The sequence below is a fragment of the Rhodoferax sp. ZS1R8 genome, assembly GCF_056521325.1.
The window spans coordinates 964123-1019461 of record NZ_JBWMBA010000002.1; the positions used below are offsets into that span (position 1 = coordinate 964123).

A 55339-nucleotide genomic window follows, 5' to 3' on the forward strand; every position below is an offset into this window, starting at 1 on the left:
GGGTGGTGCGCCCGGCCAAGTACCAGCGAACCGCCTGAGTAACAGCTGCGCGCTGCAAGCGCCTGCGGCAGCAGCGGACGTGGAGCCTTGTGTGGCCAGCATCTACCAGTTGGACAGCATTGTTCGGCGTGCGCCGTCCTTGCAGCTGACTGCGGACGGCCGCGCTGGCGCCAACCAGGCCGAAGCAGTCCAGGAGGTGTTGGCATGATCGACGCGCTCTACAACTTTGGCTTGGGACTCGTTGCCGGGCAGTGGTGGACGGATCTGGCGTGGCCCATCGTCTGGGCGTTGATCAAGATTCTTGCAATCGTGCTTCCGCTCATGGGCGTTATTGCCTACACGACGCTGTGGGAGCGCAAATTGCTGGGTTACATGCAAGTGCGCCATGGCCCCAATCGCGTAGGACCTTTTGGCTTGCTGCAGCCTATTGCTGACGCATTGAAGTTGTTGACCAAGGAAATCCTGGTTCCGACCGCCGCCAACAAGGGCCTGTACTTTTTGGGTCCTGTGATGACGATCACACCGGCTTTGGCTGCGTGGACTGTGATTCCGTTTGGCCCCGAAGTGGCCTTGTCGAATATCAATGCCGGGCTGCTGTTTTTGATGGCGATTGCAGGGATGGAAGTCTACGGGATCATTATTTCCGGTTGGGCTTCAAATTCCAAGTACGCTTTTCTGGGCGCGATGCGTGCTTCCGCGCAAATGGTCAGCTATGAGATCGCGATGGGCTTTTGCTTTGTGGTCGTCCTGATGGTGTCGTCCAGCATGAACATGACGGACATCGTGATGGGTCAAGGCCAGGGCCATTTCGCAAGCATGGGGTTGACCTTCCTGTCCTGGAATTGGTTGCCCTTGCTGCCAATCTTTGTCGTCTATGTGATATCGAGCATGGCCGAGACCAACCGCCACCCCTTTGACGTAGTCGAGGGTGAAGCGGAAATTGTTGCGGGCCACATGGTCGAGTATTCCGGCATGTCTTTCGCGATGTTCCAGTTGGCGGAATATGCCAATTTCTATCTGGTGTCGTTGCTGGGTACCCTGCTGTTCCTCGGTGGTTGGATGTCGCCCATTGACACCCCGCTGCTGAACTGGATTCCCGGCTGGATCTGGTTGGGTCTCAAGGCCTTCATGTTCATGTCGTTCTTCATCTGGGTGCGCGCAACGTTTCCGCGTTTTCGCTATGACCAGATCATGCGCTTAGGTTGGAAAGTGTTCATTCCAGTGACCTTGGTCTGGCTGCTCGTGATTGGCGCCTGGATGCAATTGCCCGCCCCCTACAACATCTGGAAATAACGGTCTCATCTATGTCTTCAAATACCGTTGCTCATAAGCCGTTGGCGTTTTCGCTAAAGGATTTTCTGTCCAGCTTTGTGATGTGGGAACTTCTGAAGGGCTTGGCCCTGACAGGCCGCTATGCTTTCCGTCGCAAGGTCACGCTCCAGTACCCAGAGGAGAAGACGCCACTGTCGCCACGTTTTCGTGGCCTACACGCGTTGCGCCGTTATGAAAACGGCGAAGAGCGTTGTATTGCCTGCAAACTTTGCGAAGCCGTGTGCCCAGCCATGGCCATCACCATCGAGTCGGAAATGCGTGACGACGGTTCGCGCCGGACGACCCGCTACGACATCGACCTGAACAAGTGCATCTACTGCGGCTTCTGCGAAGAGAGCTGCCCGGTGGACTCCATTGTGGAAACCCAAATTTTTGAGTACCACGGCGAGTCCCGCGCTGACCTGTACTTCACCAAGGACATGCTGCTGGCCGTAGGCGACCGTTATGAGACCCAGATCGCGGCCAATCGCCAGATCGACGCCAAGTACCGCTGACTCTCGCAAGAAAGAATTTGAATCATGAGTGTCACGACTGGTCTGTTTTATGCGTTTTCCGCGATCATGCTGTTTGCAGCATTTCGCGTGATCACGGCCCGCAATCCGATACATGCCGTTCTGTTTTTGGTGCTGACGTTCTTCCAGGCGTCGATGATCTGGATGCTGCTCAAGGCGGAGTTCCTGTCCATCACACTGGTGCTGGTCTATGTTGGTGCGGTGATGGTGTTGTTCCTGTTCGTGGTGATGATGATGGATGTCAACATCGAGAATTTGCGCCGCGGATTTTGGAAGCAGTTTCCGATGGCGGCTTTTATCGGCGTTGTCATTGCCTTGGAAATGTCCGCTGTGTTGATGGGTGGTTTTCCAAAAGTGGATGAGCCGGGTGCTGCAGTGCAGGCCGTTGTAGGCGCATCGAACACCAAAGAACTGGGCAAACTGCTGTACACGCAATACCTTTACCCGCTGGAAGTTGCAGCTGCCATTCTGTTGGTGGCCATGATTGCGGCGATTGCGCTGACGTTGCGCGCACGCAAGGACTCTAGATTCATCAGTGTGTCGGACCAGGTGCGCGTCAAAGCAAAGGATCGCCTCTCTGTGGTCAAGTACGCGGCGACCCAAGTGGCGCCTGTGACCCCCGCTGCTCCAGAGGAGAAAAAAGCATGATCCTGACACTTGGACACTTTCTGTCGCTGGGCGCCATCCTGTTTGCACTGTCTGTCGTGGGCATTTTCCTGAACCGTCGCAACCTCATCGTGCTGTTGATGGCAATTGAACTGATGCTCTTGGCGGTGAACACCAATTTCATCGCGTTCTCGCATTACTTGCACGATATGCATGGCCAGATCTTCGTATTCTTCATCTTGACAGTGGCGGCCGCCGAGTCCGCTATTGGCTTGGCGATTTTGGTGCTGCTGTTTCGCAACAAGTCCAGCATCAGCGTGGACGAACTCAATACGCTCAAGGGTTAGATCTACATGTACCCCCACGCTTCTCACTTCGTGTATTTGCTGCCCCCCGATGGGGCACATCCCGCCCTTGGGGCGGCCCTTCGGGCGGTCTAACATATGAGTCAAACCCTTTCTGCTTCTACCTTGCTGTGGGTGCCTCTGGCACCGCTCGTGGGCTCCATCCTGGCCGGCGTGCTGGGAACGCAGTTTGGTGGCAACGTGATCGGCCGCCGGGCCAGCCACTCCATCACCATTTTGGGCGTGTTGATCGCCTTCATTGTTTCGGCCATGACGCTGAAGTCGGTCGCCGTAGACGGCGCTCGCTTGAACGAAACCCTCTACACCTGGATGGTCGTCGGCGGCCTGAAGATGGAGATCGGCTTTCTGGTCGATGGCCTAACCGCCATGATGATGTGCGTAGTCACCTTTGTGTCGCTGATGGTCCACTTGTACACCATTGGCTACATGGAAGAAGACGAAGGCTACAACCGCTTCTTCTCCTACATCTCGCTGTTCACCTTTTCCATGTTGATGCTGGTCATGAGCAACAACATGCTCCAGTTGTTCTTTGGCTGGGAAGCCGTGGGCTTGGTGTCCTATCTGTTGATTGGTTTCTGGTTTAACAAGCCAACAGCCATCTTCGCCAACATGAAGGCGTTTCTGGTCAACCGCGTAGGCGACTTTGGTTTCATCCTCGGCATCGGGTTGATCGCGGCATACGCTGGCACGCTGAACTACACCGAAGCATTTGCGAAGTCTGCCGAGTTGGCTGCGCTGACCCTGCCTGGCACCGAGTGGATGCTGATCACCGTCATCTGCATCTGCCTGTTCATTGGCGCCATGGGCAAATCTGCGCAGTTCCCATTACACGTGTGGTTGCCTGATTCCATGGAAGGTCCCACACCGATCTCTGCGCTGATCCATGCGGCCACGATGGTGACCGCCGGTATCTTCATGGTGACGCGCATGTCGCCGTTGTTTGAGCTCAGCGACACTGCCCTGAGTTTCATCATGGTGATCGGTGCGATTACCGCTTTGTTCATGGGTTTCCTGGGCATCATCCAGAACGACATCAAACGCGTGGTTGCGTATTCCACGCTGTCGCAGTTGGGCTATATGACCGTGGCGCTGGGGGCATCAGCCTACTCCGTGGCAGTCTTCCATTTGATGACACACGCCTTCTTCAAGGCTTTGCTGTTCCTCGGTGCTGGCTCGGTGATCATGGGCTGCCACCACAACCAGGACATCCGCTGGATGGGTGGACTGCGCAAGTACATGCCCATTACTTGGATCACATCCTTGCTGGGTTCGCTCGCACTGATCGGTACGCCGCTGTTTTCTGGTTTTTATTCCAAAGACAGCATCATCGAAGCGGTGATGGAGAGCCATTTGCCCGGCGCCAGCTTTGCGAAGTTTGCTGTGTTGGCCGGTGTCTTTGTGACTGCGTTTTACTCCTTCCGTATGTACTTCCTGGTGTTCCATGGCAAAGAGCGTTTTGACCAGAATCCGGACGCGCACCATGATGATGCCCATGCTGAGCCGGATCCGCACCACCACCACGATGACCACCACGTGCCACACGAGTCTCCATGGGTTGTGACCGTGCCACTGGTGGTGTTGGCCATTCCATCGGTGTTTATCGGCTATCTGACGATCGACGCCATGCTGTACGGTGAGTTCTTCAAAGACTCCATCACCGTCAACACCGCGTTGCACCCGGCCATGAAAGAGTTGGAAGAGATGTTCCACGGCCCGTGGGCCATGGCCATCCATGCGTTGACCAGCTTGCCGCTGTTGCTGGCTGCTGCTGGCGTGGCGCTGTCGTACGTCTTTTACATGCTCAAGCCCGAGTGGCCTGCAGCTATCAAGAAGACGTTCATGCCAGTGTTCAACCTGCTCGAAAACAAGTACTACCTTGATTGGATCAACGAAAACATCCTCGCCCGCGGCGCACGCGCGCTGGGCACCGGTTTGTGGAAGGGTGGAGACCAGGCCATCATTGATGGCACGTTTGTGAATGGATCCTGGAAGTTAGTGGGCTGGATCTCCGGGGCAGTGCGCAAGCTGCAGACCGGCTTCCTGTACCACTACGCCCTGGTGATGATTTTGGGCATTTTTGTGCTCATGACGTACTTTGTTTGGCTCAAGTAGGAGAAGAAGAAAATGGGATTGTTGAGCCTGGCGATTTGGACGCCTATCGCGTTCGGTCTGGTCTTGCTGGCGCTGGGGCGTGATGAGCAGGCAGGTGCCGTGCGCTGGCTTGCCTTGGTTGGTGCGGTGGTCAGTTTCCTGGTTACATTGCCTCTGTACACCCACTTTGATACGTCGACAGCTGCAATGCAATTCGTCGAAAACGTCGCGTGGATCGACCGTTTCAATGTCAAGTACCACCTTGGAGTGGACGGTATCTCGCTGTGGTTTGTGCTGTTGACGGCCTTTATCAACGTGGTAGTCGTCATTGCTGGCTGGGAAGTCATCACGCGCCGCGTCAACCAGTACATGGCCGCGTTTTTGATTCTCAGCGGTCTGATGATTGGCGTGTTTTCCACGTTAGATGGCCTGTTGTTCTACGTGTTCTTCGAAGCCACGTTGATCCCGATGTACCTCATCATCGGCATCTGGGGTGGGCCGAACAAGATTTACGCTGCTTTCAAGTTCTTCCTGTATACGCTGCTGGGTTCGCTGCTGATGCTGTTGGCCCTGATCTTCCTGTACACCAAGTCCGGGGGCAGTTTTGATTTGGCGACCTGGCATGCCCTGCGCCTGGATAGCAGCAGCCAGACCCTATTGTTCTTTGCGTTCTTCGCGGCGTTTGCGGTCAAGGTGCCGATGTGGCCCGTCCACACCTGGTTGCCCGACGTGCACGTGGAAGCGCCGACGGGCGGTTCTGCCGTGCTGGCCGCCATCATGCTGAAGTTGGGCGCCTACGGTTTCCTGCGCTTCTCATTGCCCATCGCGCCAGATGCTGCGCACGAGTGGGCGTGGTTGATGATTGCACTGTCGCTGACCGCTGTTGTGTATGTGGGGCTGGTGGCCATGGTCCAGCAGGATATGAAGAAGCTGGTGGCCTATTCATCGGTCGCGCACATGGGTTTTGTGACACTTGGCTTCTTCATCTTTATTGACCTGGGCATGTCTGGTGGTCTGGTGCAAATGATTGCCCACGGCTTTGTGTCTGGCGCGATGTTCCTGTCTATCGGCGTGCTGTATGACCGTGTGCATTCGCGTGAAATTTCCAGCTACGGTGGCGTCGTCAATACCATGCCCAAGTTCGCAGCCTTTGCACTGTTCTTCTCCATGGCCAACTGCGGCCTGCCTGGCACTGCAGGCTTCGTCGGTGAATGGATGGTCATACTGGCGGCCGTCAAATTCAACTTCTGGATTGGCTTTGCCGCAGCCTCTGCACTGGTTTTTGGTGCGGCATATACGCTGTGGATGTTCAAGCGCGTCTACCTGGGGCCTGTGACCAATGACGACGTCAAGGGGTTGAAGGACATCAACGCACGCGAGTTCTTGACCATGGCCCTGCTGGCGGCCGCTGTGCTGTGGATGGGGGTCTATCCCAAGCCGTTTACCGATGTCATGGACCCCTCGGTCGCGCAACTGCTCAAGCATGTTGCGACTTCCAAGTTGTGAACTGATCAAACTGAATTGAGAGACGAAAGATGATTGACAAAATCAGTTGGATCGCGGTTTTGCCCGATTTGGTCTTGCTTACGATGGCTTGTGTCATCGCCTTGATGGACCTGGGCGTCAAGAGCGCCATGCGCGGAAAAACGTATGCCGTCACGCTGTTGACACTGGCGGTTGTAGCCTATCTGCAAGCCGATATTGCGCTCAGCGGTGAGACTCTGTATGGCTTTGGCAACATGGTCGTTAGTGATTCCATGGGTAACTGGCTCAAGGTTTTTGCGACCGTGTCTGTCATGGTGACGTTGGTCTATGCGCGTCCGTATTCTGCCCACCGCGGCATGCTGCGCGGCGGCGAGCTGTTTACGCTCAGTATGTTTGCGCTGCTGGGCATGTCGGTGATGATCTCCGGCAACAACTTGCTGGTGCTCTACATGGGCCTGGAGCTTTTGACGCTGTCAAGCTACGCACTGGTCGCCTTGCGCCGCGACAACGCAACTGCCACCGAAGCCGCGATGAAATACTTCGTGCTCGGCGCCATGGCGTCAGGCTTCCTGCTGTATGGCATGTCGATGCTGTACGGTGCGACAGGCTCGTTAGACATTACGGCCATCTTCAAGGCTATTGCGTCGAATCAAGTCCGCCACCAGGTTCTGGTGTTTGGTCTGGTCTTCATTGTTGCGGGTCTGGCTTTCAAATTGGGCGCTGTGCCATTCCACATGTGGATTCCCGACGTCTACCAGGGCGCTCCCACTGCCATCACACTGATGATTGGCGGTGCTCCCAAGCTGGCAGCGTTTGCAATGACGATGCGCCTGTTGGTCGAGGGCATGTTGCCACTGGCCCTGGATTGGCAGCAAATGCTGCTGATGCTCGCGGTAGGATCCTTGCTGATCGGCAACCTTGCCGCCATCGCGCAGACCAACGTGAAGCGCATGCTGGCGTTTTCCACGATTTCACAAATGGGCTTTGTGCTGTTGGGCGTCATGTCTGGCGTGGTCAGCGGCGATTCGCTGAGCTTCACCGCAAATGCGTACAGCTCTGCGATGTTCTATGTCATCGCCTACGTGCTGACCACGTTGGCCAGCTTCGGCATCCTGTTGCTGTTGTCGCAAGAAGGTTTTGAGACGGAAGAGATTGCAGACCTGGCAGGCCTGAACCAGCGTAGCCCTTTGTATGCTGGTGTCATGGCCATTTGCTTACTCTCGCTGATGGGTATTCCGCCACTGGTTGGCTTTTACGCCAAGCTGGCTGTATTGCAGGCGCTGGTGGCTTCGGGCCAGGCCTTCCACATGGGCATCGCAGTTTTTGCGGTCATCATGTCGTTGATCGGCGCCTTCTATTACTTGCGTGTCATCAAGGTCATGTATTTTGATGAACCTATCACGGCCAGTAGTGTCGTGGCCCCGCTGGATGTCCGTCTGGTGTTGTGCGTCAATGGCGCGTTGGTGCTGGTTCTTGGTATGTTTCCCGGTGGCTTACTGCTGCTGTGTGGCAACGCCATTCGCAAGATGCTGGGCACTTGACCAACCTGCTAGAGACCCGTAGCTCCAGCCAAGAGGTCTACCAAGGCCACTTCCTGCACGTCCTCAAAGATACGGTAACGCTGCCAGACGGTAGTAGCGCCGTGCGCGAATATGTCGTGCACCCCGGGGCGGTCATGGTCGTCCCGCTGTTGGCAGACGCTGACGGTGGTCTGCTGGTGGTGCTGGAGCGCCAGTTTCGCTACCCCATAGGGCAGGTCATGGTGGAGTTCCCGGCTGGTAAGCTGGACCCGGGCGAACCGTCGTTAGCCTGTGCGCAGCGCGAACTGCTGGAAGAGACCGGCTACTCCGCACGACAGTGGGCACGGGCAGGGCAGTTGCATCCGACGATCGCCTACTCCAACGAGCACATCGACATCTGGTTCGCCCGCGGCTTGAGCCTGGGCGAGCGCCGCCTCGATGTCGGTGAGTTCCTGGATGTGTTCACCGCTACACCTGGGGAGCTGCTGGGCTGGTGTGCAGATGGCACCGTCACCGACGCCAAAACCCTGACCGGCACCCTGTGGCTGCAAAACGTGCTGAGTGGCGCCTGGTCACTGGACTGGCAAACCGTTGCATGAAAGTGCTGGACCTGCAATGCGCGCTGGGCCACGTCTTCGAAGGTTGGTTTGCGTCGGAGGCCGATTTTGTGAGCCAAAAGGAGAGGTCGCTGGTGCAGTGTCCGGTGTGCGGGGATCCCTCCGTCGTCAAGAAGTTGAGCGCACCGCGGCTGTCACTGTCGAACCTGCGGGCAAACCCGTCCGAACGCGAGGGTAAATCGGTGGAAGCCCTGGCGCCTTCCGCGCAAGCAACGGTTGCGCCCGTGGACGCGTTGCTGGCCTTCGCGCACCGTGTGCTGGCCCAGACCACTGACGTGGGCAGCCAGTTTGCGGAAGAGGCACGCAAGATGCACTACGGCGAGACGCAAGCACAGAGTATTCGCGGCACCGCCACGGTGGAGGAAACCCACGCGCTGGTGGACGAAGGTATCGACGTGCTGGCTGTTCCGCTGCCCGCCTCGCTAAAGGGGCCGTTGCAATAGTGGTTGTGGCAGCAGCGTCAGCAGGCCCTAGGCCGAGATGTTGACAATACGCCCGGTGGTCTGACCCTGACTGTTGACCACGGGCGCTGCCTTGGCGACCGTTTTGAGCGGGTTACCACGTTGAGCCCGCTCCTCACCGCTCGCGTTGTATAGCTGCTCAATGAATTTTTGCACCTTCAGCGGTACTTCAGACGTGCTGTTGGCCCTGGGCGCGGAGTAGGTGGGCTCTTCTCGCTGGTTGCGGTCAGAAAGTTTGCGGACATTTTCCTGGCTTCTGCTGGCTTTGCGTTCTGCATCGTCCGCCTGCGCCCGTAAATCGCGTGCATTGGCTTCCGCCTGGTCGGCCTGGCGGCGTGCCTGCTCCAGTCGCGCCCGACCCTGCCTCGCCTGGATGGACGGCGTAGCGCTGTTGGTGGCGGTGATAGCAACCATGGCCAAGGCGGAAGAGGGGAATGCGGCCGTTAAGCCGTTACGTTCAGCATTCGCCCCGTCTGTTGGCCTTGCGCATTGATCACGGGCCTGGCCGGTGGTTGGGCCTCTTTGCGCGCCTCGGGCGTCTTGGGTTTGTTCTCGGGTTTGGGTTCGGGACGGGCTTCCGTGTTGCGCTTGGGAGCTGGTGCTGGTTGAACCGCTGGCTTGTTAACTACGTTGACATCCATGGTGAACTCCCGGGTGTGGATACGTTTATTTTACTGACGCACCACACCATTTACAAGCACCATGGGCGCCCCGGGCACCCGGTCAGGCATTGAACTGCAGCGCAGCCAAGCCTGCGTAGACACCGCCGTGTGTCACCAGTTCGGCGTGGGTCCCTTGCTCCACTAGGCGTCCGTGGTCCAGCACCACGATCCGGTCGGCCTTTTGCACGGTTGCCAGCCGGTGGGCCACCACCAGCGTGGTGCGGTCGCGCATCGCGGATTCCAGCGCCGCCTGCACCATGCGTTCGCTTTCGGCGTCCAGCGCACTGGTGGCCTCGTCCAGCAGCAGCAACGGCGGGTTCTTCAGCATGGCGCGTGCGATGGCGATGCGCTGGCGCTGCCCGCCCGACAGGCGTACGCCCCGTTCACCAAGAAAGGTGTCATATCCCTCGGGCAGGGCGGATATGAATTCGTGCGCAAACGCTGCGTGCGCAGCGGCCTTGACCTCGTTGTCCGAAGCCGAGGGCTTGCCATAGCGGATGTTCTCCATCGCACTGTTGGAAAAGATGACTGCATCTTGCGGCACGATGCCGATGCGATGTCGCAAGGACTCCAACGACATTTCCCGGGTGTTGACGCCGTCCAGCACGATGCGGCCGTGTGCCGGGTCGTAAAAGCGAAGCAACAACTGGAACACTGTGCTCTTGCCCGCCCCGCTCGGCCCGACGATGGCAACCGTTTGGCCCGGCTGGATGTCCAGCGAAAAGTCTGCAAGGGCTTGCTGCAGCGGTCGCGAAGGATAGTTGAATGTGATCGCTTCGAATTTGATAGCGCTACCGGTAACAGGCGCGGGGGCTAGAACCGGATTCGCAGGTGACACTATCGGCGATTGGGTGCCGAGCAGCTCCATCAGGCGCTCCGTCGCCCCAGCGGCGCGCAGCAGGTCGCCGTAAACCTCGCCCAAGATGGCAAAGGCACTTGCCAGAATAATGACGTAGACCACGGTTTGCCCCAGATGCCCGGCCGTGATGCGGCCGGCGACGACCGCCTGCGTGCCCTGGAATAGCCCCCACAGCAAGGCGGCAGAGGTTGCGATGATGATGAAAGCCACCAGCACCGACCGCGCCCGGGCGCGGCGAATGGCGGTATCAAAAGCGTCGTCGGTGGAGGTGGTGAAGCGCTGTGTCTCCCGCGCCTCGGCGGTGTAGCTCTGCACTACCGGGATGGCATTCAGAATCTCGGCGGCGATAGAACTGGAATCGGCAATCCGGTCCTGGCTGGCCCGCGAGAGCTTGCGCACCCGCCGGCCAAACCACACGCTGGGCAACACAACCAGCACCAGTACGCCCAGCACCTGGAACATCACATACGGATTGGTCCAGACCAGAATACCTAGCGCGCCAACACCCATGACTACATTGCGCAACCCCATGCTCAGCGACGAGCCGACCACGGTCTGAACCAGCGTGGTGTCGGCGCTCAGCCGCGACAGCACTTCGCCCGTTTGCGTGGTTTCAAAAAACTCGGGGCTTTGCTTCAGCACATGGCTGTAGACCGCATTGCGCAGGTCTGCGGTGACCCGTTCACCCAGCCAACTGACCATGTAAAAACGCGCCGCAGACGATAGCCCCAGCGCAACAGCCACCCCAAACAGCAACGCGAAGTGTTCGCGCATGGCCATGATCTGCTCGCCGCGATCGCCTTTGACCAGTCCGCCATCAATCAGGCTGCGCAGGGCCAGCGGGAACGCCAAGGTCGCTACGGCAGCCATCACCAGGAACACAAAGGCCAGGACGATCCGCCCGCGGTAGGGTCGCAAGAACGGAAGAAGGCCGGACAAAGACTTCGGATTTTGTGATTTGGCGCGTTCGGAGGTCATGAAAATGGTATCTGGGGTGAAAGGCGCAGGATGCAAGCAGCCCCTGATGATAGGCGGCTCGGCAGAGCTGCTGCACTGCCGGGCCAAAGGCGTACACCGGGGCAGGGGGGACGACTCTGCTATTCTTGCAGGAGTGGGAACGTCAACCGCAGATGCCTGAAGTCCGTTTAAGGGGAACAGCGTGCGCACGACGCCCCATCCAACCCACGAGGACTCCCACATGAAACGTATTTTTTTGGCTATCTTGACGGCAGTTGCCACTATTGCGGTGACCAGCCCGGCATTTGCGGATGAGGCGCTGGCGAAGTCCAAGAACTGCATGGCCTGCCACGCCATTGATAAGAAAGTTGTAGGCCCCGCTTACAAGGATGTGGCTAAAAAGTATGCGGGCGATGCCAAGGCCGTTGACATGCTGGCAACCAAGGTCATCAAGGGAGGCTCCGGTGTGTGGGGCCCTGTACCCATGCCTGCCAATGCGCAGGTCAACGACGCAGAAGCCAAGAAATTGGTGGCCTGGGTTCTGTCCCTCAAGTAAAAGCCGCCAACCGTATTAAAAAAGCCCGCTGCATGCGGGCTTTTTATGGGCGCATGGTTTGCCTGCAAGCCGTCAGATGCGCATAGCGGAGGCATAGCCAGTCATCTCCAGGTAGCCACGGCCCACAAGTTTCTGGTTGCTGTCCCAGACCTCGCACAGACCTTCCCAGTAGATAGCTCCAGTGGACATGCGGCTGTCCATTTCCTGGTTGTCCAATACAGCGCGCACGGTGTAAATGTCTGCCGGCGTGCGCACCATCCACTCCACCGGATAGTTGGCCTGACTCAGCGGGCTCTTCCACATCCGCAGCGGCTTGAACACCACCTCGCCGCGGTGGAAGCTGAACAACTTTTCTTTGGCGCGGAACGACCCGCCGTCCCACACCGCGTTGCTTTGCCGGTCGCGCAGGCGAAATGCGGTCAGCGCACTGCCGTCGAACAGGTTGATACCCATCCAGTCCCAGCCCACGGCCTGCGGCGGCATGATCTGCTGGCTCCACTCATGGTCCAGCCACGCCGTGCTGCCAACGCCTACCGTGTGGCGCTTTCCGCGCACACTCAGCTCGCCGGTGGTTTGAAGGTGAGGCAGGCTGTAGTAGTAGCTCGTCTGGTCAGGGGCCGGCCCTTTTTGGGACAGACCTTGCGCGCCCTGCAGCAACACCGGCTGCGTGGCTGCCAGCGTCAAGGCCAGAGAAAAGTCGGTGCCTTGGATGCGTGCCTGCAGATGCTCACCCACGCGAGCCAGCGACCAGTCTTGCAGCGCGATGGCTGTGTCCTGCGTACTAGTCGACGCGGTGTCCAACGTGTTGGGCCCAGGCTCCGCACCTGATCCGCGGGCGATGCGCTGGTCGTGCCACAGCTTTTTTCCCTGTATGTCGGTTACAGCCGCATGCGCAAAGATCAGTTGCCGGGCCGCCAGCCGCGACTGCATGTTTTGCGTCTTGGCAACACGGCTGCGAAAAAACGTCACTTGGAAACCAAAAACTGGCTCGCCCCGGTCGCCGTTGATATACCCGGTCACATACCACCATTCGGTTGCGTAGTCGGGGTGGGCGCCAGCGTCCCGTGGAAACACAATCCGCGCCGATGCGGCTGCCAGTGCGCCCGTCTGAAGTGCGATCCCCGCGCCCAGCGTTGCGCCGAGAAAGCGCCGCCGCGGCAGCGTAAGCATTGATGTGCAGGGGTGAGAAAACGGCATGCCGAACTTTACAAGATTCCACGGCTCACCACGCCCGTAGGGTGTGCACGCGACAAAGCCTACCAGTCTTCTTTAACCGCCAGCACCGCATCCCGCCCGGCCGCCGCCCGCCCAGCAAGCCAGGCCGTCACAGTACCCGCCACCACGACGGACGCAGCCAACGCCAGCAGTCGCAACCCCGGCAGATCCAACTCCATGCTCCAATGAAAGCTCTGCGGGTTGACGACATGCACCAGCACCACGGCCACCGCCAAACCCAAACCCATACCGGCAATGGCGCCTAACGTGGTCCACGCCATGCCTTCGGCGGCCACGACGCCCAACACCTGGCGGCGCGTCAAGCCCAGGTGCACCAAGAGGCCAAACTCTTTGCGTCGCGCCAGCACCTGGGCGCTGAAGGACGCGGCTACCCCAAACAGACCAATACCAATCGCCACCGCCTGCAGCCAGTAGGTCACCGCAAAGCTGCGGTCAAAGATGCGCAGCGTGGTAACCCGCAGTTCGCGCGCCGAGGCAAAGTCCATCAGCTGCCCGGCCTCGCCACCTGGCGTGCCGGCCTGTGCATCCGCCAGTTGGCGCAGCGATTGTTCCAGCGCCGGCAGGTCCGCGTCGGGCTCCAGCCAAAAGGCAAGGTCGTTGACGCGCGTATCGCCGCTCAGGCGCTCAAAATCGGCCTGGTCCATGGCAATGGTGCCAAACTGTCGGGCATAGTCACGCCAGATTCCTGCTATGAAAAACGTAGCTGCTTGCGCCCGTACCGCGGGGGCTAGAGCCCGAAAGTGCTCTGAGAGTGGAGCGTAAACCGCACCCGGGCGAGCTCCGTGTAGATCGGCCATGGCCTCGCTGACATAGATGCCTATTTGCCCCGCAGGCACTGGTAGCGCGTCCCCAATCATCGGCAGGCCGCGGGTTGGCCCGGCCTCAGGTCCCAGCGGCCTGGCAATCAGCGCCACGGCGGGCTGGGCCGGGTCAGGCAGAAATTGCTGGTTGCGCTGCGTGACCACGCGCTGCACGCCAGGCAGGCGCGCTGCAGCCTGCACAAAGCGGGGTTCAAAGTAGGCTGTATCCAGTGTGCTGGCGCCGGCCGCGCTGCGAACATACAGCGCGGCGGGAAGCACTGTGTCCAGCCACTGCATGATCGACGTGCGAAAGCTGGCGACCATTACCGTTAGCGCCACGGCAAGGCTCAGCGCGGCCACGACCCCGCTCACAGCCACGGCGGCACTGCCGCGCACGCGGCGTGCACGCTCCACCGCCAGCAAGGGCAGGGCCCGGCGTGCCACCAGCGGTGCAACCCGGTCCAGCACCACACCCACCAGCCACGGCAGGCCGGCAATGCCACCCACCAAAATCAGAGCAACGCTGGCGTAAGCTGCCAACGGCACGCCCCACACCGGTGGCAGCAGAGCCAGCAATCCACCTGCCAGCAACATGCAGGCCGCCAGCAGCGCGTGGTTGCGGGTAGACGGCGCTGTGCCCAGGCCCTTCAGCGTCTGCGCTGCCGGCAGGCCTTGCGCCCAGCGTGCTGGCCACCACGCGCCTATCAGCGCCGCGGCGATCCCCAAGGCTGCAAACACCACGGCCGCCACCGGGCTCCATTGCAGGGCCGGAGTGGCGCCAGAAAAGTAACCGCCACCCAAGTCCCCGCCCAGCAGCCGCAGGGCCAGCGCTGCCAGACCCGTACCCAGCGCAACGCCCAGTGCACTGCCCACTGTACCCAGCGCCAATGCCTCCAGCAGCACCAGGTGCAGCCGCTGGCGACCAGTCAGACCCAACACGCCCAGCAGCGCAAACTGCGGCGCCCGCCGGCTGACGCTAAGTGCCAACACCGAGAACACCAGGAAGCCGCCAGTGAAAAGCGCCACCAGCGCCAACACTGTCAGGTTGACGCGGTAGGCGCGGGACAAGGTCGACATGCGCTCCAGCGTGTCGCCGGGCTCCGCCAGTTGGGTATTCGCCGGCCAGTCGGGTGCGGCCTGCACGGTGCGCACAAAGGCCGCGCGGTCCACCCCGGCGCGCAGGCGCAGGTCCAGTCGGGTGAGGCGGCCGGGTTTTTCAAAAAGGTCTTGGGCCGCAGCGACGTCCATCACCGCAAGCGGCGGGCCGGCCGCACGCACGGTGCCGGCCACGCGCAACGTCTTGATCCGCAGACCCCATTGCAACTGCACCGTATCACCGGGCAGGCTGCGGCGGGCACTGGCGTTGAGGAACACGGTGTCGGGTGCAAAAATGTCCAGCCGGTCCGCGGTGTCCGACGGTAAAGGCATCAAATCAGGGTTGAGCTGACCCACCTGTAGCGCATCTACGCCTACCATGCGCAACTGCACGCGCGAGGACTCGCCTACAGCCTTTGGGGCAGGCGCGTTGTTCACGTCCTGCGCATTCAGCGCATAGCTGCTGAGTTCCAGCACCGGGCTGGCCAGCGCCACATCCGGATGGCGGGCCATGCGCGCCAGCAGCGCATCGTCAACGCCGGCGGCGGTGCCGGCACGCGCGCGAAGCTCCAGATCCGGCTGGCCGCCCACCGAGCGCACGGCCTGCGCAAACTCGTCCAGCGCGGACGCATTGATCACATGCACCGCAAACGCCAGCGCCACGCCCAGCATCACCGACACCACGGCCGCTGCGTTGCGCCAGGGGTGCTTGCGCAGCTCTTGCCACGAGAAAGTGATCAGCAGGGGCAACAAGGGTGAAGGCATAAGCCGATTGTGATGGGATTCAGCATGGCCAGCGGTGCGGCGCCTGCCCTATAGTGCGTGCTGTTAGAAAAATGTGGGTAAGGACAATCGTTGATGAAAGTCATGGTATTGGGAGGCTACGGCAATTTTGGTGCGCGCATCAGCCACGCGTTGGCGGGCGACGACCGCATCGAGTTGCTGGTGGCCGGGCGCGATGGCGCGCGTGCAGCCGACTTTGCAGCCAAGCTGCCCGGCGGTGCCAAAGGCGTGGCCTTGGATATGCTGGCCGCCGGCTTTGCGCAGTCTCTGCAAGACCACGATGTGGGTTTGTTGATCCATACCGCAGGGCCGTTTCAAGGGCAGGATTACGTCGTTGCCCAAGCCTGTGCAAGGGCAGGCGTGCACTATATAGACTTGGCCGATGGCCGCCGTTTTGTCTGTGACTTTTCACGCGCTTTGCATGGGGCGTTTGACGATGCGGGCCGCGTCGCCATTACTGGTGCCAGCACGGTGCCTGCGTTGTCGTCGGCTGTCGTCGATACGCTGTGCGCGGGGTGGCAGCGCCTGGACAGCATTGACATCTGTATTGCCCCGGCCCAGACCGCACCTCGCGGCGTGGCCACGCTGCGGGCAGTGCTCAGCTACTGCGGTGGCCCCATTGCGGTATGGCGGGGCGGTCGGTGGCACACGCAGATCGGTTGGGCCAGCCCGGCGCGGGTGGCGTTCCACCGACTGCGCTCCCGGATGGCAGCGCTGTGCGACATCCCTGATCTGGAATTGTTCCCCCCACACTTTCGCGTACGTGAGCGCGTGGACTTCAGGGCCGCGCTGGAGGTGGGCTTGTCGCAGCGCGCGTTTGCGGTACTGGCCTGGTTGCGCCGCGTGGGATGGTTGAAAAACCCTGCGGCGTTGGCCGGCGTATTGAATGCCAGCGCCAAGCTGTTCGACCCCCTGGGCTCAGGCCTGGGCGGCATGGTGCTGCGTGTGGCGGGCGCGGACGTTGCCGGCAAACCGGTCAAGCGCGCATGGCATATCGCGGCCGACAACGACCATGGCCCCGAAATCCCCTGCATGGCCGCCATCCTGCTCGCCCGGCGTCTGGCCAGCGGCGAGCCGATGGCCAGCGGCGCCTTCCCCTGCGTAAGCCTGCATGCGCTGGCTGACTTTGCGCCGGAGTTTGCGAAGTGGGGCATGGTCACGGATGTGGTGGAAGAAGCATGATGCCCGCTGAGCGGTCCTGGCTGCGCCTGAGCCTGGTCTTTGTCTGGCTGTGGACGGCCGCAGTCAGCGTGTGGGAACTGCACGGCCAGAGCCGCAGCTTGCTGGCAGCGGGTGGCGTTTCGGACCCGACCGTAGCAGACCTGCTGGTGTTAGCTGGTGCGACGTCGGATGCCCTGCTGGGCCTGTGGCTCTGGTTGCGGCCTTCGCGCCCTGCCTATCTGCTGGCCTTGGCGGCGATGGTGATGATGACGCTGGTAGCCACGCTGCTCAGCCCTGCACTGTGGCTGCACCCCTTGGGGCCACTGAGTAAAAACGTACCCGTTGCCGCAGTGCTGTGGGTTTTGGCACGCAGGCCCGCATGAACACCTACCTGATCGTCAAATGGCTGCACATCCTGTCCAGCGTGGTGCTGGTGGGCACTGGCTTTGGCACGGCGTTTTACCTGTTTTTCACCAACCGCAGCGGCGTGGTCGCGGCGCAGGCTGTGGTGTCGCGCCTGGTGGTACGGGCGGACTGGTGGTTCACCACACCGGTCATCGTATTGCAGCCTGCCACCGGCCTGTGGATGGTGCACCTGGCGGGTCTGCCGCTCAGCACGCCGTGGATTGTGTGGACGCTGGTTTTGTATGGCCTGGCCGGTGTTTGCTGGATACCCGTGGTGTGGTTGCAGGTGCGCATGGCCGCCATGGCGCAAGCGGCGCACGCAAAGGGCGAAGGCTTGCCTGCGGTCTACTGGCGATATGCCCGGTGGTGGGAAGGGCTGGGCTACCCCGCATTCGCGGCCATGCTGGCCATCTTCTACCTGATGGTTGCCAAGCCAGACCTGTAAGCTCCACGCCTTGCACCGAAACCGAATGCCATGAAGTACCGATTTGAATCCCTGATGTCCATCGCCAAGCTGGGCCTGATACCGCTCCTGTTTTTGGCGCTGGGTACTACCCAAACCTCTGCTGCCGAGTTGCGCGTGCTGGCCCACGCATCCTTCACGTTGCCCAAGCCTTTGCTCGCCCAGTTTGAAAAGGAAGCGGGCGTCACGCTGCGCATCACCAAGGCGGGGGACGCCGGCGAAATGCTGAACAAGTTAATACTGACCCGCGCCAACCCGATTGCCGATGTGGTGTTTGGCATAGACAACGTGCTGGCGGCCAAGGCGCTGGGTGCGCAGGTGCTGGATGCCTACGACGGTCCATCCGCCAAGCCCTCCGCGGGCGTGAACACCGTCAGCCTGCCCGCAGGCCTGGTGGCGGTGGACTATGGCTACGTCACGCTGAACTACGACAAGGCCTGGTTTGCGAAGAAGGGCCTTGCCTTGCCCCGGTCCCTGGACGATTTGGCCCAGCCTGCCTACGCCAAGTTGTTGGTGGTACAAAACCCGGCCACATCCAGCCCAGGCAATGCATTCCTGCTGGCCACGATTGGCGCGATGGGCGAAGACAAAGCCTTCGCGTGGTGGGCCGGCATGCGGGCCAATGGCGTCAAGGTTGCCAAGGGCTGGAGCGAGGCTTACTACACGGATTTCACGCACAGCGGCGGCGCGCGTCCGCTGGTGGTGAGTTACGCCAGCAGCCCGGCTGCCGAGGTGTTCTACAGCAAGACCAAGCTGACCGAGCCGCCTACCGGCAGCCTGTCTCTGACCGGCGGCGTGTTCCGCCAGGTCGAGGGCGTGGCTTTGGTCAAGGGCGGCAAGGAGCGGGCGGCTGCCGTCCAGTTCATCGAATTTTTGCGCTCACCGGCCGTGCAGCAGGGTCTGCAGGCAGAGATGTGGATGTTCCCCGCCGACACCGCCGTGCCACGCGTGGATGCCCTGCGCCATGCCGTGGAGCCCACCCGGCATGACATCCCCAGCGCACAGGCCGTTGCCGACAATAACGCGCAGTGGGTGCAGCGCTGGACCAAGCTTGTGTTGAAGTAAAACTGCATGGCAAGTCTGCGTCCGCGCCTGGCCCTGGCGGCTTTTCCACTGGGCTTTCTGCTGGTCGTGCTGGTGGCGCCTGCGCTGCGTTTGCTGCTGGAAGGGGGACAGGTCTCGCTGTGGTTGCCGCTGCAGGATGCATATCTGCGCTGGCGGCTGGGTTGGTCTTTTTTGCAGGCGGCGGTGTGCTGCGTGGCCGCCCTGGGCTTGGGCCTGCCGGTGGCCTGGGTGCTGGCCCGGTTTGATTTCGTCGGCCGCACGCTGGTGCTGCGCGCGCTGATGCTGCCGTTTGTCGTGCCCACGCTGGTCGCGGCCATGGGCGTGCTGGCGCTGCTGGGGCCGCAAGGCCTGCTGCATGAGTGGGGCGGGCCGGACCTGCAGGGTGGCCCCTGGCTGCTGATCTACGGCAATCTGTTCTTCAACCTGTGTCTGGTGGTGCGCGCGGCGACCGAGGCGCTGGGCAATGTCAGCGCATCCCGCGTAGCGGCGGCGCGCACGTTGGGTGCCACGCCGTGGCGAGTGTTTTTGCGCATCGAATGGCCGGCCATTGCGCCTTGGCTGGCGTCCGCCATGTGCCTGGTGTTCTTGTACTGCGCCTGCGGGTTCGGACTGGCGCTGGTGTTGGGCGGACAGGAATACGCGACGGTGGAAGTCGAAATCTACACACTGGTCGCCCACGAGCTGCAATTGGCGCAGGCCGCGTCACTGGCACTGTGGATGGTGATGCTGACCAGCACCGTTGCGCTGGTCTACGCGTTGATCGAGCGGCGCTTGGCATCACCCGTGCGCGCGGACGCCATCGTGCGCAGACGGCCGCGCGGCGTCGCGCAATGGATGAGTCTGGCCGCGGCCGTGGGTGTGCTAACTGTGCTCTGTGCCGCGCCCTTGCTGGCCATCATCTGGCGCGTGCTGGCAGCGGGCGCGTCGGCCTGGGGCGTGCTGTGGGACGGCGCGACGCTGGCCGCGCTGTGGAACAGTCTGCGCTTCACCGTGCTGGCCGTGGCGCTGGCCACCGCGTTGGGGCTGGCACATGCGCTGGCGGCACGCAGATCCCTGCTGTTGCGCACGCTGGTGTTTTTGCCCTTTGTTGTGTCGCCGGTCATGGTGGCATTTGGTCTGCTGCTGCTCTATCCCACGTGGACTGCCAGCTTCAGCCTGTTGGTCTGCGCCTATGCCTTGCTGGCCTACCCATTTGTTGCCAAGTCCATCGCAGCAGGGTTGGACAGCATGCCGGAGCACCTGGCACAGGCCGCACGCACCCTGGGCGCTACACCCAGGCATGTGTTCCGCCGCGTGACGCTGCCGCTCTTACGCCCCGCGCTGCGCCGCGGCATGGCGTTCGCGGCCGCTACCGCCGTCGGCGAGTTTGCCGTCACGCTGTTTTTGTCGCGCCCCGAATGGGCCACGCTGACGACGCTGGTGTACGAATACCTGGGCCGCCCCGGCGCCACCAACCGCGACGCGGCGATGGTGCTTTCCTGCCTGCTGATGGCGCTGGCGCTGCTGGCCTTTGTGTTGATCGAGTGGGCAGCGCCACCCCATAACCAGGATGTTTTGCTCCATGCTTGAGTTGCACACGATTTCCAAAGACTGGCAGGCCCGCGTGCTGCTGCGCGATGTGAGCCTGACCGTTGCACCGGGCGAGACGGTTGCCATACTCGGCCCGTCTGGCAGCGGCAAAAGCACATTACTGAAAATGGTGGCCGGGCTTGAGCCGCTGGATGCAGGCCGCGTCGTCTGTGACGGCGAGGACATCACCCGCCAGCCGCCCGAGCGCCGCCGCTTCGCGCTGATGTTCCAAGACTTTGCACTGTTCCCGCACCTGGACGTGCAGGACAACGTCGCCTTTGGCCTGGTGGAGCAGGGCGTACGCAAGCTGGACGCCCGCACACAGGCCTGCGCCATGCTGCAGCGCTTTGGCCTGCAGGACTTTGCCCGCGCCCGCGTGACGCAGCTATCGGGTGGCGAGCAGCAGCGCGTGGCGCTGGCCCGCGCGCTGATCACCCGACCGCGCGTGCTATTGCTGGACGAACCGTTCTCCGCGCTGGATGCCGAGATGCGGCTACAACTGCGCGAAGAATTCCGCCAACGCATTGGGGAGTTCAATATGGCCACGCTTCTTGTCACCCACGACGAGGCCGAGGCACGGGCATTGGGTACGCGCGGTTACAGGGTGGTGCAAAGGGGGTTGGAGGCGATTTGGTGAGGGGGGCCTCAAAACCGAAATTTCATCCCCAGGCTCAATAGCGTGTCGCTCTCTACACGCCCCACCGTGGCGTCGAGTTGAATTCCCTCTGTGACATCTTTACGTAACCCGACCTGGGTCGTGGAGCTGCTTTGCTCTTGCCCAAAAGACTCCAGGTGCACTGTCCACGCACCAAACGCCCGCTCTATTGCAAGCCCCCACGTGGCAAGTGGCGGACCATCGGCCGGGCGCGTTGCGCCTGCATTCATATGCACGGACATCAAATCAGCGTTGCAACTCACAATGCCATTGACAAAGGGCGTTGTCCGGTTGCCGGTGTCGGTGTTGCTAAATTGCGTCGCCCCCAGTGTGGTCCCGAAATTGCAACCGACTTGACGTGACGGTGTCAACAGCATTTTGATCTGCACGGAGGTGTACGCAGTAGCACGGCTTGCGTCACGCGCCAGTGCTAGGCCAACCTCGACTCCGTTGGCCAGGCCATAGGCTGGGGCTACCGTCAGCACGGGTGCGCTCCCCGCCTGCTGAGCCAACCACGTCTCCACATGTGCCGCGCCCACATCGTTGATGCCGGCATCATCGACGAACAATGGTCTGCCGCCCATAGCGGGGCCGGCGAAAGAGACCAGTAGCGCGGTCAACACCGCGCAGGCGCATGGGAGCAGTCTTGTCGTACGGTAACGCACACGTCTTTCCTGAATTAGCGGTTCAACATTGTCTTAGCCAGTGCGCCGACTATAGTTGGGTACTATGTTGGCCAGACTAAAAGCGCAAGCAAAATTGCTGAAACAGCACACACTGACGGTGTATTTCGCTGCGCGTGATCCTCGCACCCCCTTGCTCGTGCGGGTGCTGGCCTTGATGGTGGCGGCCTACGCGCTCAGCCCGATCGACCTTATTCCCGATTTCATACCGGTTATAGGTTATCTGGACGATCTGCTTATCGTGCCGCTCGGTTTGGCACTGGTGGTGCGGCTCACGCCGCCAGAGGTGCTGGTGTCCGCACGGGCCCAGGCGCTGCAAACTGCCAGCAAACCCGTAAGCTATGCAACCGCGGCCCTGTTCGTGTTGCTTTGGCTTTTGGCGGTGGGGCTTTTTGCACGCTGGTTTGTAGGTGTTATCGGCCGCTAGCCCTCGTCTGGATAGCGTAAGGCGCTACTGATTTTGTAGCGACTGCTGAGGAGTTTCTCTGTCAGCCAGCCCCGCTGGCGAAGTGCCTTCCTTCAAAGTGCGTGAGCCAAAGGAATTGGCATAGATCCACGTGAACTCGGCACCCATCAAGAAAATTTGCGCCGAGTAGTACACCCACAGCATCACCACCACCAGCGAGCCTGCCGCGCCAAAGCCCGACATCACGTCGCTGTGGCCGATGTAGAGCCCGATCAGGTATTTGCCAAAGGTGAAGAGCAGGGCGGTTACAACCGCGCCCACCCACACATCGCTCCATCGCACATGCACGTCAGGCATGATTTTGTAGATGAACGCAAACATGGTGGCCACCACCACAAAACTGCTGACCATATTGAACATCGACGCCAGCAGCTGCCATTCGCCGAACGCAGGTCCCCACCATCGCCCGGCCACCTCTAATGCGGCGCTGAGCACTAATGACACCACCAACAAAAAGCCCAGCGCCATGATCATCCCAAACGAGAGCAGCCGCGAGCGGATCAGCTTGATCCAGCCACCCAGCTTGCTGGGCACCGGCACTTTCCAAATGCGGTTCATGCTGTCCTGCAACTCACCAAACACCGTTGTCGCGCCCAATAGCAATAAGCCCACACCTATTGCCGTGGCCGCAATCCCCGCTTCCGGTTTGCGCACACTCGTGAGCAGATCCTGCACGGCCATCGCGCTGCCTTCACCCATCAGGGAGCGCAGTTGCCCCTCTATTTCGCCGCGGGCTGCGTCTTGGCCGAACACCAGCCCGGCGATCGCAATGACGATCAGCAGCAGCGGCGCCAGCGAGAACATGGTGTAGTAGGCCAACGCCGCTCCCATGCTGGGCACATAGTCGTCCGACCATGCCGCAAACATCTGCCGAAACATTGCCAGAACTTTCTTTTTATTCATGCGTGCGCATCATCGGCGTCCTGCTCCGTGGTTTCCGTGCTGCTGCGCACACAGCAGCCATCAACACGGTTAGTGTTGTCAAGCCCGGCTAGTCGCCCAGTCCAGCGCTGCCTTGCCGCCCGATGCCGCCGCCGCGCTGACGAATGCGCCCCAGACCACGTCGATCAGCGACAGGCTCAGCGGCCAGTCTCGCAGTGTGGCCAAGTTGGTCAGGTCATAGGTGGCGTAGGCGAAGAAGCCAAACAGCGCAGCCATAGTGAGTGTCGTGACCCAGCCCGAGCCGCCCGTTTGCGGCGTGACGGCAAAGATGACCAGGCCCACTGGGTACATCAGATAGAACAGCGCAGCGACGGGGATATTGGGTTTGTCGGTCATCAGGTGGCCGATGCCCTGCTGATACAGTGGCTTGGCGATCAGCCCCAGCCACAGCGCGTCCAGTGCCGCCATCACGACAAAGGCGCCGGCGTAGGCGGCGAAGTATTTGGTGGTGTTCATCTGTTGTGATCCTGTTGTGTCGTCTTGTTGTTGGGCCATTCTGATACAACCGCATCTTTCTCACACGCAGCCACAAGAGTCCCCATGCGCGCCCCGCCTAACTCCGTTCACCCGGCAGGGACTTATGGTGGTGGGGTCGCGTGTACGGGCCGGTAATGGCGGAAGCGGGGCCGAGTGGGGCCTAGAATCAACTGAAACAACTGAAGTGTGAGGGAGACAAGCTGTGTCGCAAACCGTCATTCCGCAACTGCGCATCACGAACGCTGAACGGAGTCTTGCCTTCTACATCAACAGTCTTGGGTTCAACATGGACTGGGAACACCGCTTCGGCCCCAACTATCCGCTCTTTGCACAACTGACACGACAAGGCCAAACGATTTTCCTGACTGAGCACACGGGCGACTGCGAGGTCGGTGGTGCCGTGTATTTCATCGTCCCTGACGCTGAACACTGCTTGTCCGAGTTTGGGCAGAAGGGTGTCGTTCCCACCCATGCACTGGCAAAGACCCCTTGGGGCACGCAAGAGTTTCTGCTGACCGATCCCGACGGGAACCGCTTGCGCTTTGCCTCCCACGTAGAGCCCCCATTTCAGGCTTAATACATTTGTGCTTAACCGTGCTCAACCCAGCCGGGGCCCCGTCCGCAATAGGAAGATTTTTTGGAGACGGATATGAAGCGGGGCAATGAACAAGAGCCCCAAAGCAAAAGTCGCGAGAATTTTTAGGTCATCTGGCCTGCAGCCCCCGCGGGATGTGCGAAAGCCGCTACCAAATATGTAGCACTTCTGGAGGCGCCCAGCTCTCGCATGGCCGGACTTGTATTTTGCTATTGCACCTGCCCTAATGCCTGGTACGCCCCCAGATGGCTATCCAACAACGCCCTCAGCTTCTGAATCGTTAGTTCGGTTTTTTCGCGGTAGTCGTCAATTTCGTACTGGTCTATGCAGCTTTGGTGGTCGGCGATCAACCCGGGTTGCCCGGTGCGCACTACTATGCGGGTACGGTAGTTGTTCATCGTGTGTCGCACATGGTCGACCAGTTCCAGGCCGGCCTGGGCGCGCTCCATGACCACGTCTACGATGGCGACGGCGATGTCTTCGCGCTCTTCAAAAATCTGTCGACCTTCTTCGCCGGAGAAGGCGCTGATGAATTCAAGCGTGCGGCCCTGGAATTCGTAGCCGCGTAGTGCCAGGCGGGTTACGGTGTGAACTTCTGCGTCGTCGTCGACCATCAGCACGCACCACGTGTTGCGCGGGCGCCAGTCGGGCGACACAGTAAGTCTGGAGTCTTCTTCGTCAGCAAATAGCATGGTGAGTGCCTCTCTGCTCTGGGCGGAAAGTTAGTGGGGGGAACCCGCGTTCTTGTATGACGCTTGCCGTACCAACTGTGGTGATCTTTCAAATCATTCTGCTGCAACTCTAGTCAATTTTTTGCTTATTTCCATGCTGCGCTGCACCCAAGCCCTGTTGGCTCAAGGGTTTAGCGAGATTGTGGAAGGACGAAACGGCGTGGGCCTGGTCTTGCGCTAGCCCCGGGCTTGCCCTCAGGCCCGGCATACCGTTGATCAGTAGTACACGGGCAAACCTTGTGTGCGTGGGGTGATCCCCTGAGCGGGTGCTTGCCTGCTGCGATAATGCGGCCAATGCAAACCTTGCGCAATGCCCACCGCTTAGCCCGCTTCGTGCTGGTGTGGTTTGCGTTGTCCATAGGTGTGGCGATCGCATCTCCGCTGGTACAGCCCAAGAGCATGCAGCTGGTGTGTTCGGCGGCCGGTGTGGTTGCCGTGCAGTTTGACCAGGGTGATGACGGCGCCACCGGCCCGCAGGCCAGCACACTGGATTGCCCTTTGTGCGCCGCGGTAGGCGCGCCCCCTCCCCAAGTTTCTTTGCAGGTGCTGGCCCCGATGGGGTTGACGTACGCACTGCATCTTACTGAAAGCAAGCCGCACGTCCGCCGAACCGCTGCGCCGTTTCCGCCCCGCGGTCCGCCCGCGTCTGCCTGATACGTTTGCCGCCGGCCCTTGGGGCCGGTAAGCCGTCGTTCATCAGTTGCTGTTGGCATCAGTAGCGTCGCTCGCTGCTGCCACGACCGGCAAGACATACAGGCCATGTCGGCCACAACCCAAAATTCGGAATCACTATGACATTGCAACGTTTCACCCCAGCAACCCGGGTTTCTGCCCTTGTCCTGTCCCTGCTGTCCACCGCTGCGTTTGCGCAGGCGGTTGTAGACGTCAAGGGCTCATGGGCTCGCGCTACCGTTCAAGGCCAAAAGGCGAGCGCCGCCTTTATGACCCTCACCGCCAAAAACAACGTTCAGCTAGTAGGCATCAGCTCCTCAGTAGCGGGTGTGGCCGAAGTGCATGAGATGAAGATGGACGGCGATGTCATGAAAATGCGCGCCCTGTTCAATGGCCTGGACTTGCCCGCTGGCAAGGCCGTGTCATTCACGCCCGGTGGCTACCACGTGATGCTGATGGACCTGAAGCTGCCGCTGCATAAGGGCACGACCATTCCGCTGACGCTGGTGTTCAAGGATGCCAAGGGTGCAGAGAGCAAGCTGGCCATCATGGTGCCGGTTTCCACCACCGCGCCTGCGGATGCCGCTGCGGCCGGTCACGCCGACCACAAACACTAAGCCCGGGAGTCCGCTCATGAAGAAGCACCCCCTGACGGTGCTGGCCGCTGCATTGGCCTGCACAACCCTGCTGACCCACACTGTGGCCCACGCAACGCACGATGACGAGACGAAACCCACCAAGAGCCTGGGCGTGGTCACCATCAGCACCCATGGCGGCCAGCCCACATCGCTGCCCACGCAGATATCCACAACGATTGAAGGTATCAGCAAAGAGCAGATCGAGCAGTCCATCAACGCCACCGACAGCGAAGATGCGTTGCGCTACCTGCCTAGCCTGATGGTGCGCAAGCGCTACATAGCCGATTACAACCATGCCGTGCTGTCCAGCCGCGCATCGGGCACTGGCAACAGCGCGCGCTTGGCGGTGTATGCCGATGGAATTTTGCTCAGCAACTACCTGGGCAACGGTGCCGCATATGCTCCGCGCTGGGGCCTTGTATCGCCTGAGGAGATTGCCCGGGTCGATGTGATGTACGGCCCGTTTTCTGCGGCTTACCCTGGTAACTCGGTGGGGGCGGTCGTGGACTTTGTGACACGCAGGCCGCGCAAGCTGGAGGCGCATGTAAAGGCGGGCTACGTGTTGCAGCCATTCGATTTGTACAGCACGCATGGGACCTACAAGGCCTGGCAGAGCAGCGCGTCCATGGGGAGCAAGGAGGGGGACTGGTCCTGGTTCGTCAACCTGCACCACACCAACAGCCACGGCCAGCCGCAGACCTTTCCCACGCGCTTCAAGAGCGCGGGCGTAGCGGGTGCCGCTGGCACGGCCGTAGCCGGGGCCTTGCTGGATGCCAATAACGCCAATTAGCCCTGGTACTACTTGGGCAGTGGTACCGAATACAACACGGTGCAGGACCATGCCAAAGTCAAGCTCGCCTACGACATCACGCCCAGCCTGCGCGCGAGTTACACCTATGGGTTGTGGAAGAACACGTCCGAAGGCCGGCCGACGAGCTATCTGCGTGATGCCAATGGTCAGTCCGTTTACAGCGGTGCCATCAACATTGGCGGCTTGGCCTTCACCAGCGCCAATGCTCTGACCGGCGGAGATTTTCCCTTGACGAATGAAGACATCACGCACAGCATGCACGGCCTGTCGGTCAAGAGCCATAGCCAGGGCGTGATTGACTGGGAACTGGCGGCCAGCCAATACGGTTATGGCAGCGACACCAACCGCCGCAATGGCGTCAACAACTTCCTGCCCGCCGCGCAGTTCGGCGGTGCTGGCTCCATGGCCGACGCGGGCGGCACGGGGTGGAACGCGCTGGCGCTAAAGGGTATCTGGCGGCCCGACGGCAGCGCATCGGAGGCACGCCCTGGAGGCGCGCGGGGCCCCCACGTGGTGGACTTTGGCCTGCAGCAGGACCGCTACAGCTTGCGCACCGTCACGTCCAACATCAGCGGCAACTGGCTCTCCGATGCACCGGGTTCCGTCGTCAACGAGGTGGGCGGCAACGCAACCACGCGCGCGCTGTATGCGCAAGACAGTTGGGCCTTTGCCCCGCTGTGGAAAACGGTGCTGGGCGTGCGGCTGGAGAACTGGACGGCAGCGGACGGCTTCACAACGTTTGGCGTCGGCAATGCCGCGAACACGCGCTACACCGGGCGCGATGAAAGCTTTGCATCACCCAAGGCGGCCCTGTCGTACCAAGCCGCCCCCGGCTTGGTGTTGAAGGGCTCGCTGGGCCGTGCCGTGCGCTTCCCCACGGTGACGGAGTTGTATGGCGCCACCAGTAGCACCAACTCCCAGTACATCAACGACCCGCGTCTGAAGCCCGAGAAATCGTGGACGTCGGAGCTGAGTGCCGAGAAGGACTACGGCCATGCCAGCCTGCGGCTGACCTACTATGCCGAAGACACACAGGACGCGCTGTATTCGCAAACCACGTTTGACGCGGTAGCGAATAAAAACATCAGCCGCGTGCAAAACGTGGGCCACATCCAGACCCAAGGGCTGGAGTTGTCGTTCAACGGAGAGAACGTGGCCGCGCAGGGCCTGGACCCGAACGCCAGCATCACCTACACCGACTCCACGATAAAGGCCAATGATGGCTTTGTGGCGGTACCGGGCGACACCTTAGGCAAACGCCAGCCCAATATACCGGCATGGCGCGCTTCCGCCTTGCTGAGCTACAGGCTGGACGACCACTGGAGCGCCAGCCTGGGCGCACGCTACAGCGGCCCACAGTTCCGTACGCTCAACAACGCGGACGTGAACGGCTATACCTACCAAGGTGTCAGCGAATTCTTCACCGCCGATGTGCGCGTGCGTTACAAGCCGGGCAAGAACTGGAGTGCGTCGTTGGGTATCGACAACCTCAACAACGACCAGTACTGGAACTTCCACCCGTACACGCAGCGCAGCTACGTGGCAGAGGTGAAGTTCGATCTGTAGCCGCCGGGCCGCCCCAAGGCGATTACACCCCTTGAGGGGGGCAGCGACCCGCGCAGCGGCGAAGCGTGGGGGCGTTGTTCTAGTCGCGTTTTTTATCCCGCAGGTACAGCAGCTGCGCCTTGGCCTCCGGCCACTCGCCACTGCGCATGCTGTACATCACGGTGTCGCGTATCGTGCCGTCGCGGCGGATGGCGTGGCCGCGGATCACGCCGTCTTTCTTGGCGCCCAGCCGTTCAATCGCGGCCTGGGATGCAAAGTTGAAGTTGTCCGTGCGCCAGCCGACCACGTGGCAGCCAAGCATCTCAAACGCATGGGTCAACATCAGCAGCTTGCAGGTGGTGTTGACGTGGGTGCGTTGGCTGCTTTTGCCGTACCAGGTCCAGCCGACCTCTACACGTTTGATGGCCGGCACGATGTCGTGGTAGCTGGTGCTGCCCAGCACCTTGCCCGTGGCGTCGTCCACCACGGCGAAGGCAAAGCGGTTGCCGGCCTCGCGCGCTGCCAGTGCCGTCTCAATGTACGCGCGCACATTGTGCGGCTCGGGCACGGACGTGATGCGAATGTTCCATAGTTCACCATCGCTGGCCGCAGCTTGCAGGCCGGCCTCGTGCTGCAGGCCCAGCGGCTCCAGGTGGATGCCGCGTTCGGCCAGCGTGATGGGTTCTACAAATGCCATGGTGGAGCCTTGTTGGTGTTAGGTGCTTAGCATGGGTTGGTGGCCTGCGCGCTACAGAAATCGTGCAGGAATGGCGCTGTAAAACGGGTACATCGCAAAGAAAGGTTTGGCTTCTGCGAGCACACGCTGTACCGATGGCCTATCCATCAGTTTGTCAAAATAAGCACGCAAATGCACGTGCTGCTGCGGCAAAGCCTCCAGCGTGTGCGCATAGAAGAGGGCGGGGGCGGCGGCACAGTCGGCCATGCTGAAGGCCGGGCCGGCCGCCCAGGGCTGCGTTGCCAGCTGTTTGTCGATCAGGCCATAGGCGGTCTGGATCGTGGCACGCGAGGCACTCGTGTCACCGTTTGTGCTGCGAATACGGTCGAGCACGATGTCCTGCATCGGAGCATGCACATGGTTGTCAAAAATCCGGTCCCACTGGCGAACCTGCAGGGCGTCGTCGAAATCACCGGGGATGAGTGGCTGCCTGACTGCCGCGTACCGGTCCAGATACTCGATGATGATGGACGATTCCGGTACCGTGCGCTGGGTCGCGTGGTCGTGTAGCACCGGGAATTTGCAAAATGGCCAAAGGGCGCCCAGCTCGGCACGGTCCTTCTGCGCACCAAGGTCAATGACGCGCGCTTCAAACGCGATGTCGTTCTCGTACAGCGCGATCAAAACCTTGTGGCAGAAGGATGCCAGGGGGTGGTAGTAAAGCGTCAGGGGCATGTGTTATCTCTCTCTTAGCGGATAGGAAGGATCGTGAAATCCACCACACGGTAAATTAGAGCAAAAAAAAGGAGCCGAAGCTCCTTTTTGTTTGGTTTGGACCGCAGTCCTATTAAGCCTGCTTGGCGCGGCGGCGGCGCGCTACGGCACCCATCAGGCCAAGACCTGCCAGCATCATGGCGTAGGATTCTGGCTCTGGAACTGCGGATGCGAACACCACGTTGTCCACGTCATGTGTTTCGGCAGAGCCGCCAAAGCTGCCACTGTGTATGGACACCAGGCTAAAAGCGGTGGTGGAGACTACGCCGAAGAAACCGCCTCTGTAGGTGTTGGCAATTTGCGGTGCGATCAGCTCGTTCCCAATGAACATGCGCAGACCTTGTCCTGGGCCACCTGGACGCAGGTCCCAGTTGGCGCCGAAAGCATTGATAAACGAATCAAAGTGGTAATTGGTGTAGCTGGTATCAGCCACCGTGCGGTCATGGAACACACCGCCGACGATGCCGGTGGAGTGGCCGCTTCCGACCTGTTCGATGGTGAAATCGGCGGGGCTGGCCGAACTAAAGCTCTCTGACGAAAAGCTGCCACCAACCGCTGATTCCCATGCGGCACGGTCGGTAAACGTGATGTAAGAGGCATTAGCCGTAGAAGCCATCACGACTGCGGTGACTGCAGCGGCTACAAGCGATTTGATTTTCATGGGTAGCTTTGTTGGGTTGTTGAGCTTTTATTGTTGACCGACAAATGCTGCACCGCAATAGTCCATAAGGACTAATGGCACTACGCCATTTGCAACCACTTGTAAACAACAAACAGCGTTCAGCCTTTAAAAGCTGCAATACCGTCCACTTTTAGTTGCAATACCCGGTCGGCACGCGCGGTGGCGGCTTCGGAGTGCGTAACGAGCACCAAGGACGTCCCGTGGGCGCGGGTTTGCGCCACCAGCGCTTCCATGACCTTGGTGGCAGTGGAAGGGTCCAGGTTACCGGTGGGCTCGTCGGCCAGCAGCAACATGGGGCGGTGCACCAGCGCGCGGGCAATAGCCACCCGCTGCAACTGGCCGCCGCTGAGTTGCTGCGGCAGGCGTCCACCCATGCCTTGCAGGCCTACGGCTTCGAGCATGGCCTGCACGCGTGCGTCGTCCGGGGTGCCCAACAGCAGCAGCGGCAGCCCCACGTTTTGTGCCACATCCAGGTGGCCCAGCACGTGAAAGGCCTGGAACACAAAGCCCACCTTCTTTCGGCGCAGCAGTGCTCGCGCATCATCGTCCAGCTGGCCCAAGTCAGTACCGTCCAGCAGCACGGAGCCGCTGTCCCAGCTGTCCAGCCCGGCCATGCAATTCAACAGTGTGGATTTGCCGACGCCGGATTCGCCAACGATGGCGACAAATTCGCCAGGCGCTACGTCGAGTGATACGTTGGCAAACACTGGCGTGTCGCCATAGTGTTTGCTTAAGGTTTTGATCTGCAGGTTCGTAGGGAATTGCGCAATGATAGTGGAGGCACAATGGCTGGATGACCCACCGCAGAACCTTACTTAAAACCCTGACCCTTTCGGCCGTGGCAGCCGCAGCCACCCTTGGTACCGTCAACACGGTCTGGGCGCAAAGCCGCCCGATAAGGCTGGTCGTGCCGTACGCGGCTGGTGGGCCGATTGATGTGACGGCGCGGGTGTTGGCCGAGCGCGTAAAAGACACCCTGGGCACCGTCATCATCGACAACAAGCCCGGCGCAGGCGGCAACATCGGTGCCGACGTGGTGGCCAAGGCCGCGCCAGACGGCCTGACCATTGGCATTGCCACCACCGCCACGCATGCGGTTAACCCCTGGTTGTACGCAAAGATGCCGTACAACGCCGCCACAGACTTTGCACCCATCACGCAGATGGTCCGCGTGCCCAATGTGCTGGTGGTCAACGCCGAAACGGCCCAGCGCCTGAAAATCAACAGCGTCAAAGACCTGATCGCCTACGCCAAGGCCAACCCGGGCAAGCTGAACTACGCCAGCGGCGGCAATGGCAGCGCCGGCCATCTGGCGGGCGAGATGTTCAAGGCCCAGGCCGGCATCTTTGCGTTGCACATTCCGTACAACGGCGGCAATCCAGCGCAGTTTGCGCTGCTCAGTGGCCAGGTGGATTTCAATTTCGACAACCTGGCTACTGCCGCGCCGGGCATCAAGTCCGGCAAGCTGAAGGCCTTGGCTGTGACCACGCCCACGCGCTCATCCGCCTTGCCCGATGTGCCACCTGTGGCAGATACGCTCAAGGGCTTTGCGATTGATACCTGGTGGGGTCTGGTGGCACCTGCCGGCACGCCCAAGGAGGTGATCGCCAAGCTCAATACCGCGTTTGTTGCTGCGCTGAATACTCCGGAGGCGCAGAGCCGTTTTGCTGGGCTGATGGCTGAGCCGGTGCCCAGCACGCCAGAGCAGTTTGGTGCATTCATGAAGAGTGAAATGGCCAGGTACCAGAGTGTGGTCAAGGCGTCTGGGGCCAAGGTCGATTGATGGAATGGGCTGCTAGCCCTTGTCAATATTGAATGTATTGCTACATTTGTTGTATCAATTGTGGCTAAGCGTTAGTCATTAGCGAATCCAGAGGGCTGCTGGTACCGCCAGCGGTCACCTTGAGTACACGGGTGTAGTCCATCGTAGTGTTTACATCGCTGCAGCAGCTGAGGGTTGCGTGGTTTCATGGACGATCTGATAACTGTGTATCTATACAAATAACTGATCGAAAAAACAATATGTAAGCCCTTCAAAGGAGAGTTTCGTGGCCAGATTAATACGCAGCGACCAGGGTAATTTGCAGGCTTTGCAAAATACATTACGCTAAACGGCTGCTTTTTTCACGGCTTGACTTGTTGCGACCGGTAAATACAATGTACGTATGATTAAGTTCGAATGGGATGAGCCCAAAGCCGCTGCAAATCTCAAGAAGCATCATGTGTCTTTCGAAGAGGCGAAGTCAATTTTCTTCGACGAATTTGGTGTGCAGTTTTTCGATGACGATCACTCATCCGACGAAGAGCGCTTCCTGATGCTTGGTATGAGCTCGGGGGCAAAGCTGCTCATCGTTTGCCATTGCGAACGGGAGCATGGTGCAGTTATTCGCATCATCTCAGCACGCAAGGCGACCAAGCGCGAAAGCGCGTTTTATCGAGGTGGAATCACATGAGAGCTGAATACGATCTTTCCAAACTGAGGTCGCGCAAGAACCCATACGCGTCCAAGCTTAAGAAGCCTGTGACCATGCGCCTTTCCGAAGATGTTGTGGACTATTTCAAAGGAATGGCCGATGAATCCGGCGTCCCCTATCAGAGTCTAATTAACTTGTACCTGCGCGACTGTCTTGCAAACAGTCGAAAGGTGCAAATCAATTGGCCACAAGCCGTTTAACAAGGTGCTCGTCACGGACACACAGCAGAAGAGTGCCGCTTCGCGGTGCCGGCTGCGTGCCGGGCAGCGCCGACGTTGGGCAGCACCATGACAGAGATCGTGCTTGGCTCTCAATACGACGACGCGCTGTTGGCTCGACTTGCTGCCGAGATCGAGGCTCTGGGTGGTTCTATTACCGATAAGGAATGGACCTTGGGCGGAAGTCAAGAAATGACCGTCTTTCAGATCAAGTTGCCAGATGGAGAGATCGAGGGCGTCGCTGAAACCTACGTCGGGCTTTCGCTGCGCGGCACGACGTCGTTGGTGGAGCAACCTGCCCGCCGGGTGATGCCCAACCTTTCGCTCCAGCGGACGGCTTCGCCGCCAGCTGAGCTCTGACGGTTCAGGCTGTAAAAAATCCTCCTTGGCGAAATTTGTATGAATCGCACCAAACTCCTACGCATAAGAACGACGTATACGCCACGATCTCAGGCAAGGGAAGGGTTCGAGTACCCCCGAAAGTCTGCTGTCGCTACGTACGCTATAGTTTCTTTACAGCCTTGTTGTCCGTCATGAGTAGCGCAGCGAAATCAAATGCCAAGGTGCTCTTTCGCGTACCGAACGAAGACGGATCAGCCGAAGTGGAAACGCTTTGGGCTACCAACCTTGGCGGTGACAACTACCGCCTCGATAATTCACCGTTCTGGGCCTATGGGGTTTCTTGGGAAGACGTGGTGTTTGCGCCGTTCTCAAGCGAAGAAGGATTTCCCACGTTTCAGTCGGTCGTTAGGAAGGCGGGAAATCGCACTGTTCGTGTCATTTTTAACCCACCCCTGGCCGACGGCAACGGATCCGATCTAGTGCTACAAGGTCTGGTGTCCCTCGGCTGCAGTTACGAAGGCATGAATCCCAAGTACGTCTCAGTCAATATTCCGTCAAGTTTGGCCCTGGACGCGGTACGAAGCTACCTCGTCGCGAAAGGGGTGAAATGGGAATACGGTGACCCAACATATGCAAGCCTTTTTCCAGCGGACGCATAACATGTTGCTTGTCGCGGACGCGCAGCAGCAGCAGCGTGCCGGACAGCGCAAACATTCTGCATAACCGAATGGCTACCGACTGGTATAGGCAGGAGAATTGGAATGAAGAGATAGAGGTAGATTTCTTCGCTAAGTTGGCGCGTGCCCGTGCGCAGCGGGACCAATATCTTGTTATTCAAGCCTTCACTATTGCAAGGAGCAAACCATCGATTGCAATTCGGCTTGTTGAGCTGTATTTCGAAACAAAGAAGTCTAGCTTTTATGACGTGCGCGCTCTAAGCGCAAGGGTGATAGCGCTGCTTTCGACCAATCATGTTGTCGTTGCCATAAAAGCAATGAAGGACATTCTTGCTATCGAGAGAGCCAAGCCAAGCCAAAGAACCCATACATACGTCGACTATCCATTCCTCGTCGCGACGGAGAAGATCACCTCCGAGTATGTTGAGGCTTTGTCCGTCCTCGATGAGCGAAAGGGCGACCTAGCGTTTCCCGTAAGCAAATTCAAATGGCACGCTGCAACAAGCCTAATTCATCAAGCTCTACAGAACGCGGTTACCGCGAAACAGCATGCCTCGTTAGCCCTTGAAGCAGCGCAAGTTAAAGCATCCGGTTTTCGTTATCACCAAAATCTTGGCCTCGTCGGCGAAGAATATCGGGCTACCGTCGTTTCAATGATAGAAATCCACGCATAACATGGCAGTCGAGAGGGACGGCCACAAGCTGCGCTTATGGTTGCCCGCGCTTCGCTCCGGTCGCCCCTCACTTTTACGTTATCCCTCAAGTTGAAATGACCGCACGCGTCAAACTCTCGGAACTCACGGACGCCTTTGATTGGGTGAACGCGACCGGACCCTATGAAGATGCAGCGTATGTGAGTCGCGCATCTGGTCGAATCTGGCTGGTTACTGATTTCGATGATCAAGGTGAAGAGCCGCCTGAAGATGTGGATAACGAGACTTTGTACCTTCCCGTTCCGAGCAAGGGGGAACTGGACTTGGGTCGAAGTCTTGCGCTGGCGTTTGTGCAGCAATCGCTTCCAGAGAGCCATGAACGGGTGAGGAGCTTCTTCGCACGGGCAGGAGCGTACGCCCAGTTCAAGGACTTGCTTGAAGAGCGCGCTCGCCTGGAGGACTGGCATGCCTATGAAACTGCAGCCGTGCGCGACGCTTTGCGCATGTGGGCAGCCGAGAATGAACTTGAAATCGTGGAAGCTGCCAATGAGGGATAACAAGTCAATTGACACGGTCCCACAACAGCAGGAAGCGGCCTCGCCGCAAGTTGTTGTGGTCCGGTCAACTTCACGTGAAGTCGCATGAAAATTCTCGTTTTCGGAAACTCGGGCTCCGGCAAGAGCACCTACTCGCAGTCACTGGCCCTGCGGTACGGACTTGCGCACCTCGATCTCGATTCCATTGTTTGGGAGCCTAAAAGTATTGCCGTCCAGCGCTTACACGCAGACATTTCTGCGTCGCTGGAGACGTTTATGTTGGGCAACGCGTCGTGGGTTATTGAGGGTTGCTACGGCGACCTTATTGAAGCAGCATCTGCACACTGCACCAAGCTAGTGTTTCTCAACCCGGGCATGGAGGCATGCCTTGCAAACAATATGCGCCGCCCATGGGAGCCGAACAAGTACGCAAGCCTGGAGCAGCAGAATTCCATGCTGGCGAATTTACAGGCATGGGTGTCGGGGTACTACGAGCGCGATGATGCTTGGTCTTATAAAACCCATAGGCATCTGTACGACGGGTTTGCAGGCACTAAGGTCGAGTATGTGGACGCAGGTGCGTATGTGAGCTGATTTATCTCTGACATGGATCGTGGACCGCTACCGCGATTCGACCCGCATCATGCGTACCCGGCGCAGTACCGCCTCCAGTGCCCCTGGTTGATCCGCGGCCACCACGTGGCGCTCTGGCATCGACCGCAGCCACGTGATTTGCCGCTTGGCCAACTGGCGGGTGGCGATGATGCCCAGCTCTCGCAATTGCGCAGTCGGTAAAGGGCCAGCAGAGCATGACGTTTCATACGCATCCAGTGCCTCCCATGCCTGGCGGTAGCCCACGCACCGCATCGACGGCAGATCCGGGTTCAGGTCACCCCGCGCGCGCAGGGCCCGCACCTCATCCACAAAGCCTTGTTCCAGCATGGTGTCAAAGCGCTGGGCGATGCGGCCGTGCAACCAGGTTCTGTCCAGTGGCTCCAAGGAAATCAGGCCGCTAGCCCTCGCCGGCTGTGCGTAAGCAGCTCCTGATTTTGTAGCATCTTTGGAGGCATGGAAGCGAGACAGGGGCAGGCCGGACACGCGGTACACCTCCAGCGCACGCTGTATGCGCTGGCTGTCCATGGGCGCCAAGCGTTGGGCTGTGATGGGGTCAACTTGGGCCAACTCGGCGTGCATCGCAGGCCAACCCTTGTCGGCCGCTTCCTGCTCCAGCACCGCGCGCACAGCCGGGTCGGCAGCTGGCATATCGTCCAGCCCGTCGAACAGCGCCTTGAAATACAGCATGGTGCCGCCCACCAGCAGCGGCAGCTTGCCGCGCGCGGCGATGTCGGTGATCAAAGCTTTGGCATCGCGCACAAACTCGGCGGCGCTGTAGGCCTGCAGCGGGTCGCGGATGTCGATCAGGTGGTGGGGCACCTGGGCCAGCTCGGCCGCGTTGGGCTTGGCCGTTCCGATGTCCATGCCACGGTAGACCAGGGCCGAGTCCACGCTGATGATCTCGCAGGCATGCTCTTGCGCTATCGCCAGTGCGGCGGCGGTCTTGCCCGAGGCCGTGGGGCCGGCCAGGCAGATGTAAAAGGGCAGGGTGCTGTCGTCAGGATTTGCCATGGCGTTGTACCAGTGTCCATGCGGCGAGCGCAATCAGCACGCTCCAGAACAGAATGCCGATGACCAGCGGGCCGGTCGTGCCATCCATGTGCGCGCCCAGCCACTGGCCGGTGGCGAATGCGCTGACCATGGCCAGAAAGCCATTCAATGCCGAAGCAGCTCCGGCGGCCTGCGGGAACGGGCCGACCGCACCGCTTTGCCCACACGGGTTGTGGATGCCGTGCGCCAGCATGAACAGCGCAAACGGCACTTCAATCGCCCACACCGATTGCACACCGGCAAAGGCCAGCGCTGCCACGGTGCCGCCACCTGCCAGCGTCAGCGCCCCGCCAATGGTCACGGCGCGGCGCACGCCAAAGCGCAGCAGCAGGCGCCGGCACAAAAACGTGCCCAAGAGGTAGATGAACGAGTTGGCAAACATCACCAGCCCATACTGCGTGGTGGAGAGGCCCAGCACGCGAATAAACACAAAGGACGACGACGCCAGAAAGGTGAACAGGCCGCTGTAGGCAAAGGTGGACAGCGCGGTAAAGGCCAGGAAGGTGGGGTTGCGCACAATGCCGAGCCAGGTGCGCATCAGCGTGCCGAATCGCAGCGCCAGCGGGTTCTTGGCCGGAATGGTTTCTTCAAAGCGTAGCGCGATCAGGGCAAGGCTTGCAGCACCAAACACCGATAGCGCCAGCAGTGCCGCGTGCCAGTTGAACAGCGCCGTCAGCAGGCCGCCCAGCGGCGCACTCAGGCAGGCGATAACGCCCAGGCCGCTCAGGCCCTTGGACATTACGCTGACACCTTGCACCGGCGTGTACAGGTCGCGCACGATGGCGCGTGCGCACATCACCGCCGCGCCCATGGCCGCACCCTGCACCGCACGCCAGACGATCAGCGCATCCATGCTGGGTGAAAACGCACTGCCCAGCGAGGCAAGCACGTAGCCCGTCAGGCCGATCAGCAGCACGGGCCGCCGCCCAAACCGGTCCGACAGCGGCCCCCAGAACAGCTGCGACACGCCAAAGGCCAGCAGCAGGGCGGTCAGCGTCAGCTGCGCTTGCGCCATGCTGGCGCCCAGCTCTTGCGTCAGCCCCGGCAGTGCGGGCAGGTAGAGGTCGGTGGTGATGGGTTGTATGCCCAGCAGCAGCGCCAGCGTCAGCACGATCAGTGCCGGCGGCATGCGTGTGGGTGTGGAGGTGTGGGCGCTAGGGGACAGCATGGGCCGCCCGCACATGTTGGTCGGCTACGCGGCGCAGCAAGAAGCCCAGGCCTCCCGCCGCCACGGTCAGCCCCACGACCAGCGCAATCCAGAATCCCTGGGCCTGCATGGGGTGGGCGGGGCGCCATGGCAGCCATGCGGGCGCCAGGCCCAGTACGCAGCCTAGCGGTAGCGCAAATACCCAGAAGGCGGTCAAGTGGATGACCATGGGCGCGCGCGTCACCTTGTAGCCGCGGATGGCGCAGCTGGTGGACACCTGGGCCGCATCCGACACCTGAAACAGTGCCGCCAGAAACAGCAGGCTTGCGGCCATATCGGCCACGGTGGTATCGAGCGTGTACAGGGCGGCAATTTGGTGGTTGAACACCGCCATCAGCGCGGCCGTCAGTGCCGCAAGGCCCACAGCCAGCGCCACACCCACCGCAGAGCGAAAGCGCGCAGCTTCCGGGTCACCCGCGCCCAGCGCGTGGCCCACGCGGCTCAGCAGCGCAACGCCCAGGCTCAGCGGCAGCATGAAAACGAGCGACGAAAAATTCAGTGCTATCTGGTGGGCCGCCACCTGGGCGCTGCCAAAGTGGGCCACCAAGAGCGCGATCAGGCTGAAGGCGCTGCTTTCTGCAAAATAGGTGACGCCAATCGGTAGCCCCAGCATCAGCAGACTCTTTACCTTTTCACGGTGCGGCCCTTCAAAGCGGTCAAAAGGCCAAGTGCTGCGGTAGGCCGGGCTGCGCCGCATCCACCACAAGAGGCCGACCAGGTTGAACCAGGTGCACAGCATCGTCGCCCAGGCGCAACCCACGCCGCCCAGCTTGGGAAAACCAAAGTGGCCGTAGATCAGCACCCAGTTCAGCAAACAGTTCAGCAGCAGCGCAACGATAGCGATCGCCATCATCGGCTTGGTCTGGTTCAGGCTGGCGCTGTAGCCATACAGCACGCGGTAGCAGGCAAACGCGGGCAGCGCAAAGCTGGCAACCCGCACAAAGCGCGTCGCAATGCCGTGCACCACGGGCTCCATCTCCATGTGGTCAAACACCAGCGCTGCCACGTTGGCCAGCACCAAGGCCACCAGGCCCACGCCCAGCCCCTTCCACAAGCCCTGGCGCACGACATGCGGCACCCTGGAAAACTCCTCGGCCCCCACGTGGTGCGCTACCGTGGGGTTGACCGACATCATGATGCCCATCAGCGTCACCATGACGATCACCCAAATCGACGAGCCCAGTGCGACGCCCGCCAGGTCTTGCGCAGAGGCGTGCCCGGCCATCGCCACATCGGCCACAGCCATGCCCACGTTTGCGAGTTGCCCCACCAGAATAGGCCAGGCCAGCTGCCACAGGGCGGAGATTTCCGTTGTGATGCGCGCGCTGGCGGGTTCGGGGTGTTGCAGGGGGGAGTGCAGGGACATGGGCCCGCCATTCTACGAAAGGGGCTCGTCGCTCCCCGTTTTGGTGCCAAATCAATGCCTTGACAATAGTTGCCTAGGCAATTAATATCGCCGCCATGCAGAATTCTGTGCCACCCCCAGCCCATCCTTCCCCCGCAGGCCAGCCCGCGTGTTTCTACCGGGCCGAGGGTTATGACCCCGAAGAGAGCATCGGTTACCTGATGCGCCAAATCCTCAACACCGTGGCCCAGGAAGTAGAGCGCCAACTCGCGCACACCGAGTTGACAAACGCGCAGTGGATTCCACTGTTCAAGCTGTACATCGGCAATGCCACCACGGGCGCCGAACTGGCCCGTTCCTGCCGCTTGGACGCCGGTGCCATGACCCGCATGCTGGACCGGATGGAGGCCAAGGGCCTGCTGCGCCGCGAGCGCAGCGCCACCGACCGCCGCGTGGTGACCATCAGCCTGACCGACGACGGCCGGGCCGCCGCCAAAGAGATACCCGAGGTGCTGAGCCGCGTGCAAAACGCCTACCTCGCCGGTTTTTCCGAGTCCGAATTCGAGACGCTGAAGAGTCTTCTGCGCCGCATCCTGCACAACGCCAACCTTTCAGAAAGCAACGCTCCGCATGACAGCCCTTCTCTCTAAACCCCAGCCTGCCGCGCCGCGCTGGCGCCCACTGGCCATGTCAGCCCTGTCGGTGCTGGTATTGGCTGGCTTGAGTGCCTGTGCCGACCTGTCTGGCATCACTCCCCAAGCCAAGGCCTTGGATGCCGACGCGCTGGGCCTAACCGCCACAGCAACCACCCAGGCATCCACCCCCGCCATCGACCCGCAGTGGTGGCGCGCCTTTGGCGACGAGCAGCTGAATCAATTGGTCGACAAAGCCATCGCCAACAGCCCCAACCTGCGCGCCGCCCAGTCACGGTTAGCCCGCGTGCAGGCCGGCAGCGATGCCATCCGTGGCGCCGAGTTACCGCAACTCAACGGCAGCACCGACCTGACACGCCAGCGCTTCAGTGCCAACAGCATCTACCCGCCCCCGTTGGGCGGCGCCATCCTCAACACCGGCGACCTGCGGGCCACTGCCAGCTGGGAGCTGGATTTCTTCGGCAAGAACCGCGCGGCGCTGGAAGCGTCCCTGGGCCAGGTGCGCGCAGCGCAGGCCGACGCCGAGGCCGCCCGGATGCTGCTGGCCAGCAACGTGGCCCGCAGCTACTTTGGCCTGCTGCGCATCCAGGCGCAGATTGCCGTGGCCGAGCGCACGCTGGAGCAGCGCACGCAATCCAAGTCGCTGGTGCAAGACCGCGTGACCGCCGGTCTGGACACGCAACTGGAGCTGCAGCAAAGCGACAGCGCCTTGCCCGATGCGCGGCTGCAGATCGAAACCCTGCAAGAGCAAAAGGCCCTGGCACTGAATGCACTGGCAGCTCTGACTGCACAACCAAATGTGCAGCTAGCCCTTGAGCAGCGCCCACAAGCAGCTATCAAATCCATAGCGGTAGCGCAGCACATCCCGTTGGACCTGCTGGGTCGTCGGGCTGACATTGCCGCCGCGCGCTGGCGTGTGGAAGCCGCCACACACGATGTGGACAATGCCCGCGCCCAGTTCTACCCCAACATCAACCTGGTGGCCTTCGCCGGTTTCTCCAGCATCGGTTTTGACCGGCTGCTGCAGTCCGGCAGCGACCAGTGGGGCGTGGGACCGGCGATCCGTTTGCCGATCTTCGAAGGCGGCCGCCTGCGTGCCAACCTGCGTGGCAAGACGGCCGATCTGGACGCAGCGGTCGAAAGCTACAACACGCTGGTCATTGACGCCGTGCATGACGTGGCCGACCAGTTGACTTCTGCGCGCGCCATCGCCCGCCAGCAGGCTGAGCAGGCTGCTGCGCAGACCTCGGCCGAATCGGCCTACGCCATTGCCAACCAGCGCTACAAGGCTGGCCTGGGCAACTACCTCAATGTGCTCAGCGCCGAGACTACCGTGCTGGCCCAGCGCCGCCTCGCGGTGGACCTGGCCGCCCGCGCGCTGGACACCCAGGTGCAGCTGATACGCGCGCTGGGCGGTGGCTACAGCGCCAACACCGCCGCCCATGCCAGCAACGGCCTCGCCAGCACCAACCCTTCTTCCCCCATTTCGACTGCAAAACCATGAACGCACCCACAAACAATGCCCCCGCAGCAGCACCAGCCGCATCTGCTGCACCCGCAAATTCCGCCCGTAAAAAAGCCCTGACCGGCGTCACCATCGCCGTGCTCGTCGGCCTGGCCTGGGGCGGCTATGAATGGTATTCAGGTCGTCATGAAGAGGCCACCGACAACGCCTATGTGCAGGGCAATGTGATCCAGATCACGCCGCAGATTGGTGGCACGGTCACGGCCATCATGGCTGACGACACCGATTTTGTGAAAGCCGGCCAGCCGCTGGTGCAACTGGACCCGGCCGACACCAAGGTCGCGCTGGAGCAAGCCGAGGCCAACCTGGCCCAGGCCGTGCGCCAGGTGCGTGCGCTGTACGCCAACAACGGCACGCTGGGCGCGCAGATCACGCTGCGTGAGTCCGACATTGGCAAGGCCCAGACCGAGATCGCCCGCGCCACCGACGACCTGAACCGCCGCAAGTCGCTGGCCGGCAACGGCGCCGTGTCCAAGGAAGAGCTGAACCACGCGCAATCGCAACTGGACAACGCCAAGAATGCGTTGGCTTCCGCCCAGGCTGGTGTGGCCGCAGCGCGCGCGCAGCTCACCGGCAACCAGGCCCTGACAGACGGCACCAGCATCGCCAACCACCCCAGCGTCATGGTGGCCGCGGCCCGCGTGCGCGAGGCCTATCTGGCACTGCACCGTGCGGCCTTGCCCGCGCCGGTGGACGGCTATGTCGCCAAGCGCACGGTCCAGCTCGGCCAGCGCGTGGCCGCCGGTGCGCCGGTGATGTCGCTGATCGCGCTGAACCAGCTGTGGGTCGATGCCAATTTCAAGGAAGTGCAGTTGCGCAATATCCGCATAGGCCAACCCGTGACGCTGACCGCTGACCTGTATGGCCGCAAGGTGGAATACAAGGGCAAGGTCGCCGGCCTGGGCGCTGGAACGGGTGCCGCATTTGCGCTGCTGCCCGCGCAAAACGCCACTGGCAACTGGATCAAGGTGGTGCAGCGCGTGCCCGTGCGCGTCGCGCTGGACCCGCAGCAAGTGGCACAAAACCCGCTGCGCGTAGGTTTGTCGATGGAAGCCACGGTGGACGTCACCGACCAGAGCGGCAAGGCGCTGGCCGATGCACCGCGCGCGGCCTCCAGCGTGCAGACCCAGGTGTTTGCCAGCCTGGACAAAGATGCCAGCAGCGAGGTGGAACGTGTGATTGCCGCCAACGCCGGGTCTGCCAAGCATGAGCACCGCTAACAGCTTGTTGCCGCTGCCACCACTGCAGGGCTCGGCCCGGCTGTGGGGCACGATTGCGCTATCGGCCGCCACGTTCATGAACGTGCTGGATTCGTCAATTGCCAATGTTTCCTTGCCTGCCATCGCGGGTGACTTGGGGGTCAGCCCCAACCAGGGCACCTGGGTCATCACCAGCTTTGGGGTGGCCAATGCGATCTCGCTGCCGCTAACCGGCTGGTTGTCGCAGCGTTTTGGCCAGGTGCGCCTGTTCACGATGAGCGTGTTGCTCTTTGTGCTGAGCTCCTTCCTGTGCGGCCTGGCGCCCAATATGACGACGCTGATTGGCATGCGTGCCGTGCAGGGTTTTGTGGCCGGACCGATGATGCCGCTGGCCCAGGCACTGCTGCTTTCGAGCTACCCGCCGGCCATGGCGGGTATGGCTATGGCTTTGTGGGCGATGACCACTTTGGTGGCGCCGGTCATGGGGCCGCTCTTGGGGGGCTGGATCACGGACCACATGCACTGGGGTTGGATTTTTTACATCAATATTCCGGTGGGTCTGGCAGCAGCTTTCATCACGTGGACGATCTACAAGAAGCGGGAAACGCCGACTAAGCAACTGCCGATCGACAAGGTGGGCTTGGCTTTGCTGGTGATTGCGGTGGGCTCGCTGCAGATCATGCTGGACAAGGGCCACGAGCTGGATTGGTTCCACTCGCCGGAGGTAATAGCACTGGGCGTTGCCGCGCTGATTGGCTTTGCGTTCTTTGTAGCCTGGGAGATGACCGACGCCCACCCGGTGGTGGACCTGCGGCTGCTGGCGCGTCGCAACTTCTGGACTGGCACCGTTGCCATGGCCGTGGCCTACAGCCTGTTCATGGGTAACCTGGTGCTGCTGCCGCTGTGGTTGCAGCAGTTCATGGGCTACACGTCCACGCAGGCGGGCATGCTGATGGCGCCAGTGGGGCTGTTGGCGATTGTTTTGTCGCCGTGGGTGGGTAAAAACATATCCAAATACGATCCGCGCGCGTTGACGACCTTTGCCTTCTGTGTTTTTGCGCTGGTGCTGTTCATGCGTTCGCACTTCAACACCCAGGCGGATTTTGCAACGGTGATGGTGCCTACCATCGTGCAGGGCGTGGCCGTGGCGTTCTTCTTCATCCCGCTGATGTCCATCATTTTGGGGGGCATTCCGCCGGACAAGATTGCGTCGGCCTCAGGCCTGTCGGGTTTTGCGCGCATGGTGGGCGGCTCGTTTGGCACTTCGATTGCTATCACCGTGTGGCAAGACCGTGCGGCGCTGCACCATGCGCAGCTGTCAGAATTGGTCAACCAGGGCAGCGTGGCGGCAACGAGTGCCATCGCTGGCTTGGGTGTATCGGGCATGAGCACCGAGCAAGCCCTGGGTTCGATCAACCGCATGGTGGACCAGCAGGCCTATATGCTGGCGGCCAACGACGTGTTCTTTGGGTCGGCGCTGATCTTCCTGACGCTGATTCCCTTTGTCTGGCTGGCACGGCCCGCGCGCTCCGCGCCTGCCGCGCGGGGCAACAATGCTGGGGCAGAGGCCGCCGCTGCCGCCCATTGAGGGCAGAACAAGCCCTGCCAGACGCAAAAAAGCCCGCAATTGCGGGCTTTTTTGCGGAAGGCGAAGGATTACTTCGTAGCTTCTGTCTTGGCAGCGGCCTTCTTGGAGCGCTTGGACTTCTTGGTAGCCTTCTTGGCTGGAGCTGCATCAGCAGCTGGTGCAGCTGCTGGAGCTGGAGCAGCAGCAGGAGCTGTTGCAGCAGGCTTGGCAGCGGCAGGACCCGAAGCTGCAGGCATGGCGCCGCCGTGTGCGGCAGCAAATGCACCAGTAGCAAACAAACCGGCGATCAGGGTAGCGAGGACTTTGTTCATTTTCAGTAGCCTTTCAAAGCTTTGTTGGTCGACTCCGAGAACCGGAGGCTTCTACACAACGAGGGCATTCTGCCGCCCGTTGACGGGATTTGAAAATTTTTTCATAGTTTTCTTGGGTCACAGTTTCGTATCTGCAACATCCAGCCACTTCTGCCAAGGGTTAAAGCCGGTTATCAACGCGCTGGCCAGCAAAACCAGCGCGCCCCCGGCAAAAATGCCGGTGCCCAGCGCCTCACCCAGGAAAACATGGCCCCAGATGACGCCAAACACCGGGATCATGAAGGTTGGGCTCATGGCTGCCACCGAGGACACATGGGCCAGGATGCGGATGTGCATCCAGTAGGCAATGCCGGATGTGACCACCCCCATGATGACCACGGCCAGCAGTGCCATCGGTGTGAATTGCGCCGCCGGCCAACTCCAGGCCGCACCGGGTATCAGCATCACAAACGACAGCGCGTGCAGGCCGGCCGCGATCTGCAGCGGCTGCATGCGGCTCAGCGCGCGCTTCATCAGCGGTGTGGAAAAGCCGTAGCAGGCCGAGGCCGTGACACAGGCCAGTGCGGCGATGTACACACTGGCGGACGGCTCTACCGGCCCCAGGCCGACGATCAGCCCCACGCCCGCGAAACCGAAAGCGCAGCCTACGAGCTTGCGCAGCGTGAGCCGATCTTCCTTGAACAGGGCGGACGCAAAGATGCCAAACACCACGGCGGTGGAGTTCAGCAGCGCGCTGTAGCCGGCCGGCAATTTGAGCGCCGCCCACGCAAACAGCAAAAAGGGGGCAGCCACCGACAAGAAGCCTATCAGTGCCAGCTCACGCCAGTGTTGTGTCGGCCAGCTGTGGCGCATGGCGCGCATCAGCACGGCCAGTGTCAGTGTGGCCATGCCGATACGCAGCGCAGCCAGCACATTGGGCCCCAAGAGCGGGCTGGCGATGCGGATCAGCATGAAGGAGGCGCCCCACAGCGCGGAAAGCCCAACCAGTTGGGCGAAGTGTTTGGTTTGCACAGATAAGCAGGCTCAGCGCCCCCGCAGGAAGAGGGCGTCCAGCTCACGGATGCTGAGCTGGCGCCAGGTGGGGCGGCCGTGGTTGCATTGGTCGCTGCGTTCGGTGGCTTCCATCTGGCGCAAGAGGGCGTTCATTTCTTCTATCGTCAGCTTGCGGTTGGCGCGTACGGCGCCGTGGCAGGCCATCGTGGCCAGCAGTTCGTTTTGTGCGCGCTGGATGACGGTACTGGCTTCGTGTTGGGCCAGTTCGGCCAGTACGCTGCGGGCCAGTTCGACCGCATCGCCTTTTGCCAAGGCGGTGGGCACGGCGCGCACGGCCAGGGTCTTGGGGGAGAAGGGGCTGATCTCCAGGCCCAGCGTTTGCAGGGTCGTGAAGTGGGCTTCGGCGGTGGCAACCTCGCTGGGGGTGGCGGCAAATGTGGCGGGTATCAGCAGGGGCTGGCTTGTCAGTTGGGCTACCGTGGTGCTGGCGCCTTCTGCCGTTTGTTGGGCCAGTTGGTTCTTCAGGCGCTCGTAGACTATGCGTTCGTGGGCGGCGTGCATGTCGACTATGACCAGGCCTTGGGTGTTTTCGGCCAGGATGTAGATGCCTTGCAATTGGGCTATGGCTCTGCCCAGGGGCCAGGTTTCCTTTGGCACTTCGTGGTCCGGGTGGCTGGACGGCACAGGGTTTTGCTCCGTGTCCCCCGCCCGCTGTGCGGGCTCCTCCTTTGCCTGCGCAAAACCCTGTGCCGCCCAGCCACCCTGGGGCGTGGTGCTTGGTTGCCAGAGTGCTCCGATGTCGCTGACGCGGTGGCCGATCAGCTCTGTGGGTGCTCCGAAATTGATAGCTGGTTGCGCACGGTACATGGGGGCTGCAGCCCGATTGGGCATATAGCCTTGGGGCAGGAGCCTAGTGACGGCATCTGCTACGGAGTCTGGTGCCCCCAAGTTGTTCGCGGCGGTGGCGCTGCCTGCACGCGGCGCGGCCAGCGTGTCTTCGACGGCGTGTCGCACGCCTTGGTGTACTTCGCGGCTGTCGCGAAAGCGTACTTCGATTTTGGTGGGGTGGACATTGACGTCGACCCTCGCCGGGTCCATGGCCAGGTACAGCGCGTAGATCGGCTGGCGGTGGCCGTGCAGCACGTCTTCGTATGCGCTACGGGCGGCGTGGGTCAGCACCTTGTCGCGGACAAAGCGGCCGTTCACATAACAAAACTGCTGGTCGGCGCGGGAGCGGGCGGCGTCGGGTATGCCTACGCGGCCCCATATGCGCAGCGCGCTGGCGCCTTGGCTGGGTTCGGCATCTTGCTCGCCCTGTGCGCGGGCCACGCTGGCGGGGCGCCAATCGACGGCTATGGATTGCGCGATAAAGTTTTCGCCCAGCACGTCAGCAAGCCGCTGGTTCAGTCTCGCGGCAAGCGACGGGTCTTCGCAGCGGCGCCATTGCTCGACCAGCTTGCCCTCGTGCCAGATGGCAAAACCCACATCGGGGCGGGCCAGTGCGTGGCGGCGGACCGACTCTATGCAATGGGATAGCTCGGTGGCGTCGGTCTTCAAAAACTTGCGGCGTGCAGGCGTGCTGTAGAACAGTTCTTTCACTTCAACTGTCGTGCCCTGGCTGCGCGCCACGGGTTTGAGTTCACCGGTGCGTCCGTCCAGCAGGTGCGCGGCAGACTGGCCGCTAGCCCTCGACAGTACTGCGCAGTCTGCTATGGAGTTGATAGCAGCCAGCGCTTCGCCCCTAAAACCCATCGTGGCAACAGACTCCAGGTCTTGCAGGTTGCCGATCTTGCTGGTGGCGTGGCGTCTAAAGGCCAGGGGTAGTTCTTCGGGCAGTATGCCGATGCCGTCGTCCTCCACACTGATCAGGCGGACACCCCCTGCGCTCAAGCGCACGGTGATCTGGGTGGCGCCGGCATCCAGCGCGTTGTCCACCAGCTCGCGCACGACTGAGGCGGGGCGCTCTACGACTTCACCGGCGGCGATCTGGCTGATCAGCTCGTCGGAGAGTTCTCGGATGGGGCGGCGGGAGGAATGGGGGCTAAGCGGCGCGTTCACTACGCCATTCTAGGGGCGCGGTCAGTTCGGCCCGCGTCGCTACTGCAACTTGCCGTACTGCGTCCCACCGATCATGATGCCGCTGTCCAGCGGGGCCAGATCTGATTGGTATTCCCATTCACCCACGTGCACTGGCGGTGGGGTGACACCGGTGCGCAGGGCCTCCATGAAGGCAGCGGCCTCGTCATCCGATACGGGCTGGTAGGCATGGCGTGCCAAGGGTTGTTCGGACTGGCCCTGCTCCATCGTGGGCGCAGCAGGGCGTTGGCGCACGATCTTGGCTGCTGGTGTTCCTTCGACGACGGACTCGGCACCATCTGCGGTGCGGGACATGCGGTCAAACTGGCTTTCGGTCTCGCTGACGCGCCAGTAAATGCCTTCGATCAGCACACCAAAACGCTTGTAGGCGTTGGAGCGCATCAGCTTCTCCAGTGCGGCAAAACTCTTGGTCTTGGCGTCTTTGCCGGTGACGAAGGACTTGGCCACATCGATCATCGCAATAAAGCGGTGGTGGCGCAGGTCCACCGGCATGACCTTGAACTTGTACATGCTGCCGATGACCTCCATCGCCAGGAAGCTCTCCCGGATGGACTGGTACATCATTTCCTGGCGAAACGCCTTGCGTTCTTCCAGATCCATGCGTTTTGCATGCGCTTCGGCGGCTGCGGCCTCTTGGGCCGCTACCACTGGTTTCTTTTTGGATCGGAAGAATGAAAACATGGTGTTTAAGCGTGTATGGCCGAATTCTAGCTGTGAGCTTTCGTGCCTTGTGCAGCTTCTGCACAGAGTGTTGTTGCGCAGGGAAAATCCCGGGGTCTGGGGTTGCTGCGCTCTGCTAGGATTTCGCAGATACTCCCTGACCTGGGCGCGGATGCGCTGGATGTTGGGCTTGTCCAGCACCGTGCGACGGCATGTTTGGAAGGGAATGATTGATGACAGTTTCACACACCGGGCCGGTATTGAAGGCCAATGGTCGGGCCTTTGCCCATATCTCACAGTTTCATCCCGAACTCACAGCCTTTCGGCGCGACCTGCATGCCCATCCCGAGCTGGGATTTGAAGAGGTGTACACGGCGGCACGCGTCAAGGAATCGCTGCAGGTCTGTGGTGTGGACGCCATCCATACTGGCATCGGTAAAACCGGCTTGGTGGCGACCATCAAGGGTCGGGGTGGTGATAGCACCAAGATGGTAGGTTTGCGCGCGGATATGGATGCCCTGCCAATGACCGAGCTCAACGATTTTCCGTGGAAGTCAGCCAAAAACGGTCTGATGCACGGATGCGGCCACGACGGCCACACTGCGATGCTGGTCGGTGCGGCCCGCTACCTGTCCGAGACCCGCAATTTTGATGGCACGGCGGTATTGATTTTCCAGCCGGGCGAGGAGGGCTATGCCGGTGCGCGCGTCATGGTGCAGGATGGCGTGTTCGACCGGTTCCCGGTGCAGTCCGTGTACAGCATGCACAACTGGCCGGCCATGCGCCCCGGTACTGTGGGGATGACCACCGGTCCCATGATGGCCTCTGCCGACCGCATCACCATAGAGATTTCGGGCCGCGGCGGCCACGGGGCCCACCCCTACCAGACGATTGATCCGGTCGTCGTCGCAGCCCACATCATCACCGCCATCCAGAGCATCGTGTCACGCAACGTGCGCGCAACCGAGAGTGCCGTCATCAGCATTTGCGCCATGCAGGCTGGCGATCTGGGCGCCATGAGCGTCGTCCCCGGAAAGGCAACCCTGGTCGGCACCGTGCGCACGTTTAACCCCGCTGTGCAAGATCTGGTGGAGCGCAGGCTCAATGAGTTGTGTAGTGCCGTGGCCTTGGGATTCGGTGCGACGGCCACTGTGCACTATGAGCGTATTTACCCGGCAACCATCAACTCCGTCGAGGAGACCCGGTTTGCCGGCGATGTGGCAGAAAGCCTGGTTGGTCCAGACCACGTGATCCGCGACCTCGAGCCCAGCATGGGGTCTGAGGACTTTTCATTCATGCTGCAGGTCAAGCCGGGAGCCTACATGCGGCTGGGGCAGGGTTCCGAGAACGGTGTTGGGAACTGTGCACTGCACAACACGCGATACGACTTCAATGACGATGTTTTGCCGCTGGGGGCTGCCTTGTATGCCGGTCTGGTCGAGCAGTCGATGCCCTTGTCGGCTCCGGCCTGAGGCCTCGCCGCAGCGACTTTCAGCGCCTTTTTGTCGAGCGGCTACCGCCCCAGATCGGCCGAACGGCTGTCCAGCGGCGTCACAAACGAGTTCTGCTCCCAACCCGGTGCCAGCTGGTGGCTGTCTGCGTATTCCGATGTGTTGGGCATGGCCGCATCCAGTTGCGCCATGGCCTGGCTCTTGCCGTGCTGACCATGGTCCTGGCGCTTGCGGCCAACAATGGCCTGCAGGTTCTCACGCACATCTTTGAATTGCGATTCCAGCTCGCTGTTGCCACCAGTGCCGCGGGCCGCATGCTCGCCCAAGAATGCGGTGCGGATCTGGATGAGGTGGGGCAGGTTGGCCGGGTCTACCACCAGGTAGTGGATGCCGCAGTGTGACAGCAGGTTGTGCTTGAGCGCCTGGTTGCCCATCGACAGGCCTTGCGGCCCTGGCACGTCGATGCATCCAATGATGTTCCCCTCCATGCTGCATACCGTGAACGAGCAGTAGACGCCGTTGAGCAAGTGGTACCAGTGCGCGGCATCGGTGCCCGGTTTGGGGGCGGTGAAGCGTGTGACCGGCAGTTTGACCAAGATCTGCTGGTCGAACATGACCTTGGCCAGCCACACCCAGACCAGCTTTTCGCGGTTATTGACCAGCGGGCGCACGGCCAGCGGCCAGTCGCGCGGTATGCGCCGTTGCACACGCGTTTTGCGGCGCTGGTAGAGGAACAGCACGCCGGCACCCAAAGCCAGGCCAGCAGCGAAAAATAAGGCAAAAAACATAGATCCACACCCTGCGCGTTGGGCCATCTGCGTGGCTTGTATTCGTCAACCCAGTCTAATCCCGTTTGTAAGCAAATGCATCTGTTTCTGCGCCTTGTGCTTAGTCCGAACGGATACCATTGGCCCCCAAATACCAACGGACACCATGCAACTACAGGAAATACTTTATTCACAGGGTTTTGGCACGCGGCGCGTGTGCGCGGGGCTGGTACAGCAGGGTCATGTCCAGGTCTATACGGCAAATGGGGCTGTAGCCCCCGCCACCGTTACTGACTCCGCTATGGAATTCGCAGCAACCGGTCTACGCTTTCGGGTCCAGGGTGTGGACTGGGAGTATTTCGAGAAGGCCTATGTGCTGCTGAACAAGCCCGCGGGCACGGAATGCTCGCAAAAGCCGTCCACCTACCCCAGCATCTACACGCTGCTGCCGTCGCCATTGCGGTTGCGCCCGCAAAAAAGTGCGGTGCAGGGCGTGCAGGCAGTTGGCCGGCTAGACCAGGACACGACGGGCATGCTGCTGCTCAGCGACGACGGCCAGTTCATCCACCAGATGAGTTCGCCCAAAAAACACAGCCCGAAGGTTTACGAAGTGACTGCCAAGCACCCGCTGGACGACAAACAGGTGCAGCGTCTGCTGGCCGGCGTGGTGCTGGACGATGACCCCAAGCCGGTGAAGGCTGCGGCCTGTGAGATCGTCGACCCCGATGGTGCCGCCTTGCACCTGCGCCTGACATTGACCGAGGGCAAATACCACCAGGTCAAGCGCATGCTGGCCGCTGTAGGAAACCGGGTCGAGGGCTTGCACCGCTCGCGCATCGGCGCGCTGGTGCTGCCAGAAGACCTGGCGCCCGGGCAATGGCGGTGGTTGCGGGCCGATGATTTGCAGAAATTGACGGCAAAAGCCCTGCCCGCTGCCGAAAGTCTTTGATCTGCGTCAATAGAGAGCACCTACAACGGGAAATCAAGGCGCAGGGGCTTAAAATCCGTGGTTACCCAAAAAGTGATCGCCTGTGAAGACTATTGCCCCTCTGTTTGCCTCGGTCCGTCGCCGTCTAGCTCCATCTTTTCTCCGTTTTGCGCTCTTGTTGGCAGCTCTGGGCTGCGTTCTTGCGTTGCCTGCTGGCGCTGCCTGGGCCCAGGCTACGCCGCTCTTTGTGTTGAACTCCCTGGACGCCAGCATCAGCGTGGTGGACCCGGTGTCTTGGAAAGAGACCAAGCGCATCGCCACCGGCAAGGAGCCGCACCACATGTACCTGACACCGGATCAGCGGTCCATCATCATTGCCAACGCACTGAGCGACTCGCTGACCTTTATCGATCCTAAGACCGCCGAAGTGCAACGCACCGTGCGCGGCGTGCTAGACCCCTACCAGCTGAGCTTCTCGCCGGACATGAAGTGGTTCGTGACCGCCGCCAACCGTCTGAACCACGTGGATATTTACCACTGGGACGGTACCGAGATGGTGTTGGCCAAGCGCGTACTGACTGGCAAAACCCCCAGCCACCTGTGGATTGACAGCACCAGCACCACTATTTTTTGCACCATGCAGGACAGCGACGAACTGGTCGCCATCGATTTGCCCACACAGACCATCAAATGGCGTATCAAGACCGGACCCATGCCGGCCGACGTATTCGGTACGCCGGACGACAAGCTGTTACTGGTCGGCCTGACCGGCGGCGACGGTGTCGAGGTGTATGACGTGAGTGGTCCGGTGCCGAAGCTGAAACATCTCATCAAAACCGCCAAGGGTGCCCACGCCTTTCGTTCGATGGGCGACAAGCGCCACGTGTTGGTCAGCAACCGCGTAGCCAACACCATCAGCAAGATCGATCTTCAAACTATGGCGGTCGTAGACAGCTATCCGGCGGCAAGCGGGCCAGACTGCATGGACGTGTCGGCCGATGGCCGTTTTATCTACGTCACGTCGCGCTGGGCCGGCAAACTCACGGTCATTGACACCAGCACCCGCCAGATCGTGCGCCAGGTCAAAGTGGGCCGGTCACCCCACGGCGTGTGGACGCTGGACCATGCGGCGCGTCGTTAGGACCGTGTGAGCGTATTCATGCGGGCCGGCAGCATCGCAAAAATCGCTATCGTTTTAGTAGCTGCTTACGCGCTCTGCGCGGGGGCTACAGCCCAAAATGCTTGTAATAAACCTGTCTACCTGACGCTGGACACTGGCCACATGGAGGTGGCCCCGCTGATGGCCGAGGTGTTGAAGCGCCATGGCGTGCGGGTCACCTTTTTTGCAGCCAACGAGCGCACGAAGACCGGCGACGGCACGCTGGGTCAAGACTGGGCGCCATGGTGGAAAGCCCGCGCTGCTGAAGGCCATGAATTTGCATCCCATACCTGGGACCATGTCTACTGGCGTGCCGATCTGCCGGGCGAGCCCGTGCGCTTTCGCATGCGGCCTTCAGCCGGTGCGCAAGACGGGCAGGAATCCACCTGGACCGCTGCCCAGTATTGCGCGCAGCTGGACCAGGCCGCCCAGCGCCTGCAGGCCATTACCGGCAAGAAGCCTCTGCCGCTGTTCCGGGCGCCGGGCGGCAAGACCTCGCCCCAGCTGCTTGAGGCCGCCAAGGCCTGCGGTTATGCGCATGTAGGCTGGTCCGCGGCTGGTTTCCTGGGTGATGAATTGCCCAGCGAAACCGCTAGCAACGACGCCTTGTTGGCCAAGGCATTGCGTGGTGTGCGCAGCGGCGATATCCTGATGGCCCATCTGGGCATCTGGTCGCGCAGGGACCCGTGGGCGCCCGCGGTGCTGGAGCCGTTGATCGTAGGGCTCAAGGCCCAGGGCTTTTGTTTCCAGACACTGGGCGAACACCCGGCCTATACGGGCTGGATTGCCGCGCACAGCCGTTGATTCGCAGACTCTTTCAAAGGTGACTTTGCAGTGAATGCTTTTGTTGACAGTTTGGTAGACCTCTTCAGCACCGTCCAGCTCTGGCTGTTTGAGGCGCTGATACAGCCGGCCATGTTCGAAATGGGCCTGGCCAGCGTGCTGGAGGATGGTTATGACGCCACCGGCTGGCTTCTGGTGGGGCTGCTGCAGATTGCCGTGCTGATCGCCGTCATCGGCCCGCTGCAGCGCTGGCGCCCGGTGGAGCCGATATGGGACCGCACCACGATTCAAACGGACATGCTGTACACCGTTATTCACCGGTTGGGTCTGTTCCGCCTGGTGTTGTTCTTTTCGACGGCCCCACTGTTTGACGCGCTGTTTGGCTCGCTGCGAGTGGGGGGCTGGGAGACGTTCCATCTCGATGCCGTATGGCCTGGTGTGACCGATGTGCCCATCGTCGGTTTTCTGCTTTACCTGGTGGTGCTGGATTTCTTCAACTACTGGGTGCACCGTGGCCAGCACCAGTTCGAGTGGTGGTGGCGCCTGCATTCGCTGCACCACGCGCAACGCCAGATGACGATGTGGAGCGACAACCGGAACCACCTGCTGGATGATTTGGTACGCGACGTACTGATGGTGGTGCTGGCACAGGCTATCGGCATCGCGCCGGGGCAGTTTGTGGCTGTCATCGCTTTGACGCAGCTCAGCGAGAGCTTTCAGCATGCCAATCTCAGGGTGTGGTTCGGCCGCGTTGGTGAGCGCTTGTGGGTCAGCCCGCGCTTTCACCGTTTGCACCACGCGGTGGGCTTGGGTCACGAATCGGCCGGTAAGAATACGTTGGGGGGCGCCAATTTTGGCGTGCTGTTGCCATGGTGGGACATGCTGTTCGGTACCGCTAATTTCGAACACCGGTTCGACCCTACCGGTGTGCGTGACCAGGTGGAGCAGGGCAGGGACTATGGCCGGGGGTTTTGGAGCCAGCAGTGGCTAGGCCTCAAGCGCTTGGTTGGTCGGGGGTAGTAGTCTGGGCTGCGGAGCGGTTTGCGCGGGGTTATGCTTTCCCTATGAATCAGCTTCTTGACGCCTTTTGGCGCGCCGCACTGTACTGCTTGCGGCCACGCGTGATATTGCTGTCCCTGTTGCCGCTGCTGCTGGTCATTG

60 protein-coding genes and 1 pseudogene (2 of these 61 running past the window's edge) are annotated in these 55339 nt (G+C 61.0%); 40 read left to right on the forward strand and 21 right to left on the reverse strand.

Features of this window, described 5'->3' with window-relative positions; all coding sequences use genetic code 11:
• From nuoG to AC097P_RS10510, 10 genes are all read left to right on the forward strand, one after another.
• Positions 1-208: the 3' portion of an NADH-quinone oxidoreductase subunit NuoG gene (nuoG, locus tag AC097P_RS10465; protein ID WP_479610330.1), read on the forward strand. Its footprint begins 1946 nt before the window's first position; 208 of the gene's 2154 nt are visible here — the last part of the coding sequence; its start codon lies off the left edge, out of view; the stop codon is at positions 206-208.
• On the forward strand, positions 205-1293 hold the full coding sequence (gene nuoH, locus AC097P_RS10470) for an NADH-quinone oxidoreductase subunit NuoH (RefSeq protein ID WP_479610331.1): 1089 nt from the start codon (positions 205-207) through the stop codon (positions 1291-1293). Before nuoG ends, nuoH begins: the two co-directional genes overlap by 4 nt.
• An 11-nt stretch (positions 1294-1304) precedes the next feature.
• Positions 1305-1826 (forward strand): NADH-quinone oxidoreductase subunit NuoI, encoded by a 522-nt coding sequence (gene nuoI / locus AC097P_RS10475; protein WP_479610332.1) that lies wholly within the window; start codon positions 1305-1307, stop codon positions 1824-1826.
• Between the two features lie 24 nt (positions 1827-1850).
• Positions 1851-2492, forward strand: coding sequence for an NADH-quinone oxidoreductase subunit J (locus AC097P_RS10480; RefSeq protein ID WP_479610333.1), 642 nt, complete (start codon positions 1851-1853; stop codon positions 2490-2492).
• Positions 2489-2797: an NADH-quinone oxidoreductase subunit NuoK gene (nuoK, locus tag AC097P_RS10485; RefSeq protein ID WP_479610334.1), complete on the forward strand. Its 309-nt coding sequence runs from the start codon at positions 2489-2491 to the stop codon at positions 2795-2797. Before AC097P_RS10480 ends, nuoK begins: the two co-directional genes overlap by 4 nt.
• 96 nt (positions 2798-2893) lie before the next feature.
• Positions 2894-4927, forward strand: coding sequence for an NADH-quinone oxidoreductase subunit L (gene nuoL / locus AC097P_RS10490; protein ID WP_479610335.1), 2034 nt, complete (start codon positions 2894-2896; stop codon positions 4925-4927).
• A gap of 12 nt (positions 4928-4939) precedes the next feature.
• Complete coding sequence (locus AC097P_RS10495) at positions 4940-6412, forward strand: NADH-quinone oxidoreductase subunit M (protein WP_479610336.1); 1473 nt, start codon at positions 4940-4942, stop codon at positions 6410-6412.
• Between the two features lie 29 nt (positions 6413-6441).
• Entirely contained in the window at positions 6442-7932 is a 1491-nt protein-coding gene (gene nuoN / locus AC097P_RS10500) for an NADH-quinone oxidoreductase subunit NuoN (protein WP_479610337.1), read from the forward strand.
• On the forward strand, positions 7929-8510 hold the full coding sequence (locus tag AC097P_RS10505; RefSeq protein WP_479610338.1) for an NUDIX domain-containing protein: 582 nt from the start codon (positions 7929-7931) through the stop codon (positions 8508-8510). The genes nuoN and AC097P_RS10505 overlap by 4 nt, the downstream gene beginning before the upstream one ends.
• Positions 8507-8971, forward strand: coding sequence for a DUF1178 family protein (locus AC097P_RS10510; protein ID WP_479610339.1), 465 nt, complete (start codon positions 8507-8509; stop codon positions 8969-8971). Before AC097P_RS10505 ends, AC097P_RS10510 begins: the two co-directional genes overlap by 4 nt.
• Positions 8972-8998: 27 nt before the next feature.
• Here the strand turns inward: AC097P_RS10510 and AC097P_RS10515 are convergent, their stop codons facing one another.
• From AC097P_RS10515 to AC097P_RS10525, 3 genes are all read right to left on the reverse strand, one after another.
• Entirely contained in the window at positions 8999-9403 is a 405-nt protein-coding gene (locus tag AC097P_RS10515; RefSeq protein WP_479610340.1) for a hypothetical protein, read from the reverse strand.
• A 29-nt stretch (positions 9404-9432) separates the two neighbouring features.
• Positions 9433-9630 carry a hypothetical protein gene (locus AC097P_RS10520; RefSeq protein WP_479610341.1) on the reverse strand — a complete coding sequence of 66 codons (198 nt, stop codon included), beginning with the start codon at positions 9628-9630 and terminating at the stop codon, positions 9433-9435.
• 82 nt (positions 9631-9712) lie between these two features.
• On the reverse strand, positions 9713-11488 hold the full coding sequence (locus tag AC097P_RS10525; protein WP_479610342.1) for an ABC transporter transmembrane domain-containing protein: 1776 nt from the start codon (positions 11486-11488) through the stop codon (positions 9713-9715).
• A 220-nt stretch (positions 11489-11708) separates the two neighbouring features.
• Here AC097P_RS10525 and AC097P_RS10530 point away from each other — a divergent pair, with 220 nt between their 5' ends.
• Positions 11709-12023, forward strand: a complete 315-nt coding sequence (locus AC097P_RS10530) for a c-type cytochrome (RefSeq protein WP_479610343.1) — start codon at positions 11709-11711, stop codon at positions 12021-12023.
• 72 nt (positions 12024-12095) lie between these two features.
• Here the strand turns inward: AC097P_RS10530 and AC097P_RS10535 are convergent, their stop codons facing one another.
• Together AC097P_RS10535 and AC097P_RS10540 are read right to left on the reverse strand one after the other, a co-directional pair.
• Positions 12096-13193 (reverse strand): lipocalin-like domain-containing protein, encoded by a 1098-nt coding sequence (locus AC097P_RS10535; protein WP_479610344.1) that lies wholly within the window; start codon positions 13191-13193, stop codon positions 12096-12098.
• Between the two features lie 86 nt (positions 13194-13279).
• The gene (locus tag AC097P_RS10540; protein WP_479610345.1) at positions 13280-15919 is read right to left on the reverse strand and encodes an FtsX-like permease family protein; all 2640 of its coding nucleotides are present in this window, start codon (positions 15917-15919) and stop codon (positions 13280-13282) included.
• 93 nt (positions 15920-16012) lie between these two features.
• Here AC097P_RS10540 and AC097P_RS10545 point away from each other — a divergent pair, with 93 nt between their 5' ends.
• From AC097P_RS10545 to AC097P_RS10570, 6 genes are read left to right on the forward strand one after another with little or no spacing between them, the layout of a single operon-like run.
• Positions 16013-17119 (forward strand): saccharopine dehydrogenase family protein, encoded by a 1107-nt coding sequence (locus tag AC097P_RS10545; protein WP_479610346.1) that lies wholly within the window; start codon positions 16013-16015, stop codon positions 17117-17119.
• Positions 17116-17481 (forward strand): DoxX-like family protein, encoded by a 366-nt coding sequence (locus AC097P_RS10550; protein WP_479610347.1) that lies wholly within the window; start codon positions 17116-17118, stop codon positions 17479-17481. The genes AC097P_RS10545 and AC097P_RS10550 overlap by 4 nt, the downstream gene beginning before the upstream one ends.
• On the forward strand, positions 17478-17948 hold the full coding sequence (locus AC097P_RS10555; protein ID WP_479610348.1) for a DUF2269 family protein: 471 nt from the start codon (positions 17478-17480) through the stop codon (positions 17946-17948). Before AC097P_RS10550 ends, AC097P_RS10555 begins: the two co-directional genes overlap by 4 nt.
• A gap of 30 nt (positions 17949-17978) precedes the next feature.
• On the forward strand, positions 17979-19031 hold the full coding sequence (locus AC097P_RS10560) for a thiamine ABC transporter substrate-binding protein (protein WP_479610349.1): 1053 nt from the start codon (positions 17979-17981) through the stop codon (positions 19029-19031).
• Between the two features lie 6 nt (positions 19032-19037).
• Positions 19038-20600, forward strand: a complete 1563-nt coding sequence (locus tag AC097P_RS10565; RefSeq protein ID WP_479610350.1) for an ABC transporter permease — start codon at positions 19038-19040, stop codon at positions 20598-20600.
• Positions 20593-21237 carry an ABC transporter ATP-binding protein gene (locus tag AC097P_RS10570; RefSeq protein WP_479610351.1) on the forward strand — a complete coding sequence of 215 codons (645 nt, stop codon included), beginning with the start codon at positions 20593-20595 and terminating at the stop codon, positions 21235-21237. The genes AC097P_RS10565 and AC097P_RS10570 overlap by 8 nt, the downstream gene beginning before the upstream one ends.
• A gap of 8 nt (positions 21238-21245) precedes the next feature.
• On the opposite strand, the gene AC097P_RS10575 is transcribed toward AC097P_RS10570, so the two are convergent.
• Positions 21246-21839, reverse strand: coding sequence for a hypothetical protein (locus tag AC097P_RS10575; protein WP_479610352.1), 594 nt, complete (start codon positions 21837-21839; stop codon positions 21246-21248).
• Positions 21840-22014: 175 nt separating this feature from the next.
• On the opposite strand from AC097P_RS10575, the gene AC097P_RS10580 reads away from it, so the two are divergent.
• A complete protein-coding gene (locus tag AC097P_RS10580) occupies positions 22015-22365 on the forward strand; it encodes a YkvA family protein (protein WP_479610353.1) in 351 nt (116 codons plus the stop codon).
• Positions 22366-22389: 24 nt separating this feature from the next.
• On the opposite strand, the gene AC097P_RS10585 is transcribed toward AC097P_RS10580, so the two are convergent.
• The gene (locus AC097P_RS10585; protein WP_479610354.1) at positions 22390-23307 is read right to left on the reverse strand and encodes a YihY/virulence factor BrkB family protein; all 918 of its coding nucleotides are present in this window, start codon (positions 23305-23307) and stop codon (positions 22390-22392) included.
• Positions 23308-23385: 78 nt separating this feature from the next.
• Positions 23386-23802 (reverse strand): DUF2177 family protein, encoded by a 417-nt coding sequence (locus tag AC097P_RS10590; RefSeq protein ID WP_479610355.1) that lies wholly within the window; start codon positions 23800-23802, stop codon positions 23386-23388.
• Positions 23803-24025: 223 nt separating this feature from the next.
• On the opposite strand from AC097P_RS10590, the gene AC097P_RS10595 reads away from it, so the two are divergent.
• Entirely contained in the window at positions 24026-24400 is a 375-nt protein-coding gene (locus AC097P_RS10595) for a bleomycin resistance protein (protein ID WP_479610356.1), read from the forward strand.
• 227 nt (positions 24401-24627) lie between these two features.
• Here AC097P_RS10595 and AC097P_RS10600 read toward each other — a convergent pair whose 3' ends face one another.
• On the reverse strand, positions 24628-25110 hold the full coding sequence (locus AC097P_RS10600) for a hypothetical protein (RefSeq protein WP_479610357.1): 483 nt from the start codon (positions 25108-25110) through the stop codon (positions 24628-24630).
• Between the two features lie 333 nt (positions 25111-25443).
• Here AC097P_RS10600 and AC097P_RS10605 point away from each other — a divergent pair, with 333 nt between their 5' ends.
• From AC097P_RS10605 to AC097P_RS10615, 3 genes and pseudogenes are all read left to right on the forward strand, one after another.
• Positions 25444-25803, forward strand: coding sequence for a DUF2946 family protein (locus tag AC097P_RS10605; RefSeq protein ID WP_479610358.1), 360 nt, complete (start codon positions 25444-25446; stop codon positions 25801-25803).
• A 137-nt stretch (positions 25804-25940) separates the two neighbouring features.
• A complete protein-coding gene (locus AC097P_RS10610; protein WP_479610359.1) occupies positions 25941-26438 on the forward strand; it encodes a copper chaperone PCu(A)C in 498 nt (165 codons plus the stop codon).
• Between the two features lie 16 nt (positions 26439-26454).
• A pseudogene (locus tag AC097P_RS10615) lies at positions 26455-28836 on the forward strand (TonB-dependent receptor).
• 79 nt (positions 28837-28915) lie between these two features.
• On the opposite strand, the gene AC097P_RS10620 reads toward AC097P_RS10615, so the two are convergent.
• The 4 genes from AC097P_RS10620 to AC097P_RS10635 all read right to left on the reverse strand — a co-directional run bounded on the left by AC097P_RS10620 (position 28916) and on the right by AC097P_RS10635 (position 31654).
• Entirely contained in the window at positions 28916-29512 is a 597-nt protein-coding gene (locus tag AC097P_RS10620; RefSeq protein ID WP_479610360.1) for a GNAT family N-acetyltransferase, read from the reverse strand.
• Between the two features lie 51 nt (positions 29513-29563).
• Complete coding sequence (locus AC097P_RS10625; protein WP_479610361.1) at positions 29564-30226, reverse strand: glutathione S-transferase family protein; 663 nt, start codon at positions 30224-30226, stop codon at positions 29564-29566.
• A gap of 112 nt (positions 30227-30338) precedes the next feature.
• On the reverse strand, positions 30339-30926 hold the full coding sequence (locus AC097P_RS10630; RefSeq protein WP_479610362.1) for a PEP-CTERM sorting domain-containing protein: 588 nt from the start codon (positions 30924-30926) through the stop codon (positions 30339-30341).
• Between the two features lie 119 nt (positions 30927-31045).
• Complete coding sequence (locus tag AC097P_RS10635) at positions 31046-31654, reverse strand: ABC transporter ATP-binding protein (RefSeq protein WP_479610363.1); 609 nt, start codon at positions 31652-31654, stop codon at positions 31046-31048.
• An 86-nt stretch (positions 31655-31740) separates the two neighbouring features.
• Here AC097P_RS10635 and AC097P_RS10640 point away from each other — a divergent pair, with 86 nt between their 5' ends.
• The 8 genes from AC097P_RS10640 to AC097P_RS10675 all read left to right on the forward strand — a co-directional run bounded on the left by AC097P_RS10640 (position 31741) and on the right by AC097P_RS10675 (position 36441).
• Positions 31741-32730 (forward strand): Bug family tripartite tricarboxylate transporter substrate binding protein, encoded by a 990-nt coding sequence (locus AC097P_RS10640; protein ID WP_479610364.1) that lies wholly within the window; start codon positions 31741-31743, stop codon positions 32728-32730.
• Between the two features lie 382 nt (positions 32731-33112).
• Entirely contained in the window at positions 33113-33400 is a 288-nt protein-coding gene (locus tag AC097P_RS10645) for a BrnT family toxin (protein ID WP_479610365.1), read from the forward strand.
• Positions 33397-33621 carry a BrnA antitoxin family protein gene (locus AC097P_RS10650; RefSeq protein WP_479610366.1) on the forward strand — a complete coding sequence of 75 codons (225 nt, stop codon included), beginning with the start codon at positions 33397-33399 and terminating at the stop codon, positions 33619-33621. The genes AC097P_RS10645 and AC097P_RS10650 overlap by 4 nt, the downstream gene beginning before the upstream one ends.
• 87 nt (positions 33622-33708) lie before the next feature.
• Positions 33709-33999, forward strand: a complete 291-nt coding sequence (locus AC097P_RS10655) for a hypothetical protein (protein ID WP_479610367.1) — start codon at positions 33709-33711, stop codon at positions 33997-33999.
• A 161-nt stretch (positions 34000-34160) separates the two neighbouring features.
• The gene (locus tag AC097P_RS10660; protein WP_479610368.1) at positions 34161-34640 is read left to right on the forward strand and encodes a DUF4265 domain-containing protein; all 480 of its coding nucleotides are present in this window, start codon (positions 34161-34163) and stop codon (positions 34638-34640) included.
• Positions 34641-34708: 68 nt separating this feature from the next.
• Positions 34709-35332 (forward strand): hypothetical protein, encoded by a 624-nt coding sequence (locus AC097P_RS10665; RefSeq protein ID WP_479610369.1) that lies wholly within the window; start codon positions 34709-34711, stop codon positions 35330-35332.
• Between the two features lie 95 nt (positions 35333-35427).
• Complete coding sequence (locus tag AC097P_RS10670) at positions 35428-35868, forward strand: hypothetical protein (protein WP_479610370.1); 441 nt, start codon at positions 35428-35430, stop codon at positions 35866-35868.
• An 84-nt stretch (positions 35869-35952) separates the two neighbouring features.
• A complete protein-coding gene (locus AC097P_RS10675; protein WP_479610371.1) occupies positions 35953-36441 on the forward strand; it encodes a P-loop NTPase family protein in 489 nt (162 codons plus the stop codon).
• Positions 36442-36468: 27 nt separating this feature from the next.
• Here AC097P_RS10675 and miaA read toward each other — a convergent pair whose 3' ends face one another.
• From miaA to AC097P_RS10690, 3 genes are read right to left on the reverse strand one after another with little or no spacing between them, the layout of a single operon-like run.
• Entirely contained in the window at positions 36469-37473 is a 1005-nt protein-coding gene (miaA, locus tag AC097P_RS10680; protein ID WP_479610372.1) for a tRNA (adenosine(37)-N6)-dimethylallyltransferase MiaA, read from the reverse strand.
• Positions 37460-38680, reverse strand: a complete 1221-nt coding sequence (locus AC097P_RS10685; protein WP_479610373.1) for a multidrug effflux MFS transporter — start codon at positions 38678-38680, stop codon at positions 37460-37462. The genes miaA and AC097P_RS10685 overlap by 14 nt, the downstream gene beginning before the upstream one ends.
• Positions 38667-40085 carry an MATE family efflux transporter gene (locus AC097P_RS10690; RefSeq protein ID WP_479610374.1) on the reverse strand — a complete coding sequence of 473 codons (1419 nt, stop codon included), beginning with the start codon at positions 40083-40085 and terminating at the stop codon, positions 38667-38669. The genes AC097P_RS10685 and AC097P_RS10690 overlap by 14 nt, the downstream gene beginning before the upstream one ends.
• A gap of 95 nt (positions 40086-40180) precedes the next feature.
• On the opposite strand from AC097P_RS10690, the gene AC097P_RS10695 reads away from it, so the two are divergent.
• The 4 genes from AC097P_RS10695 to AC097P_RS10710 are packed head-to-tail and all read left to right on the forward strand — an operon-like array spanning position 40181 to position 45029.
• Positions 40181-40714, forward strand: a complete 534-nt coding sequence (locus tag AC097P_RS10695) for a MarR family winged helix-turn-helix transcriptional regulator (RefSeq protein ID WP_479610375.1) — start codon at positions 40181-40183, stop codon at positions 40712-40714.
• Positions 40695-42221, forward strand: a complete 1527-nt coding sequence (locus AC097P_RS10700) for an efflux transporter outer membrane subunit (protein WP_479610376.1) — start codon at positions 40695-40697, stop codon at positions 42219-42221. The genes AC097P_RS10695 and AC097P_RS10700 overlap by 20 nt, the downstream gene beginning before the upstream one ends.
• Positions 42218-43462: an EmrA/EmrK family multidrug efflux transporter periplasmic adaptor subunit gene (locus AC097P_RS10705; RefSeq protein ID WP_479610377.1), complete on the forward strand. Its 1245-nt coding sequence runs from the start codon at positions 42218-42220 to the stop codon at positions 43460-43462. Before AC097P_RS10700 ends, AC097P_RS10705 begins: the two co-directional genes overlap by 4 nt.
• On the forward strand, positions 43449-45029 hold the full coding sequence (locus AC097P_RS10710) for a DHA2 family efflux MFS transporter permease subunit (protein WP_479610378.1): 1581 nt from the start codon (positions 43449-43451) through the stop codon (positions 45027-45029). Before AC097P_RS10705 ends, AC097P_RS10710 begins: the two co-directional genes overlap by 14 nt.
• 68 nt (positions 45030-45097) lie before the next feature.
• Here the strand turns inward: AC097P_RS10710 and AC097P_RS10715 are convergent, their stop codons facing one another.
• From AC097P_RS10715 to AC097P_RS10730, 4 genes are all read right to left on the reverse strand, one after another.
• Positions 45098-45340: a cell envelope biogenesis protein TolA gene (locus tag AC097P_RS10715; protein ID WP_479610379.1), complete on the reverse strand. Its 243-nt coding sequence runs from the start codon at positions 45338-45340 to the stop codon at positions 45098-45100.
• Positions 45341-45457: 117 nt separating this feature from the next.
• A complete protein-coding gene (locus AC097P_RS10720) occupies positions 45458-46351 on the reverse strand; it encodes a DMT family transporter (protein ID WP_479610380.1) in 894 nt (297 codons plus the stop codon).
• 12 nt (positions 46352-46363) lie between these two features.
• The gene (mutL, locus tag AC097P_RS10725) at positions 46364-48391 is read right to left on the reverse strand and encodes a DNA mismatch repair endonuclease MutL (protein ID WP_479610381.1); all 2028 of its coding nucleotides are present in this window, start codon (positions 48389-48391) and stop codon (positions 46364-46366) included.
• 39 nt (positions 48392-48430) lie between these two features.
• Positions 48431-49111 (reverse strand): hypothetical protein, encoded by a 681-nt coding sequence (locus AC097P_RS10730; protein WP_479610382.1) that lies wholly within the window; start codon positions 49109-49111, stop codon positions 48431-48433.
• 212 nt (positions 49112-49323) lie between these two features.
• Here AC097P_RS10730 and AC097P_RS10735 point away from each other — a divergent pair, with 212 nt between their 5' ends.
• Entirely contained in the window at positions 49324-50562 is a 1239-nt protein-coding gene (locus AC097P_RS10735; protein WP_479610383.1) for a M20 aminoacylase family protein, read from the forward strand.
• Between the two features lie 41 nt (positions 50563-50603).
• Here AC097P_RS10735 and AC097P_RS10740 read toward each other — a convergent pair whose 3' ends face one another.
• Positions 50604-51329 (reverse strand): hypothetical protein, encoded by a 726-nt coding sequence (locus AC097P_RS10740; protein ID WP_479610384.1) that lies wholly within the window; start codon positions 51327-51329, stop codon positions 50604-50606.
• Between the two features lie 145 nt (positions 51330-51474).
• On the opposite strand from AC097P_RS10740, the gene AC097P_RS10745 reads away from it, so the two are divergent.
• The 5 genes from AC097P_RS10745 to AC097P_RS10765 form a co-directional block, all read left to right on the forward strand.
• Positions 51475-52257 carry a 16S rRNA pseudouridine(516) synthase gene (locus AC097P_RS10745; protein ID WP_479610385.1) on the forward strand — a complete coding sequence of 261 codons (783 nt, stop codon included), beginning with the start codon at positions 51475-51477 and terminating at the stop codon, positions 52255-52257.
• 154 nt (positions 52258-52411) lie between these two features.
• Positions 52412-53377 carry a YVTN family beta-propeller repeat protein gene (locus AC097P_RS10750; protein WP_479610440.1) on the forward strand — a complete coding sequence of 322 codons (966 nt, stop codon included), beginning with the start codon at positions 52412-52414 and terminating at the stop codon, positions 53375-53377.
• 18 nt (positions 53378-53395) lie between these two features.
• Entirely contained in the window at positions 53396-54199 is an 804-nt protein-coding gene (locus AC097P_RS10755) for a polysaccharide deacetylase family protein (RefSeq protein ID WP_479610441.1), read from the forward strand.
• Positions 54200-54229: 30 nt separating this feature from the next.
• Positions 54230-55198 carry a sterol desaturase family protein gene (locus AC097P_RS10760; protein WP_479610386.1) on the forward strand — a complete coding sequence of 323 codons (969 nt, stop codon included), beginning with the start codon at positions 54230-54232 and terminating at the stop codon, positions 55196-55198.
• 44 nt (positions 55199-55242) lie between these two features.
• Positions 55243-55339, forward strand: partial view of an EI24 domain-containing protein gene (locus tag AC097P_RS10765; protein WP_479610387.1) — the 5' portion only. It continues 785 nt past the right edge of the window; the window shows 97 of its 882 coding nt (coding positions 1-97); it begins with the start codon at positions 55243-55245; its stop codon lies off the right edge, out of view.

Bases quoted from the DNA above. Each gene is read 5' to 3' on its own strand.
- nuoH (WP_479610331.1), top strand. From the start codon at position 205: ATGATCGACGCGCTCTACAACTTTGGCTTGGGACTCGTTGCCGGGCAG.
- nuoI (WP_479610332.1), top strand. From the start codon at position 1,305: ATGTCTTCAAATACCGTTGCTCATAAGCCGTTGGCGTTTTCGCTAAAG.
- AC097P_RS10480 (WP_479610333.1), top strand. From the start codon at position 1,851: ATGAGTGTCACGACTGGTCTGTTTTATGCGTTTTCCGCGATCATGCTG.
- nuoK (WP_479610334.1), top strand. From the start codon at position 2,489: ATGATCCTGACACTTGGACACTTTCTGTCGCTGGGCGCCATCCTGTTT.
- nuoL (WP_479610335.1), top strand. From the start codon at position 2,894: ATGAGTCAAACCCTTTCTGCTTCTACCTTGCTGTGGGTGCCTCTGGCA.
- AC097P_RS10495 (WP_479610336.1), top strand. From the start codon at position 4,940: ATGGGATTGTTGAGCCTGGCGATTTGGACGCCTATCGCGTTCGGTCTG.
- nuoN (WP_479610337.1), top strand. From the start codon at position 6,442: ATGATTGACAAAATCAGTTGGATCGCGGTTTTGCCCGATTTGGTCTTG.
- AC097P_RS10510 (WP_479610339.1), top strand. From the start codon at position 8,507: ATGAAAGTGCTGGACCTGCAATGCGCGCTGGGCCACGTCTTCGAAGGT.
- AC097P_RS10515 (WP_479610340.1), bottom strand. From the start codon at position 9,403: ATGGTTGCTATCACCGCCACCAACAGCGCTACGCCGTCCATCCAGGCG.
- AC097P_RS10520 (WP_479610341.1), bottom strand. From the start codon at position 9,630: ATGGATGTCAACGTAGTTAACAAGCCAGCGGTTCAACCAGCACCAGCT.
- AC097P_RS10525 (WP_479610342.1), bottom strand. From the start codon at position 11,488: ATGACCTCCGAACGCGCCAAATCACAAAATCCGAAGTCTTTGTCCGGC.
- AC097P_RS10530 (WP_479610343.1), top strand. From the start codon at position 11,709: ATGAAACGTATTTTTTTGGCTATCTTGACGGCAGTTGCCACTATTGCG.
- AC097P_RS10535 (WP_479610344.1), bottom strand. From the start codon at position 13,193: ATGCTTACGCTGCCGCGGCGGCGCTTTCTCGGCGCAACGCTGGGCGCG.
- AC097P_RS10540 (WP_479610345.1), bottom strand. From the start codon at position 15,919: ATGCCTTCACCCTTGTTGCCCCTGCTGATCACTTTCTCGTGGCAAGAG.
- AC097P_RS10545 (WP_479610346.1), top strand. From the start codon at position 16,013: ATGAAAGTCATGGTATTGGGAGGCTACGGCAATTTTGGTGCGCGCATC.
- AC097P_RS10550 (WP_479610347.1), top strand. From the start codon at position 17,116: ATGATGCCCGCTGAGCGGTCCTGGCTGCGCCTGAGCCTGGTCTTTGTC.
- AC097P_RS10555 (WP_479610348.1), top strand. From the start codon at position 17,478: ATGAACACCTACCTGATCGTCAAATGGCTGCACATCCTGTCCAGCGTG.
- AC097P_RS10560 (WP_479610349.1), top strand. From the start codon at position 17,979: ATGAAGTACCGATTTGAATCCCTGATGTCCATCGCCAAGCTGGGCCTG.
- AC097P_RS10565 (WP_479610350.1), top strand. From the start codon at position 19,038: ATGGCAAGTCTGCGTCCGCGCCTGGCCCTGGCGGCTTTTCCACTGGGC.
- AC097P_RS10570 (WP_479610351.1), top strand. From the start codon at position 20,593: ATGCTTGAGTTGCACACGATTTCCAAAGACTGGCAGGCCCGCGTGCTG.
- AC097P_RS10575 (WP_479610352.1), bottom strand. From the start codon at position 21,839: ATGGGCGGCAGACCATTGTTCGTCGATGATGCCGGCATCAACGATGTG.
- AC097P_RS10585 (WP_479610354.1), bottom strand. From the start codon at position 23,307: ATGAATAAAAAGAAAGTTCTGGCAATGTTTCGGCAGATGTTTGCGGCA.
- AC097P_RS10590 (WP_479610355.1), bottom strand. From the start codon at position 23,802: ATGAACACCACCAAATACTTCGCCGCCTACGCCGGCGCCTTTGTCGTG.
- AC097P_RS10600 (WP_479610357.1), bottom strand. From the start codon at position 25,110: ATGCTATTTGCTGACGAAGAAGACTCCAGACTTACTGTGTCGCCCGAC.
- AC097P_RS10605 (WP_479610358.1), top strand. From the start codon at position 25,444: ATGCAAACCTTGCGCAATGCCCACCGCTTAGCCCGCTTCGTGCTGGTG.
- AC097P_RS10610 (WP_479610359.1), top strand. From the start codon at position 25,941: ATGACATTGCAACGTTTCACCCCAGCAACCCGGGTTTCTGCCCTTGTC.
- AC097P_RS10620 (WP_479610360.1), bottom strand. From the start codon at position 29,512: ATGGCATTTGTAGAACCCATCACGCTGGCCGAACGCGGCATCCACCTG.
- AC097P_RS10625 (WP_479610361.1), bottom strand. From the start codon at position 30,226: ATGCCCCTGACGCTTTACTACCACCCCCTGGCATCCTTCTGCCACAAG.
- AC097P_RS10630 (WP_479610362.1), bottom strand. From the start codon at position 30,926: ATGAAAATCAAATCGCTTGTAGCCGCTGCAGTCACCGCAGTCGTGATG.
- AC097P_RS10640 (WP_479610364.1), top strand. From the start codon at position 31,741: ATGACCCACCGCAGAACCTTACTTAAAACCCTGACCCTTTCGGCCGTG.
- AC097P_RS10645 (WP_479610365.1), top strand. From the start codon at position 33,113: ATGATTAAGTTCGAATGGGATGAGCCCAAAGCCGCTGCAAATCTCAAG.
- AC097P_RS10650 (WP_479610366.1), top strand. From the start codon at position 33,397: ATGAGAGCTGAATACGATCTTTCCAAACTGAGGTCGCGCAAGAACCCA.
- AC097P_RS10655 (WP_479610367.1), top strand. From the start codon at position 33,709: ATGACAGAGATCGTGCTTGGCTCTCAATACGACGACGCGCTGTTGGCT.
- AC097P_RS10665 (WP_479610369.1), top strand. From the start codon at position 34,709: ATGGCTACCGACTGGTATAGGCAGGAGAATTGGAATGAAGAGATAGAG.
- AC097P_RS10670 (WP_479610370.1), top strand. From the start codon at position 35,428: ATGACCGCACGCGTCAAACTCTCGGAACTCACGGACGCCTTTGATTGG.
- AC097P_RS10675 (WP_479610371.1), top strand. From the start codon at position 35,953: ATGAAAATTCTCGTTTTCGGAAACTCGGGCTCCGGCAAGAGCACCTAC.
- miaA (WP_479610372.1), bottom strand. From the start codon at position 37,473: ATGGCAAATCCTGACGACAGCACCCTGCCCTTTTACATCTGCCTGGCC.
- AC097P_RS10685 (WP_479610373.1), bottom strand. From the start codon at position 38,680: ATGCTGTCCCCTAGCGCCCACACCTCCACACCCACACGCATGCCGCCG.
- AC097P_RS10690 (WP_479610374.1), bottom strand. From the start codon at position 40,085: ATGTCCCTGCACTCCCCCCTGCAACACCCCGAACCCGCCAGCGCGCGC.
- AC097P_RS10695 (WP_479610375.1), top strand. From the start codon at position 40,181: ATGCAGAATTCTGTGCCACCCCCAGCCCATCCTTCCCCCGCAGGCCAG.
- AC097P_RS10700 (WP_479610376.1), top strand. From the start codon at position 40,695: ATGACAGCCCTTCTCTCTAAACCCCAGCCTGCCGCGCCGCGCTGGCGC.
- AC097P_RS10705 (WP_479610377.1), top strand. From the start codon at position 42,218: ATGAACGCACCCACAAACAATGCCCCCGCAGCAGCACCAGCCGCATCT.
- AC097P_RS10710 (WP_479610378.1), top strand. From the start codon at position 43,449: ATGAGCACCGCTAACAGCTTGTTGCCGCTGCCACCACTGCAGGGCTCG.
- AC097P_RS10715 (WP_479610379.1), bottom strand. From the start codon at position 45,340: ATGAACAAAGTCCTCGCTACCCTGATCGCCGGTTTGTTTGCTACTGGT.
- AC097P_RS10730 (WP_479610382.1), bottom strand. From the start codon at position 49,111: ATGTTTTCATTCTTCCGATCCAAAAAGAAACCAGTGGTAGCGGCCCAA.
- AC097P_RS10735 (WP_479610383.1), top strand. From the start codon at position 49,324: ATGACAGTTTCACACACCGGGCCGGTATTGAAGGCCAATGGTCGGGCC.
- AC097P_RS10740 (WP_479610384.1), bottom strand. From the start codon at position 51,329: ATGTTTTTTGCCTTATTTTTCGCTGCTGGCCTGGCTTTGGGTGCCGGC.
- AC097P_RS10745 (WP_479610385.1), top strand. From the start codon at position 51,475: ATGCAACTACAGGAAATACTTTATTCACAGGGTTTTGGCACGCGGCGC.
- AC097P_RS10755 (WP_479610441.1), top strand. From the start codon at position 53,396: ATGCGGGCCGGCAGCATCGCAAAAATCGCTATCGTTTTAGTAGCTGCT.